The following is a 56,441-nucleotide window of genomic DNA, read 5'->3' as shown; positions in this document are numbered from 1 at the left end:
ACCCAGATCCGACGCGGCTTCCAACAGACTGCCATCGTGCTTCACCAGGTTGGCGTACAGCGGCAGCACCATGAATGGCAGGTACGCATACACCACGCCGATATACACCGCGGTGTTGGTGTTGAGGATCTCGATCGGGTGATCGGTCAGCCCGGTCCACATCAGAAACGCGTTGAGCAGACCGTTGTTGCTGAGGATGCCCATCCACGCGTAAACGCGGATCAGGATCGCGGTCCAGGTCGGCATCATGATCAACAGCAGCAGGACGTTTTGCGCTTCCTTGCTCGCCTTGGTGATCGCATAGGCCATCGGGAAACCGATCACCAGGCACATCATCGTGCTCAGCGCCGCGACTTTCAGCGAACCGAGGTAGGCCGACAGGTACAGCTCGTCTTCGCCGAGCATGGTGTAGTTGCCGATGTTCAGCATCAGCTGAAATTTCTGTTCGGCGTAGGTGTAGATCTCCGAGTACGGCGGGATCGACAGCGCGGCTTCCGAGAAGCTGATCTTCATCACCAGGAAAAACGGCAACATGAAGAACAGGAACAGCCAGATGAACGGGATACCGATGACGAACTTTCGCCCGCTGGGCACCAGGCGCAGGAATTGCTGATTGAAGGTTCTCATGAGCGCAGTACCACGCCGCTGTCGTCTTCCCACCACACGTAGACCTTGTCGTCCCAGGTCGGACGCGCGCCACGGCGTTCGGCGTTGGCCATGAACGACTGGACGATCTTGCCGCCCGGCAGCTCGACGTAGAACACCGAGTGGCCGCCGAGGTAGGCGATGTCATGCACCTTGCCTTCGGACCAGTTGTAGCGGACTTCGGGTTTGATGGTGCTGACGAGCATTTTTTCCGGACGGATCGCGTAGGTGATCGACTTGTCCTGCACCGACGTGCTGACGCCGTGGCCGACGTAAATCTTCTGTTGCAGGTCCGGGCTGTGGATGATCGCGTGACCTTCAAGGTCTTCCACCACGGTGCCGTCGAAGGCGTTCACGTTGCCGATGAATTCGCAGACCATTCTGCTGACCGGCGCTTCATAGATGTCCACCGGGCTGCCGATCTGGGCGATCCAGCCCAGGTGCATGATCGCGATGCGCTCGGCCATGGTCATGGCCTCTTCCTGGTCGTGGGTCACCATCACGCAGGTCACGCCGACGCGCTCGATGATTTGCACCAGCTCCAGCTGCATCTGCGAACGCAGTTTTTTATCCAGTGCACCCATCGGTTCGTCGAGCAGCAACAGCTTCGGACGCTTGGCCAACGAGCGGGCGAGGGCAACGCGCTGGCGCTGGCCGCCGGACAGCTGATGGGGTTTGCGTTTGGCGTATTGGGTCATGTGCACCAGGCGCAGCATCTCTTCGACGCGGGCGTCGATTTCGCTGGCGGGCAAACGGTCCTGCTTGAGGCCGAAGGCAATGTTCTGCGCCACGGTCATGTGCGGGAACAGCGCGTAGGACTGGAACATCATGTTGATCGGCCGCTCGTACGGTGGCATGTCGGTGATGTCCACACCGTCGAGCAGAATCCGCCCTTCGGTCGGGCGCTCGAAACCGGCGAGCATGCGCAGCAGGGTCGATTTGCCCGAACCGGAGCCACCGAGCAGGGCAAAGATTTCGCCCTGGTGGATCTCCAGGGACACATCGTCCACTGCCGTGGTTTCGTCGAACTTCTTGGTGACACGATCGACTTTCACCAGAACCTTTTTCGGTTGCTGGTGGCCTTCAAGTGCCTTCCGGTAAGTGCTGGAGGCGTTTGCCATGTGAAACTCCCAACAGGTTTCGTTCGCTCGGCCAACGTGGCCGGGCTTAAGTGGATTGCAAGCCTGTAAGCGCATTTCCTGTCGGATCACTTTCCCCTGTGGGAGCGGGCTTGCTCGCGAAGACGTCGTGTCAGTCGACATCGTTGTTACCTGACACACCGCTTTCGCGAGCAAGCCCGCTCCCACAGGGTTTTGCGTTGTCCTGACGGGCACTGCTCCTACGATCCGGCTTGGTCGGCGCCGCCGTCCTGGCTGCCTGGGTCGTACTTGTTGTTATTACGGTTTGTTGTTTTCACGGATGACGGATGCGCCCACGCGCAACCGCCGACCCCGTGGGGGCAGTAAACAGTTTTGAAATCCTGGGTTGAGTCAGCGCTGGTTGCGTCGCGCCGCCCGTTGCCGGCAAGCCTCACCGAACGCCTGGAAAATCTTCAGGTAGTTCGGGTTGTCCAGCACCTGCCATTCCGGGTGCCATTGCACGCCGAGGGCGAAGGTCGGGCTGTGCTCGACCGAAATCGCCTCGATCAGGCCATCCGGCGCCACCGCTTCGGCACGCAGGCCGGGCGCGAGGCGGTCGATGCCCTGACTGTGAATCGAGTTGACCTGGAACTCGCCCGGCAACGCCAGCGCTTCGAACACGCCGCCCGCCAACACGCTCACGGCATGCGCCGGTGCGTATTGCACGGCCACGTCCGGGCTGTCGGCTTCACGGTGATCGAGCATGCCCGGCAGCTCGTGCACTTTCTGGTGCAGGCTGCCACCGAACGCCACGTTCATTTCCTGGAAGCCACGGCAGATGCCGAGTACCGGAACGCCCGCGGCAATGGCTGCACGCAATAAAGGAAGGGTAGTGGCGTCCCGCGCCGGATCGTGATCCGTACCGGGTTCGCTGGCCGGGCCTTGATAGTGGAAGGGCTCCACGTTCGAGGGTGAGCCGGTCAGCAACAGACCGTCGAGTTGACCGAGCAGGTCTTCGATTTCAGTCAGTTTGCCAAGGGAAGGAATGACCACCGGCAGCCCCAGCGCCGCAACGCTGACAGCGCGAACGTATTTGTCGCCGCTGATGTGATAGGGGTGCAGGCCAATCTGTTTGACGCACGCAGTAACGCCGATCAATGGCTTGAATGCCATTTTTATTCACCTCGAAGTTTGACACTTGAACGAGCTTTTCCGGAGCTTAGCCTCGTTGATTTTAATTAACAACTGCCATGTAAAAAATTCTAAACGCCGTTCATCAAATCTTCATGATTCCCGGCCTTATGGCGCCTGCATTGGCACGTGAGTGTTAAAAAAAGCCCGAAAAATAAACGCTGAACGGCCAGGTGTTCGCTATTGACTTCACTTTGCCTTTCGGATTGACTGGCTCGGCGAAACAGCAGTGAACATAATAATTAACAGCTAAATAGGTGCATCATGTCGGTCCCTCTGCGTACCGTTCAACTCAACGAAGCAAACGCATTCCTTAAGAAATATCCTGAGGTTTTGTACGTCGACCTTCTGATTGCGGATATGAACGGTGTGGTGCGCGGCAAGCGCATCGAACGCACCAGCCTCCACAAGGTTTACGAGAAAGGCATCAACCTGCCGGCCTCTCTTTTTGCTCTGGATATCAATGGCTCCACGGTGGAAAGCACCGGCCTGGGTCTGGACATCGGCGACGCCGACCGCATCTGCTACCCGATCCCGGGCACCCTGAGCATCGAGCCGTGGCAGAAGCGTCCAACCGCACAACTGCTGATGACCATGCACGAGATCGAAGGCGAGCCGTTCTTCGCCGATCCGCGTGAAGTGCTGGCCAACGTCGTGCGCAAGTTCGACGAACTGGGCCTGACCATCTGCGCCGCGTTCGAACTGGAGTTCTACCTGATCGACCAGGACAACGTGAACGGCCGTCCGCAGTCGCCACGTTCGCCGGTCTCCGGCAAGCGCCCGGTGTCGACTCAGGTGTACCTGATCGACGATCTCGACGAATACGTCGACTGCCTGCAAGACATCCTCGAAGGCGCGAAAGAGCAGGGCATTCCGGCTGACGCCATCGTCAAGGAAAGCGCCCCGGCGCAATTCGAAGTCAACCTGCATCACGTCTCCGACCCGATCAAGGCCTGCGACTACGCGGTGTTGCTCAAGCGTCTGGTGAAGAACATCGCCTACGACCACGAGATGGACACCACCTTCATGGCCAAGCCGTATCCGGGCCAGGCGGGCAACGGTCTGCACGTGCACATTTCGATCCTGGACAAAGAAGGCAACAACATCTTCGCCAGCGAGGATCCCGAGCAGAACGCCGCACTGCGACACGCGATCGGCGGTGTGCTGGAGACCCTGCCTGCGCAAATGGCCTTCCTTTGCCCGAACGTCAACTCTTACCGCCGCTTTGGCGCGCAGTTCTACGTGCCGAACTCGCCGAGCTGGGGCATCGACAACCGCACCGTTGCAGTCCGTGTGCCAACCGGTTCGGCCGACGCCGTGCGCATCGAGCATCGTGTTGCCGGCGCCGACGCCAACCCGTACCTGCTGATGGCCTCGGTGCTGGCCGGTATCCACCACGGCCTGACCAACCAGATCGAGCCAGGCGCGCCCGTTGAAGGCAACAGCTACGAGCAGAACGAACAGAGCCTGCCGAACAACCTGCGCGACGCGTTGCGCGAGCTGGACGACAGCGAAGTCATGGCCCGCTACATCGACCCGATGTACATCGACGTGTTCGTCGCGTGCAAGGAAAGCGAGCTGGCCGAGTTCGAAAACTCGATCTCTGACCTTGAGTACAACTGGTATCTGCATACCGTCTGACGCTCAAGCGCGATCCCGTTAACACCGCAAAACCCTGTGGGAGCGGGCTTGCCCGCGAAGAGGCCATCACCTTCAACATTGAAGGTGACTGACCCACCGTATTCGCGAGCAAGCTCGCTCCCACAGGGATATCGGTCACCAATTCTCCTGTGTGAGTCACCCCCATGACCATGACCCGCAACGACTGGGAACAACGCTTCCAGTCCCTGACCATCGAATCCCGCGCGTTCATCAATGGTGAATATCGCCCGGCGATCAGCGGCGCCACCTTCGAATGCCTGAGCCCCGTCGACGGCCGTTTCCTCGCCTCCGTGGCCAGCACCGATGAAGCCGACGCCAACCTCGCCGTCGAAGTCGCGCGCCAATCGTTCAACTCCGGCGTGTGGGCCAACAAAGCTCCGGCCGAGCGCAAGCGCATCCTGATCCGCTTCGCCGATCTGATCCTGCAACACCAGGAAGAACTGGCGCTGCTGGAAACCCTCGACATGGGCAAACCGATCAGCGACTCGATGAGCATCGACATCCCGGCGACCGCCAACGCGATCCGCTGGAGCGCCGAAGCCATCGACAAGATCTACGATGAAGTTGCCGCCACGCCGCACGATCAACTCGGTCTGGTGACCCGCGAGCCATCCGGCGTAGTCGCCGCCATCGTGCCGTGGAACTTCCCGCTGATCATGGCCAGTTGGAAGTTCGCCCCAGCGCTGGCGGCGGGCAACTCGTTCATTCTCAAGCCTTCGGAAAAGTCGCCACTGACCGCGATTCGCATCGCGCAGTTGGCACTGGACGCGGGCATCCCGAAAGGCGTGTTCAACGTGCTGCCGGGCTTCGGCCACACCGTGGGCAAGGCGCTGGCGCTGCACATGGACGTCGACGTGCTGGCCTTCACTGGCTCCACGGCGATTGCCAAGCAGTTGATGATTTATGCCGGCCAAAGCAACATGAAACGCGTCTGGCTCGAAGCCGGTGGCAAGAGCCCGAACGTGGTGTTCGCCGACGCCCCGGACTTGCGCGCGGCAGCCCAGGCTGCGGCCGGCGCCATCGCTTTCAACCAGGGCGAAGTGTGCACCGCCGGTTCGCGCCTGCTGGTCGAACGTTCGATCCGCGAGCAATTCATTCCGCTGCTGGTGGAAGCGCTGCAAGCGTGGAAACCGGGGCATGCCCTCGACCCGGCGACCACCGTCGGCGCGGTGGTTGATCAGCGTCAACTGGACAACGTGCTGCGCTACATCAGCATCGGTCGCGAGCAGGGCGCCGAGTTGATCGCCGGCGGCCAGCGCACCCTCGAAGAAACCGGTGGCCTCTACGTGCAACCGGCGATCTTCGATGGCGTAACCAATGCGATGACCATCGCCCGCGAAGAAATCTTCGGCCCGGTGCTGTCGCTGATCACCTTCGACACCGTTGAAGAAGCGCTGCAGATCGCCAACGACAGCATCTTCGGTCTCGCCGCCGGCGTCTGGACCAGCAACCTGAGCAAGGCGCACACCTTCGCCCGTGGCCTGCGCGCCGGCAGCGTCTGGATCAATCAGTACGACGGCGGCGACATGACCGCGCCGTTCGGTGGCTTCAAACAGTCGGGCAACGGTCGTGACAAATCGCTGCACGCGTTCGACAAGTACACCGAGCTGAAAGCGACCTGGATCAAGCTCTAACTCTTTTACAACGGTGGTCGCTCCTACGGGCGACCCTCGGAGAACAATAAAATGAAGCAACAACACGTCAACAGCTACTACGCCGCCACCCGCAACGAAGTCATCGACTTCCCGACCCTTGAAGAGTCGGTCGAGTGCGATGTCTGCATCATCGGCGCCGGCTACACCGGCCTGTCCTCGGCGCTGTTCCTCACCGAGGCCGGCTACAAAGTGACGGTGCTGGAAGCGGCGAAAGTCGGCTACGGCGCCAGCGGTCGCAACGGCGGGCAACTGGTCAACTCTTACAGCCGCGACGTCGATGTGATCGAAGAACGCTATGGCGACAAGACGGCGGAAATTCTCGGCAGCATGATTTTCGAAGGCGCCGACATCATCCGTTCGCGGATCAAGGAATACGACATCAAATGCGACTACCGCCCGGGCGGCATCTTCGCAGCGATGAACAAGAAACAACTCAACGGTCTGGCTGAGCAGAAGCGCAGCTGGGAACGTTACGGCAACAAGAACCTGAAGATGCTCGACGCCGCTGACATTCGTCGCGAAGTCGGCTCCGACGCCTACGTTGGCGGCCTGCTGGACATGCAGGGCGGTCACGTGCATCCGCTGAACCTGGCCCTCGGTGAAGCCGCGGCCATCGTGCGCCTGGGCGGCAAGATCTACGAGCAATCGGCTGCCGTGGAAATCAAATACGGCGAGCCGAACGTCGTGCGTACTGCCAAAGGCCAGGTGCGCGCCAAGTACCTGCTGATCGCCGGCAACGCCTACCTGCCGCAAGGTCTGGACAACCGCGTGACCGCGAAAAGCATGCCCTGCGGCTCGCAGATCGTCGTCACCGAGCCACTGACCGAGAAGCAGGCGCGCAGCCTGATCACCAACAACTACTGCGTCGAAGACTGCAACTACCTGCTGGATTACTACCGTCTCACGGCCGACAACCGTTTGCTGTACGGCGGCGGTGTGGTCTACGGCGCGCGCGAACCGGACGACATCGAACAACTGATCCGGCCGAAGATCCTCAAGACCTTCCCGCAGCTCAAGGACGTGAAAATCGACTACCGCTGGACCGGCAACTTCCTGCTGACCATGTCACGCATGCCGCAATTCGGCCGCATCGAGAAAAACGCCTACTACATGCAAGGCTACAGCGGCCACGGCGTCACCTGCTCGCACCTGGCCGGCAAACTGATCTCGGAAATGATCCGCGGCGACGCCGAACGCTTCGACGCGTTCGCCTCGCTGCCGCACATGCCCATGATCGGCGGCCGCACCTTCTCCGCCCCATTGACCGCCCTCGGCGCCGTCTACTACTCGCTGCGCGACCGCTTCGGCATCTAGGTTACCTCCCCGGCGGCGGCCCCAAGACCCCGCCGGTTTTTTTAATGCTGTAGCAACACCGTCGATGGCGGCCTGACAACCGCTACCCAGCCAAATGACACAAAACAGATCCAACTGTGGGAGCGGGCTTGCTCGCGAAGGGTCCAGTTCAGCCAACGCACATGTCGTCTGACACAACTCTTTCGCGAGCAAGCCCGCTCCCACAGTGGCGGTATTACCAAGGCCAGAAGGACTTTTATCCCACCGTCCATCGAACCTGCTGAGCAACACCGGCAAACGTGATTTAATAGCCGCCTTTCACGGTTCCGGGACACGGGAGCAACGTGATCCGCGCGCCTTGCGCGGCACCCGCCACCCACCCCCATTGCCCTTAAGTACTACTCACATAAGGCTGTCATGGATACGGGTTCTCGACTCAAACTAGTACGCGAAAGCTACAAACTCTCCCAGCGCGAGCTGGCCCGGCGTAGCGGCGTGACCAATGCCACCATCTCCCTGATCGAACAGAATCGCGTCAGCCCCTCCGTCAGCTCCCTGAAAAAGCTGCTCGAAGGCATCCCCATGTCCCTGGCCGACTTCTTCACCTTCGACCAGCCCCCGCGCGAACACCAATACGTCTTCCGCGCCAACGAACAACCCGACCTCGGCCGCCACGGCCTGCGCCTGCTCCTCATCGGCGCCTCCGTCCCAAGCCGCCAGATGCGCCTGCTGCGCGAGCAATACGCGCCGGGCGCGAGTTCCGGGGAAGAGCCGATCGTGCATGCGGAAGGTGAGGAGTGCGGGCTTGTTACGCGAGGCACTGTTGAGTTGACCGTGGATGGGCAGGTGAGCGTGTTGAATGCGGGGGATGGGTATTACTTTCCGACGACGCTGCCGCATAAGTTCCGGAATATCGGGGCGGATGAGGCTGAGATTATTAGTGCGAATACGCCGGCGAATTTTTGAGAAAAACGCCGTTTTTCTCGCATTAACCGCAAACTGAAAACCGCAGAGATGCGGTTTTTTTACGACTGAAATTCTGTTCCCTCTCTCGTTTTTGAATGCTTAAAGTGATGTTTATGTGCCATCATATGGATCCAAAAAATGGAGGTGGCTCATGGCAGAAAAAAAAGACGAGAATTTAGGTGGAGCCGTTGCCGCAGGCGTTAGCGCTGCGACAGGAGCAGGCCTCGGTGCAGCCTACGGTGTAACCGCTATCGGAGTAGCCGCAGCTGAAACGGCCGCAGCGGCTGCTCTTGCGACTGCTGGATCGGCGGCAGCAACTACCGCAACGTTGGCTGCAGCGGGAGGTGGTAGCTTGGCGGTGGGTGGAACTGGGATGGTTGGTGGGGTAACGGCGATTGCGGGAAGTGCTGCTGGCGCTGCCGTCTTGCCTATTGTTGGATGCGCTGTTGCCGGAGCTGCGGTGTTAGGGTTGGTAGGCTGGGGGGCTTATAAAGTTGGTCGTAAGTTTCTTGATGATTGAACAAAATTAGTCGCAAAATATTTAAAAAATTTGTTTTTTCGATGATTCATTGCGCTCGGTAATTCGATGGTATAGATCGTAGCGAGCCAAGCTTTTTGGTCTCAACAGATAAGGATGTTGCAGATGTGGTTTTTTAAAAAGGAAGGTCGTGCTACATATCTAGAGTTTTTGAGGAATTTAACTCCGCAGATTCTTCTATTCGCCGCCATCATGATTATTGGCGAGAAAATGATGAGGCAACCTCCTGAGTCTTGTGCGTGGTATGGCATTGGGGTCTTTGTGCTAGTGCTGTTCGCAATTATGTGGATTCTTGCATTCGCTGCTAATGGATCTCTTTTATATGACAAGGCATTGGCCAGTCGCTCTGACATTGAAGAGCATAAGAGCATGCTGAAAGAGGGCGGGCTCAAGGGTGGTAAGTTGGCATGGGCGTCCTTTAAATATACTGCTGGTAATCATCGGCTTTTGGTTGCTGAAGTCGTGATCATTATTTTTGTGATCTATGGTAGTACAATTTTGGCGATGAAGTCCGGTGTTATAACTGCACTTGGATTTCTCAAAAATGTAAAATAAAAAGTAGCTTAAAGGTGGCAGATTTATTTGTGCAAGTCCGTCACCTTCAATTTTCCTAGCCAAAAACACCAAATTCCCGTTGCTCTATAACTCGAAACACGTCACTCACGTCCTGAATTAGAGTTCTGGCGATGATGGTGACTGTGTTGATGTCATGTTCCATAAAAAGGTGACAGATTTATTTATGTGGCAGGATACCGAAGAGCTGAAACAACGTATTGCCGATTTCCAGAATGAATACTTCTCCGCCTGCCTGGCCCGTGCGACACAATAGTTTTTATTATTTTCTATCGATTGCGGTGGTGCAGTAGATGTTTTCTTGTGAGCAATACTCAACATTGACGGAAGTTAAATCCGTCTTTCTAGTTGTAGGTGGTTTGACGACAGTGGCTTACGTAATTTATTTAGGCGCTATGGTAGTTCTGAAGGCGCTGGGACGTGATCTAAATCGTCTTGTCAGTAATAGGTTTTTTGTGTCTCTGGTGACTTTGGCCGCTCGTCGATGCATTTGGGTCGCTGTTTGCGTATCTGTCGGAATGGCTATCTGTGGTTGGATGATATTGGCACTGGATTACCTTTTATCATTGAGATTCGGCCCCTTTGAAGAATGTACAACAGTGTACTTTCTCTATGGGTGGAAAATGTGCCTCACTGGAATGATGCTTGGATTTTTGCTTTATTTTGCGACAAAAGCTCAGCGTTTCCACATTCCGCTTGGTAAATTCACATCGCTGACCACCAGTACCCCTCGAGAATATCACCTGCATCTAAATGGCAAGATTGAGCCGGTGTCAATGGCATACGTTTATGCGCGAAACTCCATTAATAAACTTATAAAAGAACACTCTGGATTCGTGTTGGTCATGGAATCTTGGCTTTTGGCCCAAGATGCTATTCCGCCAATAGGAATAGAGACAGTCAAGGGAACGTACTCTTTTGTTGTTTCGTGGCGTAGTCGAAGTGGGGGGAAGTTTGTTAGAGGTTTTTTGCTGGTCTGTAGACTTGTTGCAATGTTTGTCTTGGCTCCAGTGATATATAAAAAATATCGTGATCTTCGGCTGAGTCCGATGACTCCATCGAGGGGTATGCAGTTGCTGTTGACGAAGTTTTCTTCCCTTAATGTCAGTTGGAGTTATAAAATGACACCATTTTTTCAGCTCTTGGTTTTAACTGCTCTGTACCCGGAAAAAATGGAAGCGGCAACAGGGTGTAGCGGAGTAATAGTTATAGAGATTTAAGCTAGAATTGCTTTTTGTTTTTGGAATTAAGAAGGTGACAGATTTTCTTGTGTAAGTCCGCCATCTTCCAGTGCTCTATCCAAGGAGAACGAAAGAAAAGGTGACAAAGAAAAGGTGACAGATTTAATTATGTGAACCTGTCACCTTCAAATTTTCTAGCCAGGAACATCGAATCCTCGTTGCTCTATAACTCGAAATATATCACTCACGTCTTGCACCATGATCCTGGCAATGGTGGTCACAGTGTAGATGTCGTGTTCTGCATGGTCGGGGAGGCGGATGCAGGCCATCAGATCCAGGTATTTGAGAACGGTGTTAAGGCGCTCACTGGCACAAGCATGGAGGTCCCGCAGTGGGGCGTCAGCGTCGATGAGCAGAACGGGTCGATCGGTAGCGGGGTGGGACATGTTCGCGCAGTGGCGCATCAGTTTCTGTGTCGTCATGGTGTTAATCCTTTGTTGAGAAGAATTGCCACCGTTCTGCTGCGAAACAAAATGGGTGGCAGCTATGCGCGGGTTCGCAGACCGGAGGATTAACACCAAGACCCGGCAGACCCGAAGGTCTCCCACGCACAACCGCCATAAAGATTGCGCAGCCGAGAGTCGGCCGTGCCAGACGGAACAGGGTGTCAATCTTAAGGGCTGCGAAACCCTATCGCCAAATTCGTTCAGCGACAGACCCACTCTAGGCACCTACTTCCACCGTCGCAATCAGCCTGTAGGACGTGAAATCACCACGTGTGGCCAGCGATTTTGCTCCCGGTTGGCGGCGCAATCGGCGTAAATCAATGGCTGCAGCGTGTCAGGGAAAAATGACTCGCCATGTTTCGACCCACTTCGCAGCCCCGCAAGAACAAGCTCCCTCACCACGCGGAGCAATTTCCTACGGCGTTTTCAGATCAAAACAATCATCGCACATTCCAGCCCCGGAACTTTCCTCAAAACCGATGTCAATTTGATGGCGTGTCGCGACGCTCATTCATCGGCTCAAGCAGTGCCAGGCTGATTCCTGGCAACCCAGGGAAGTGTGTGATGAGACTATTACTCGCCATGTTGTTGATGTTCAGCAGCTACACGTTCGCCAGTTGCGGCAACATCGATGACCACGATCAGCGGGCCTATTGCAATGCCAGGGAGAGCGGCAGCAGTTGCGGCAATATCGACAATCACGATATACGGGCGGCGTGTAACGCGGAGATGGGCGGCAGTTCCTGCGGCAACATTGACGACCATGACCAGCGCGCCTACTGCAACGCCAAAAAGAGCGGCAGCAGTTGCGGCAATATCGATGATCACGACTTGCGTGCGCGGTGCAACGCGGAGCAGGGCGGCAGTTCTTGCGGGAACATCGATGACCATGATCAACGAGCTTATTGCAATGCCACGACCGGCGGCGGCAGTTGCGGAAATATTGGCGACCATGACCTGCGCACCCGGTGCGAAGCCATGAAACGTTGAAGCAATAAATCGCTCAGTGATTGCATCAAGCAGTGCCAGGCTGTTTCCTGGCAATCCAGGGAAGTGTGAGATGAAACTTATTCTTGCGATGTTGTTGCTGTTCAGCGGCTACGTTTCCGCCAGTTGTTCCAGCATCAATGATCACGACAAACGCAGTTATTGCCAGGCCAGGCAGGAAGGCAGCAGCTGTTCTTCCATCGGCGACCACGACCTGCGTTCGGCCTGCGAAGCGGAGAAAGGCAGTTCGTGTTCAAGCATCGGCGATCATGACCAGCGTGCTTATTGCGAGGCCAAAAAGGGTAGTAGTTGTTCGTCCATTGGCGACCATGACATGCGCTCGGCCTGCGAAGCGGAGAAAGGCAGTTCTTGTTCAAGCATTGGTGATCATGACCAACGTGCCTTTTGTGAAGCGAAGAAAGGCAGTAGTTGTTCGTCAATCGGCGATCATGATCTGCGCAATCAATGCGAAGCCATGAAGCGCTGACCCGTCGGCCTGAATCCAAACGCAAAAAAGGGACACCCAACGGTGTCCCTTTTTTCTGGGCGACTGAAACGCAATTCCCGGACTGCCCAGTCAAACTTTTCACTTGCCACCCCCCGGTTCATCGCCAAAGGTTCCCCCCATCGACACCACGTCGTAGACTGCGAAACAAGTTGTAACGCCTCACCCACGGACGGAACCGCGCATGATCGAAATCGGCAGCCGCAACAACGCCCCCACGCCGCAGCACCCCACTCAAGACATCTACATCTTCAGCATTGACTTGTCCCGACCGGCGACGCCGTTCTGTTTCGAACAATCGATTGGCGGCGGGCATGCCAATCAGGGCGGGGCGCGGTGGTTGGCGCTGGATGAGCTGGACGCGTGGCCCGGCGAGTGGCGTGAGCATCTGCGGAAAGCCGATTGTGCGTGGGTGGCGCAGGTGATCGATGCGCATCCGGGGGTGGATCAGGCGATATTGGTTTCCGTGATTCTTGAACAATATTCCCAGCCAGTGGGGCGCTTGAAAACAATCGGCAACTGGCTCAAACGCAACATTCATGTCGGCGGCCGTTACGGCGTTTAAACCACGGAGACTCGCATGACTCAAACCCTCGAACGCGCTATCGCCATCGCCGCCACCGCCCACACCGGGCAGGTGGACAAGGGCGGTGCGCCGTACATTCTGCATCCGCTAAAAGTCATGTTGCGCATGAACTCGCTGGAAGAACGCATCGTCGCCGTGTTGCACGATGTGGTCGAGGATTGCGGCGTCAGCCTCGATGACTTGCGCAAGGAAGGTTTCAGCGAAGAGGTGCTGACGGCGATTGAATCAGTGACCAAAGTGCCCGGCGAATCCTACGAGGATTTCGTCGAGCGTGCTGCGCAGAACCCGATTGGCCGGGTGGTGAAACTGGCGGATCTGGAAGAAAACAGCGACCTGTCGCGGATCGCCTCGCCGAGTTGGGAGGATCTGGAGCGGGTCGAGAAGTATCGGCGGGCGATTGGGCGGTTGCGCGCCTGACCCGGCGAAATAGCCACGGTTGAATAGCCAGGAAGGCGAAAATATGAAATCGATTCTGTGTTTGTTGATCGCGGCCGCCGTTGGCGCTGCGTTGCAGGTCAGCGGTGTCCCTCATGGCTTGTTGCTGGGGGCGATTCTTGTCACCGCATTGGTCGCCACCAGGTTCGGGTTTGCCCCCGCGACGCCTTATGGCTTGGGCTACATCCAGGTCACGCTGGGTATCGCCACCGGGCTGATGTTCGAGGCGTGGGACAGTGCGACGGCTTCGGCGATGTTGCCAAGCCTCGGCGTTCTGCTGATATGCCTGACCGTGCAGATTGCCCTCGCCGGATGGTGGCTGACCCGCGGCGCAGGATGGAATCGCACCGATGCGCTGTTGGCGGTGTACCCCGGCGCACTGGCGGCGGTGTTTGATTTGCTCGAATCGGAAAAGGCTTCGAGCAAAGTCATCATCGTCCACTTGATGCGCTTGCTGTTGATCACGGTGCTGGTGAGTTTTTTGATTCCCGGACAGGCCTCGGTGGCCGTGATGGAAAGCGCTCCATTGAGCACGGGCATGGCGTTGACGGTGCTGGCGCTGATCGGCTTGAGCATCGTCATCGGGCGCTTGCTGTTGGTGATCGGCGTGCCGGCGCCGTTCATGTTGACGGCAATTCTGCTCACCGCGGTGTTCGTGAAATCGGGATGGCTGCACGGCTTCCACATGCCGGACTGGAGCCTGAATCTGGCGGCGCTGATTCTTGGCGTGCGGATCGGTTCGCGCTTTCAGGGGCTCGGCCTTGCGGAATTGGGGCGGCATGGGCGGACGGCGTTGGTGTCGGTCGGCCTGATGATCGTGGTGGCGGCGGTTTTCGCCGAAGTGGCGGCGCGGTGGCTGGGCAGTGATCCGTTGTCGCTGTGGCTGGCGTACATGCCGGGGGCGATCGAGACGATTGCGATTGTCGCGTTTGCCGGCGGGTTGAATGTGGTGTTTATCCTCACGCACCACCTGGCGCGGATGGTGCTGCTGCACTTTGCGCCGGCGTTGCTGGTGCAGGCGCGGCGGGCGCGGGAGGAAGTCTGAAGCACACCCCCCTGTGGGGAGGGAGCAAGCTCCCTCCCCACAAAGGTTCAGTTATGTTTACCGAATGTGGGCGGCAAAGCCCTCAAGCCCTGGTGCAATACCTTCCTTCAGCGTCAACGCCGGAATCTCGTAATCCCCGCCGTTCTGCTGTCGATACGCAATCGGCCGCGTGCTCCACAATTCATCCAGCCGCGTGCCGAGTTCCTCGCAAGTCGCGGCAAATGTCGCCTCGTCCATTCGACCGACGCGATAGGCCACGAACGGCGGCACCACCTCAAAACCGGGGTAGTAGAGGATTCCGTGATTGATCGGGAACAGCACGTCATCAATCGGCCCGTTGATCCCGCGCGGACTGTAGTGCGAGTCCCAGCCGCCGGTGGTGACCATCAACATCGCCCGCTTGCCTTTCATTTTCCCTTCGCCATAACGCTCGCCCCAACGCGAATCGGAGTGTTCGCCAACGCCGTAGGCAAAACCGCAGGCGTACACGCGCTCGACCCAGCCCTTGAGAATCGCCGGCATGGAAAACCACCACAGTGGGAATTGCAGGATCAGTGCGTCGGCCCAGAGCAGTTTTGCTTGCTCGGCGGCGATATCGGCGGCCTGGGTGCCCTGGGCGTAGGCCAGTTTCGAATCGCCTGAGGCGTCAAACGGGCGGCTGCGGTCGCGTTCAGGGGCGTCGTCGGCGTCGAGGGTGGTCTTCCAGTTCATCGCGTAGAGGTCGGAGACCTGCACGGTGTGGCCGGCGGCTTGCAGGCGCTGGACGGTGAAGTCCTTGAGCGAGCCATTGAGCGAGGTGGGTTCAGGGTGGGCGTAGACCAGTAGCACATTCATGTTGCAGCTCCTTGGTTGAATGCAGGCAGGATCAATCCTTGATCGGTATATTGGAAATGAATGTCTGATATGTCAGGTATAGCCATGAATAATTTACGACGTCTGGATATCAACTTGCTGTTGACCCTAGACGTGTTATTGGCAGAACACAACGTAACCCGCGCCGCAGAGCGGCTGAGCCTGTCGCAGCCGTCAGTGAGCGTACACCTGGCCAAGCTGCGCGAGATCTTCGGCGACCCGCTGTTGCTGCCCGGGCCACGCGGGATGCGGCCGACGGCGCGGGCCGATGAGTTGCGTGAGCCGTTGCGTGAAGCGCTGGAGGCACTGGAGCGAGCGGTGGCGCCGGCCAGTGCGTTCGATCCGGCGCAGGCCCGCCACATCTGGAAAGTCGCGGCGACCGATTACGGCGAATCGACGGTGGTGCTGCCGGCCCTCCGCGGTTTGCGCACTCAGGCGCCGGGCACGCGGCTGGCGGTGCTCGATCTGGTGCCGGCGCAATTGGTCAAGCAGGCGGAGCAGGGGGTGTTTGACCTGGCGCTGCACATCACCGAAGAGGCGCCGCTGGATCTGCATCAGCGGGTGCTGTTCACCGAGCATTACGTGTTGGCCGGTCGCGTCGGACATCCGGGGTTGACGCGTAAACCGAACCGCGAACAATTCTGCGGGCTGGAACACGTAATGGTGTCGCGTGAGGGCGGAGGCTTTTTCGGGGTGACCGACAAGGCGCTCGCCGAGGTCGGTCTGGCGCGCAAAGTGGTGCTGTCGGTGCCGCACTTTCTGATGGTGATGTCGGTGCTGGCGAGTACCGATCTGGTGGCGATGCTGCCGTCACGGCTGGTGCGCGGCAACCCGGCCTTGCAAGTTGTCGACGCACCGCTGCAGGTGCCGGGCTACGAAATGGCGATGTTCTGGGGCGAGCGCGCGCACCGCGATCCGGCACACAAATGGTTGCGAGAGCACCTGGCGGCGTCGGTGTAGTGGGTCAGGCGTGGCCCAGGGCAATCGCAAAAGACACCACGATCATGCACGCAAACGCAAAATTGAGATTCATCAGCTGTTCATCCTGAGCCTTTTTCGAGTGGGGCCATTCTGAACAGACGCACGGCAAAGAAAAAATTCGGCGTGTTGATTCCAATGATCGAAACAATTGATAGCGGCCGGTTTGTGTTTGCCCGAGGCTTTCGCTAGTCTCGGCAAAACCTGCAACTACAAGCATAAACAGGCATAACCATGCACGATCATTCGGTCACCGAACTCCCGTCCCTGCGCCGGCAGAAAATCCTCCTGATCCTCGAACGCGACGGCAAGGTCATGGCGTCCGAGTTGAGCCAGCACTTCGCCGTGTCCGAAGACACCATCCGCCGTGACCTCGCCGAACTGGACAACGCCGGCCTGGTGCAGCGCGTGCACGGCGGGGCGCTGCCAAGGCCCAAGGACTCCGGTAAGGATTTCTTCACCCGACTGGATGAGACTGACGAGGTGAAAGTGCGGTTGGCGCAATGGGCGGCGCAGAAAGTCGAGGACGGGCAGATCGTGCTGTTCGATTCCGGCTCGACCACGTTGCAGGTGGCGCGCTCGCTGCGGGCGGATATCCAGATCACCGCGGTGACCGCCGCGCCGATGACGGCGATTGCCCTGTCCGAATACAAGGGCGTGAAAGTGATTCTGGCCGGTGGGCAATTGAACCCGCGCACGATGTCGGCCGGTGGGCATGAAGCGGTGCGGTTGTTGTCCGGGATCAAGGCCGATCTGGCGTTTACCGGCGTCTGCGCGATTCATCCGGAGGTGGGCGTCACCTCGCTGCATTTTGATGAAGTGCCGGTGAAGCAGGCGCTGCTCGACAGCGCGGCGCGGGTGATTGCGGTGACCACCGCGGATAAATTGGGCGCGGTGGAGCCGTTTGTGGTGGCTGCGTGTACGCGCCTGCATACGCTGATTACCGAGCGGCATGTGGCGTCGGGGAGTATCGAGGATTATCGGCGGTTGGGGATTGTGGTGGAGCAGTTGCCTGATTGAGATTTTGTGCTGAGGCTGCTGGCCTCTTCGCGAGCAAGCCCGCTCCCACATTTGGAATGCATTTCAATGTGGGAGCAGTTGCCGGACTGAGGTTTGTAGTGAGGCTGCTGGCCTCTTCGCGAGCAGGCTCGCTCCCACATTTGGAATGCAATCAACCTGTGGGAGCGGGCTTGCTCGCGAAAGGGCCAGTGCGATCAACGCAACTTTTCAAGCATCTGGTAATACCACATCCCCGCCGCCAGCAACGGATTGCCCAGCAAATCCCCCATCGGCACCCGAATGTGCTGGCACTGCGCAAAGGTGTCGAACTGTTCCATCTGCCCGGTGATCGCGCGGCTCATGATTTCACCCATGATGTGCGTCGTCGCGATGCCGTGTCCGGAATAACCCTGGCAATACCAGACATTGTCCGAGAGCTTGCCCAGTTGCGGGATGCGGTTGATCACGATGCCCATCGCGCAGCTCCACTGGTAGTCGATCTGCACCCCTTTGAGCGCCGGGAACGTCTGCTCGATGCACGGGCGCAGCTCGGCGGCGATGTCGCGTGAATCCTTGCCACTGTAATTGGCGCCGCCACCGAACAGCAGGCGCCCGTCGGCCGTGAGGCGGTAGTAGTCGAGGACGAAACGGCAGTCGTACACCGCCAGGTCTTCGGGGTTGATCTGCCGCGCCAGATCACCCAGCGGCGCGGTGGTGACGATGCCGCCCATGGCCGGGAAAATCTTGCCCTTGAGCTGACCCGGTTCGAGCTTGTGATAGACGTCGCCAGCGAGCATCACCTGATTGGCGTCGATCTGGCCATGGGCGGTGCGCATCCCTGGGGTTGTGCCGTGAATGATCTCCAATACTTCACTGTTCTCGAAGATCAATGCACCAAGACTCTCCGCCGCCCGCGCTTCGCCGATGCACAGGTTGAGCGGGTGCAGGTGCATGTTGCGGGTGTTCTTGATCGCGCCGTGGTAGAGGTCGCTTTGCAGCAGGTCGCGCACCTGGCTGCGGTCGAGCAGGCTGACTTGATCACCCAGGCCGCGACGCACGGCTTCTTCGTAATCGTTGCGCAAATCAGTCATGTGACTGGGCTTGTAGGCAGCGTGCAAATGGCCGTGTTTGAGGTCGCACTGAATGCCATATTTCGCCACGCGCTGCTGGATGATTTCATGCCCGCGCCAGCGCAGGTGCCAGATGAAATCGTCGACTTCATCACCGAGTTTCGGGCGCATCTGTTTACGCATCGCACCGTCGCCGGAGAGGCTGCCGGTGACTTGCCCGCCATTGCGTCCGGTGGCGCCCCAGCCGATTTTATTGCTCTCGACGATGGCGACTTTCAGGCCTTTTTCGGCGAGTTCGACGGCGGTGGCAACGCCAGTGAAACCGCCGCCGATGATCACCACATCCACCTGGTGCCGGCCCTGCAGGGTCGGGTAGTCGGTGTCCTGGTTGAGGGTGGCGGTGTAGTAGGAATTGCAGCGTTGGGTCATGTCAGTGTCCACACAAAATTCGGAATTCGGAGTGCAATCCCCTGTGGGAGCGGGCTTGCTCGCGAATGCGGTGGGTCAGTCACTGAAATATTGAATGTGACGACGCCTTCGCGAGTAAGCCCGCTCCCACAGGGGGATTGATGCTGTGCTTCAGGCTTCGGTCAGATACCAACGCCAATCCTGTTCACCCACCTCGGCCATGAACTGCCGGTACTCGGCGCGTTTCACCGCCAGGTACACCCCGAGAAATTCCTGGCCCAGGGCATCCCGTGCCCACGCGGAATTCTCCAGCGCCTGCAGCGAAGTCAGCCAGTCGGTCGGCAGCAATTCCTTGGCTTGCGCATAGCCGTTGCCCTCGACCGGCGCCCCCGGATCAAGACTTTCGCGAATGCCACGATGGATCCCGGCGAGGATCGCTGCCGCCGCCAGATACGGGTTGGCGTCGGCGCCGCAGATGCGGTGCTCGATGTGCCGGGTGTTGGCCGGGCCGCCCGGTACGCGCAGGCTGACGGTGCGGTTGTCGACGCCCCAGGTCGGCGCCAATGGCGCATAGCTGTTGGCCTGGAAGCGCCGGTAGGAGTTGGCATTGGGGCAGAACAGCAGCAGCGAATCGAGCAGCGAGGCGAGCATGCCGCCAATCGCGGTGCGCAGCAGCGGGGTACCGGCCGGGTCCTCGGAAGCAAACAGATTGCGCCCTTCGGCATCGGCGAGGCTGACGTGCATGTGCATGCCGGTGCCGGCCAGATCATCGAACGGCTTGGCCATGAACGTCGCCCGCATGCCGTGCTTGTGCGCCACCGCTTTGACCAGGCGTTTGTAGCGCACCGCCTGATCCATCGCGAGCAAGGCGTCGCCATGTTCGAGGGTGATTTCCACCTGGCCTGGGGCGTATTCGGAGATTGCCGTACGCGCCGGAATACCGTGCAGTTTGCAGGCGCTGTAGAGGTCGGCGAGGAACGGTTCGATCTGCTCCAGTTCACGCAAACCGTAAACCTGGGTGTGTCGCGGTCGGCCACCGTCGGCGTCCAGCGCCGGTTGCGGGCGACCGTTGTGATCGCGTTTGGCGTCGAGCAGATAGAACTCCAGCTCGCACGCCATCACCGGGTGATAACCCTCGGCCTTGAGGCCGTCGATCACTTTGATCAACAAGTGACGCGGGTCGGCGATGCTCGCCGGCATTCCCTCGGTCGGGTGCATGCTGACTTGCACCGCCGCAGTTGGAATCTGCCGCCATGGCAGGCGCACCAGACTGCCTTCGAGCGGGTAGGCGCGGCAGTCGATGTCGCCGACGTCCCACACCAGACCTGAGTTTTCCACGTCCTCGCCCTGTACGGTCAAACCGAGGATGGTGCTGGGCAGCGGGCGACCGCTTTCGTAGACCGCCAGCAGTTCCTCGCGGTGCAACAGCTTGCCGCGTGGTACGCCGTTGGCGTCGAGGATGAACAGCTCGATCATGTCGATATCGGGGTTCTGTTCAAGGAACAGGCGTGCGTCTTCGATGGCTGCGAATTTCATGGTCAATCACTCACGATGGCGCCGGGCAGGCGCGCAGGATCGGGCCGGACGCAGCTATGGCGTCCCGGCAGGAATAAAATGGAGATCAGTCAGACGTGACGTAGAACCTGTGGCGAGGGAGCTTGCTCCCGCTGAGGCGCGAAGCGGCTCTCGCTTTTTGATTCAAAGGCAGGGGACTGCTACGCAGTCCAGCGGGAGCAAGCTCCCTCGCCACAATGGATCTTTACTGACTGACAGAAATCAGCAGGCGATATCCGGCGGGCGTGCGGAGTGACGCAGCTTGGAACGGCGCAGGGCCATGGGGAGATTGACGATACGATTCATACGCCGCCCCTGTGGGAGAGGGCGCGCAAGCGAGAGACGTTCAACGTTTCTGGTTGTTGTGGTGACGTACTCATAACGCGTGTTTCCGTTGGCGGAAAACGTCGGTGGCGAGATGGCCCCGCCGACCGGTGTGCCCGGATAGTAAGGGGCAATCCGCGGGCCTGTAAACCGATGATTGTGCCCCTGCTTCTTTGGCCGCTGCTCAGCGCAGCAGATGAAAGCCCAGCCCGGCGAGGGCGCAAACGATCAACACTGCAATCACACCGCGCTTGAAAATGAACAGCGCCAGTGCGGCCAGCAACGCCAGCCCGATGGAAAACAGATCCGTGTGCCCGGCAAAACCGTTGGGCCAGAACACGTGATAAGCGAAGAAACACGCCAGGTTCAGAATCACCCCGACCACCGCCGCGGTGATAGCGGTCAACGGTGCAGTGAATTTCACTTCATTGTGGGTCGATTCCACCAGCGGTCCGCCGGCGAGGATAAACAGGAACGAGGGCAGGAAGGTGAACCAGGTCACCAGTGTCGCCGCCAGCGCGCCAGCGGCGAACGCATTTTCCGCGCCGAACGCCGGTTGCACGTAACCGCCGATGAAGCCGACAAACGCCACCACCATGATCAGTGGCCCGGGCGTACTTTCGCCAAGGGCGAGGCCGTCGATCATCTGCGTTGGCGTCAGCCAGCCGTAGTGCCCGACTGCGCCCTGATAGACATAGGGCAACACCGCGTAAGCGCCGCCAAAGGTCAGCAGCGCGGCTTTGGTAAAGAACCAGCCCATTTGCGTGAAGGTGCCGTCCCAGCCGAACAGCGCGGTCAGCAGCGCCATCGGCAAACACCACAGCGCCGCGCCGACCAACAGCAGACGCCACAGCTTCGGCAGGCTGAATCGGGCATGTTCGGGCGTTGGCGTGTCGTCATCGATCAACGCCGGGCCGAAGGATTGGGCACTGCCGCGCTGGCTGCCATTGTCGAACCGTTGCGGCGCCAGTCGCCCGCCGAAATAGCCGAGCAACGCCGCACTGAGGACGATCAGCGGGAACGGCAGGTTGAAGGCAAAGATCGCCACGAACGACGCCCCGGCGATTGCCCACAGCCAACTGTTTTTCAGCGCCCGCGAACCGATGCGATGCGCCGCGTGCAGCACAATCGCAGTCACCGCCGGTTTGATTCCGTAAAAGATCCCGGCCACCACCGGCACGTCACCGAACGCGATGTACAGCCACGACAGCGCAATCAGGATGAACAGCGACGGCAGCACGAACAGCGCCCCGGCAATCACTCCGCCCCAGGTGCGATGCAACAGCCAGCCAATGTAGGTCGCCAGTTGCTGGGCTTCAGGGCCGGGCAGCAACATGCAGTAGTTGAGCGCATGCAGGAACCGTCGCTCGGAGATCCAGCGCCGGCGCTCGACCAGTTCCTGATGCATGATCGCGATCTGCCCGGCCGGGCCGCCGAAACCGATGCAGCCTAGCTTGAGCCAGAAGTGCCAAGCCTGGCGCAGGGTGACGGGAGCGGGGCGGGGCAGGTTGTTGGGTGCTGTGCTCAAACGAGACTCCGGAGTTTAATCCTGGCGGAGTGGCTATCTAATCAGACTTTCAACCCTCACCCCAGCCCTCTCCCAGAGGGAGAGGGGGCCGACCGAGGTGTCTGGCGTCATCCATCGACCTGAGAGATCGAGTCGATTATGAATTTGATCTTCAGCCATACGCCTGCGCGTGAAGGGGCCGACCGAGGTGTCTGGCGTTATCCATCGACCTGAAAGATCGAGTCGATTATGGATTCAGAACCAATCTTTCAATTCGGTGAATTTCTTCAATATCCCCCAATCAGTCCCCTCTCCCTCGGGGAGAGGGCTAGGGTGAGGGGCTCTTGATCTTCAGGCATGCGCCAGACTCCAGCGCAGCGCCGCATTCTGGTCGCTCTCCCGCGCCTCGACCCAATGCGAACCCTGCGCCGTGGTCTCGCGCTTCCAGAATGGCGCGCGGGTCTTGAGCACGTCCATGATGAACGCGCAGGCTTCGAACGCCATGTACCGGTGCTTGCTGCTGACGCCAACGAACACGATCGGTTCGCTGACCGCCAGCGCGCCGACCCGATGCACAATCTCCACTCCCAGCAGCGGCCAGCGCTCGCGCGCCTCGTCGGCGATCTGTTCGAGGGCTTTTTCGGTCATGCCCGGATAGTGCTCGAGGAACAGCTCGTTCACGCTCTGGCCAATGTTCAGATCGCGCACATAGCCAATGAAATTCACCACCGCGCCGACCCGTGGATTGCGCGCATGCAGGTCGGCGGTCAACTGGCCGACGTCGAAGCTTTTGTACTGGACTCGAACCGTCATGCTCAGCCCCCGGTGACCGGTGGGAAAAACGCGATCTCGTCGAAGTCCTCAATGGCCGCACTCGGCTGGCACAGTTCCTGATTCAACGCGCACATCAGGTTGCCGGCGCCGAGCACTTCGCGCCATTCCTCGCCGCGGGCCATGAGCAATTGCCGCACGTCTTCGATGCAGGTCAGGTTGTCGCTCAAGGGGATTTTTTCACCGCCCAGATTGAGGCGATCACGGTAGCTGGCGAAGAAGTTGATCAGGATCATTGCGCGTCCTCCCATTGAAAATGCCCGGAGCGTCCGCCCTGTTTGCTCAGCAGGCGGATGTCGCCGATGACCATCGCCCGGTCCACCGCTTTGCACATGTCATAGATCGTCAATGCGGCGACGCTGGCGGCGGTCAGCGCTTCGAGTTCGACGCCGGTCTGGCCGGTGAGGCGGCAGGTGCTGGTGATCTGTACGCGGTCCGGTTCGCAGGCCTTGAGTTCGACATGAATCGAGCTGAGCAGCAGCGCATGGCACAGCGGGATCAGCTCGTGGGTGCGCTTGGCTGCCTGAATTCCGGCGATCCGTGCCACGGCGAAAACGTCGCCCTTGGGGTGCCCGTTGGCCTGGATCATCTGCAGCGTTTCCGGGCGCATCTGCACCCAGGCTTGCGCCATCGCTTCGCGGCGAGTCGCGGCTTTGTTGCTGACATCGACCATGTTGGCGCGGCCCTGATCGTCGAGGTGGGTGAGGGTGTTGCTCATGGCGAAAGCTCCTGGATCGGGCTGTAGATTCGGGGGGCGTTACGGTGCGGAACGTGGATCAGATTCAGGTGATGCTTGAGCGCCCAGCGCACGGTCAATGCGGTGGGGGCGGACAGACTGACGAGGGTGCCGAGGCGGGCGCGCACGGCCTTGTGGATCAGTTCGAGGCTGCAACGGCTGGTGACCACCACAAAGCCCTGACGCGCATCGACGTCAGCGATTTGCATCGCGCCGATCAGCTTGTCGAGGGCGTTGTGCCGGCCGATGTCTTCGCGGCACAGCAGCGCCTCACCGCGGTCATCGAAGTACAGCGCCGCGTGCAGGGCGCCGCTGCTGCGGGCCAGTGGCTGAGCCTGTTCGATACGCTGGCGGATGCCATCGAAATGCGCGGCCGGCGGCAGTGCGCAGGGTTGCAGGATCTGCAGTTGCGGCAGCGCCTGCTCCAGCGCTTCGACGCCACAGATGCCGCAACCGCTGGTGCCGGTCATCTGCCGGCGATGATCTTTCAGCGCCCAGAAGGCACGACTGGAAATCTGCACGTCGGCCTGGCAGGCCTGATCGAAATGCGTCAGATGGATATCGTAGATCTCGTCGACGCTGTCGATGATCGCGTTGCTCAGGCTGAAGCCACGGATGAAGTCTTCGAGGTTGCCGGGCGAGACCATCATCACCGCCTGACTCAGACCATTGAAGGTGATCGCCAGAGCAATCTCCGCGGCCAGGGCGGCATGAGAGAGCGGGGCGTGCGGCAGGTATTCGCGAAACGCCACCGGTGACGGTTGCGGTGCGGGGGCATTGCCATCCCCCGGTTCGGCGGTTGTTGCAACTTGGCACTGCATCTTGAAAAGTCCCGAAGCGCTGAAGTGAGTTCAGGCTACGGGGGAGTCAAAAGTGCGTCCAATCGCTTGTTCTGATCTGGTGATTGGGTGGGTCGATCACCGCTGTCATGTCCGAAATGTGTGTTGGCTGGGCGGGCCTCTTCGCGAGCAAGCCCGCTCCCACATTTGAAATGCATTCAACCTGTGGGAGCGGGCTTGCTCGCGAAGGCGGCCAGGCGTCCAACAGCAATGTCTGGATAGTCACTCAAACAACCGGCACCTCCCCCCCAAACATTTTCCGCGCCTCGGCAAAGCATTTCTCGGCAATCGCCGAACGCGGCTCGGTCTTGCGCATCACCAGCCCCAGCGGCGCCAGCACGCTGGCATCCGGCAGTTGCATGAACGACAGGTGTTCGATCGGCTCTTCCAGCCCGCTGTCCAGCGGCATGATCGAGCAGCAGAATCCTTGGTGGATCGCCTGCAGCAGTTGATAGGTCGAATCACTTTCCATGATCGGCTGCGGATTCAGCCCGCGACTGCGGAAACTCAGGTCGATGGATTTACGGTAATGCATGCCGGTGGTGATCATCCCCAATGGCAGTTCGGCGGCGTCTTCCCAGCTCATTTCCAAGCCTTCGAAATGGAAGTGACGGTTGTCGTAAAGCAGCCCGACGCGGGTTTCACCGATCTCGAAAAAATCGAAATAGTTCGGGTTGACGTGGTCGAGGTAGCACACGCCCAGGTCCAGTTGATTGTTGCCAAGGCCGGCGATGATCTCGTCGGAACTGCCCGACGACAGACTGAATTTCAGCTCGGGATAGGTCCCGGACAAGCCCTGAATGTAATTGACCGGATTGAAGTTGCTCAGCGGCACCAGACCCAGGCGCAGGCTGCCGACCAGTTGCCCGCGGCAGGCCGCCGCTTCGGCGAACAGACCGTCATGCGCGGCCAGCAGCGTGCGCGCCCAGGCCAACACTCGCTCGCCGGCCTGAGTGAAACCTTCAAAGCGCTGGCCGCGATTGACCAGCACCAGATCCAGCTCGTCTTCCAGATTGCGCAGACGCATCGACAGGGTCGGCTGGGTGATGTGGCAGCGGGCGGCGGCCTGGCCGAAGTGTCGGGTTTCGTCCAGTGCGATCAGGAACTTGAGTTGTTTGATGTCCACGAAGGCACCTGCTCGTTGAGAAATTGAATGGAGTATTGACGCAGATGCGCGCAGCGCACGGAAAACGCGAGGTGCGACGATCTCATTTGCCTGTGTTTGCGTCCAATCGGAAGCATTGAAAAGACTATCGATCAGCTCTATCGCCCATGGTTTCAAAGGCTTTGGCCGAGGTCAACGGCACCGATAGAGCAGGTCGATAATGTGGTTGGCCAGAGTGATTAGACAGTACTCATAAGTGGCACTTAGGCTGCTCGGCAATCTGATTGACTACTGCCGGAGAGTCCCATGAGCGCGAAAGCGGATGCCCTGTTTGTCCCCCTGAACATTGCCGTACTGACCGTCAGCGATACTCGCGATTATGCGAGCGACACGTCCGGCCAATTGCTGGTCAGCCGATTGCTGGAGGCCGGTCATACCTTGAGCGAGCGCAACCTGCTCAAGGATGACCTGTACAAGATCCGCGCCCAAGTCGCCCACTGGATTGCCGACGACAGCATTCAGGTGGTGCTGATCACCGGCGGCACTGGCTTCACCGGGCGCGACAGCACGCCGGAAGCGGTGGCCTGTCTGCTCGACAAGCAGATCGATGGGTTTGGCGAGTTGTTCCGCGCGATTTCGATTCTCGACATCGGCACCTCCACCGTGCAAAGCCGTGCGCTGGCCGGCTTGTCCAACGGCACGCTGGTGTGCTGCCTGCCGGGTTCGACCGGTGCCTGTCGCACAGCGTGGGAAGGCATCCTCGCCGAACAACTGGATAACCGCCATCGCCCATGCAACTTCGTGCCGCACCTCAAATCAGTAGCCGCCTGTGGGCCGCGCGGATGAGCAAGGCAGCGTTGATGCCGGTCGAGGACGCCCTCGATCAGTTGCTCGGCATGGCCAATGAGCAACGTTTGGCCGACAGCGAAATACTGCCGCTCGACGAGGCGCGTGGCCGAGTGTTGGCCAGTGATCTGGTGGCGACACTCGACCTGCCGCCCTGGCCGAACAGTGCCATGGACGGTTATGCGTTGAACCTGGCCGATCTGCATCGCCAGCCGTTGAAGGTCTCGCAAAAGGTCTACGCCGGCCAGGCGCCGGACGCGCTATTGCCCGGTACCTGCGCGCGGATCTTTACCGGCGCACCGTTGCCACCCGGCGCCACTTGCGTCGAGATGCAGGAAAACGTCGAAGTGCTCGAAGACGGTCGCGTGCGCTTCCTGCAGCCGCTGAAAGCGGGGCAGAACATTCGCGCGCAAGGTCAGGAAAATCGCGTCGGCGACATCCTGCTGCGTGCCGGCAAACGCCTCGGGCCGTTCGAACTGGCGGTCGCCGCCGGGCAGGGGCTGGCGCAGTTGCACGTGGTGCGTCGCCCGCGCGTGGCGCTGCTGTCGACCGGTGACGAACTGGTCGAGCCGGGCCTGCCGCTGCGTCCCGGCAGCATCTACAACAGCAACCGCGTGTTGCTCGGCCACTGGCTGAAGGAACTGGGCTGCGAGGTGATCGACGCCGGGATTCTGCCGGATCGTCCGGCACAGACGCGGCTCAAACTTGAGCAACTGCAAGTGGCGGCCGACCTGATCCTGACCACGGGTGGCGTGTCTGCCGGCGACGCCGATTGCCTTGGTCAGGTGCTGCGCGACAACGGCAAACCGCTGCTGTGGAAACTCGCGATCAAGCCTGGCAAACCGCTGACCGTGGGGTATTTCGGTACGGTCCCGGTGATTGGCCTGCCGGGCAATCCGACCTCGGCGCTGGTGACCTTCGGCCTGCTGGCGCGGCCGTATCTGCTGCGCATTCAGGACGTGGAAGAGGTCATGCCGTTGAGCTTCACGGTGAATGCCGGATTTGAATGGAGTAAAGCTGGCAGCCGTCGAGAGTATCTGCGGGTGCGGCTGGAAGCGGGGCGTGCGGTGTTGTATCCGAACCAGAGTTCCGGCGTTTTGCTCGGCGCGACCTGGGCTGACGGGTTGGTGGAAGTGCCGGAAAACAGTACTCACAGCATTGGCGACCCGCTGCGCTTCATTCCCTTCAGCGAACTGTTCTGACCCCAACACAAATCAGAACTGTGGGAGCGAGCCTGCTCGCGAAGGCGGCGTGTCATACAACATCAATGTTGACTGACAGGCACTCTTCGCGAGCAGGCTCGCTCCCACATTTGGATGTGTGATGTTCATCCATTCTGCGGGTGTACCTCAAACCTGTAGGAGTGAGCCTGCTCGCGATGACGGCGGCACAGTCAACATCTTCACTGACTGGACGACCGCTATCGCGAGCAGGCTCACTCCTACAGAGGGAACGAGCTCAGCTCAGCACATAGTCCACCGGCAGCAACATCGGCGGCAGGTCGGTTTCGCCCAGTTCGCTGAGAATGTCACGCTCGATAGTGCGCACCAGCGAGTCAGTCGCTAAATCGTTTTCATCGCGGCCGAACGGGTCTTCCAGCTCATCGGCAATCGCATCCAGACCAAAGAACGTGTAGCTCACGATCGCCGTAAACAGCGGGGTCAGCCAGCCCAGTGGTTCGGCCATGGCGAAGGGCAGCAGGATGCAGAACAGGTAGATCGTGCGATGCAGCAGTAAGGTGTAGGGGAAGGGCAGCGGTGTGTTTTTGATCCGTTCGCACACCGCTTGCGCCTGGGTCAGGCTGGTCAGGTGATTGGCCAGCAGCATGTAGCGCCACTCGCTCAGTTCACCGCTTTGATGCAGGTCGGAACACTGCTGGCCGACCTGCTGCAGAATCCGCCCGCTGTAGTCCGGCACCTGCGGATCGTGTTGCGGGGTGATCCACGCACGGCTGGCTGCCGCTTCGCTTTCCCGGCGCAATCGCGCATTCAGCGAGTGGGCAAAACCGCAGAGGTTGAGCAGCAACGGCTTGCGTTGTACCGACTCACGGATGACATGGGTTTCGCGAATCACCGAACGGATGTGCACCAGCACATCGCCCCAGGCCTTGCGCGCTTCATACCAGCGGTCATAGCAGGCGTTGTTGCGAAAATTCATGAAGATCGACAGCGACAGCCCGAGCAAGGTGAACGGCGTGGCGTTGACCTTGGTGAAGTTGCTCGGGTGGAGGATTTCAATCAGGACGATGGCCGAGGCCAGCAGGGTGACCATCAAGGTGCGCAGGGCGATACGTTTGGCAATCGAACCCTTGAGGGTGAAGAGGATGGCGAATTGGTTGACCTTGGGTCTGATGATCATGCTGGGCGATCCCGATTACGCAGGGTGAGGGCGGTTTCAACCGCCGGTCATGTTCATGAAGCGCACGACCTGCACGTCGTCGTTCACTTCGAAATTGTGTCGGTACGGCTTGAGTTTCATTGCCTCGATAATGGCTTTCTCCAGCCGCTGCGGTTGCCCCGGATGAGCGCGCAGCACGGCTTTCAGATCCACCGCATGCTCGTTACCCAGACACAGTAGCAGGCGCCCTTCGACGGTCAGCCGCACCCGGTTGCAGGTGCCGCAAAAATTGTGGCTGTGCGGCGAGATGAAACCCAGACGAATGTCCGGCGCTTCGGCCAGCCGCCAGTAGCGCGACGGGCCCTGGGTCGACTCGGCGGAGTCGATCAGGGTGTAGCGCTCGGCGATCTTCGCGCGCACCTGGGCGCTGGAGAAAAACGACTCCGCGCGGCTGTGTTCGCTGATGACCCCCAGCGGCATTTCCTCGATGAAGGAGACGTCGAGCTGGCGGTCGATGGCGAAGCTCACCAGATCGTTGATCTCCTGATCGTTGCGCCCCTGCATCACCACCACGTTGAGTTTAGTGCGGGTGAAACCGGCCTTGCGCGCCGCATCGATGCCGCTGATCACCTGCGTCAGATCACCGGTGCGGGTCATCTGTCTGAAGCGCTCGGGATCGAGGCTGTCGAGGCTGATGTTCAGGCGCTTGACCCCGGCGTCGAACAGCGGCGCGGCGAGTTTGCCCAGCTGCGAGCCATTGGTGGTCATGCACAGTTCACGCAGGCCGGGCAGGGCGGCGATCTGCTCGCACAGCTTGACCACGCCCGGACGAATCAGCGGCTCGCCGCCGGTCAGGCGAATCTTGCGCGTGCCCAGCGCCACGAAGCTCTGCGCCAGTTGATAGATCTCCTCCAGCGTCAGCACTTGCTGGCGTGGCAGAAACTGCATGTCCTCGGCCATGCAATACACGCAGCGGAAGTCGCAGCGGTCGGTGACCGACATGCGCAGATAGTCGACGCGGCGGTTGTAACCATCGATCAAGACACGCTCTGACATGACAGCCTCGCAGGAGTGAGAAGTCCGCATTAACGGACCAGGTTGACGCAGGTTATGGGCAACTTCACAGGACGTCCAATCACTGTTTATGAACGCTTGATTGAGCGCGTCGATGATCATTTGTTTTTTCTTGAAAGTTGCCGCTTTAGTTTCGCAAGTCACGGTAAATAAAGGGTTTTTCAACGTGATAGAGGGTTTTGATAATGTGGTCATAAATAGCGATTAGACAATATTTTGTATCGGTTCATATCCTTGCCCCGGCAAATGAAACGACCGCTTTTTACTGTTGAAAGACGGTCGGATATTTAACCGAGATCAGGTTCACGCCTGTGTGCATCGTCATGGAGATGTCCCATGTCACAAGTCGACCGTTACAAACCTTACAAGGGTGCCGCTGCCGGTTGGGGCGCTGTGATCAGCCTGACCAAGAGCTGGCTGGGCAGTGAAAACGCCCTGAAAAACATCCGCGCCATGCTCAAGACCAACCAGAACGGCGGCTTCGACTGCCCGGGCTGCGCCTGGGGTGAAGCGCCCGGTGCGAGCATGCTCAAGTTCTGCGAGAACGGCGCCAAAGCGGTGAACTGGGAGGCTACCGGGCGTTTGGTCGACCCGGCGTTCTTCAACAAGTACACGGTGTCGAGCCTGGCCGAACAGAGCGACTACTGGCTGGAATATCAGGGGCGTCTGACCCACCCGATGCGCTACGACGCGCGGGTCGACCGCTACGTGGAAATCAGTTGGGAAGACGCGTTCGCGCTGATCGCCGAACACCTCAAGGGCCTGAAATCGCCGCACGAGGCCGAGTTCTATACCTCGGGCCGGGCCAGCAACGAAGCGGCGTTTCTCTATCAGTTGTTCGTCCGTGCCTACGGCACCAACAATTTCCCGGACTGCTCGAACATGTGCCACGAAGCCAGTGCGGTGAGCATGGGCGAGACGCTGGGCGTCGGTAAGGGCACCGTGGTCTACGAGGATTTGCATCACGCCGACGCGATTTTCGTCATCGGTCAGAACCCCGGCACCAACCACCCGCGCATGCTCGAACCGCTGCGCGAAGCGGTGAAACGTGGCGCGCAAGTGGTCTGCATCAACCCGCTGAAAGAGCGTGGCCTGGAACGTTTCCAGAACCCGCAGAACCCGCTCGAAATGCTCAGCAACGGCTGGGAAGCGACCAACACCGCGTACTTCCGTCCGGCGCTGGGTGGCGACATGGCGATGATCCGCGGCATGGTCAAATTCCTTCTGCAGTGGGAGCGTGAAGCCCAGGCCTCGGGCGGCGAGCCGGTGTTCGATCACGCCTTTATTGCCGAACACACCTCGGGTCTGGACAGCTACCTGGCAGAAGTCGACGCCACGACCTGGGAGCACATCCTCGAGCAGTCCGGCGTGCCGTTGCACGACATCGAACTGGCCGCGCGCATGTATGGCCGCGCCAAAAGCGTGATCATGTGCTGGGCCATGGGCCTGACCCAACACGTACACTCGGTGCCGACCCTGCAGGAGGTCATCAACCTGCAACTGTTGCGCGGCAACGTTGGCCGTCCGGGCGCCGGTCTGTCGCCGGTGCGTGGTCACAGTAACGTGCAGGGCGACCGCACCATGGGCATCAACGAACTGGCGCCGAAGGAGCTGATGGACGCGCTGGAAAAACGCTTCAACTTCAAGGTGCCGCGCATGCACGGGCACAACACCGTTATGGCGATCGGTGCGATGGAACGTGGCGAAGCCAAGGTGTTTATCGGTCTGGGCGGCAACTTTGCCCAAGCCACGCCGGACACCCCGCGCACCCACGAAGCGATGCGCAAACTCGACCTGACCGTGCACATCTCGACCAAGCTCAACCGCAGCCATCTGGTCACCGGTCGCGACGCGTTGATCCTGCCGTGCCTCGGCCGTACCGACATCGACATCCAGGCCGAAGGCCCGCAAGGCGTGACGGTGGAGGACACCTTCAGCATGGTGCATTTGTCGTTCGGTCAGTTGAAACCGAAGTCGGCGCATTTGAAATCCGAACCGGCGATCATTGCCGGAATCGCCGCCGCGACATTGGGCAAACACCCGATCGACTGGGAATGGGCGGTGGGCGACTACGGGCGCATCCGCAACCTGATCGCCGACGTGATTCCGGGCTTCGAGAACTTCAACGAGAAACTGTTGATCCCGGGTGGTTTCCATCTCGGCAACGATGCCTCGGACCGCGTCTGGAACACCGAGTCCGGCAAAGCCCAGTTCACCCCGTGCGTGCTGCCGGAGCACTTGATCAGCGAAGGCGTGCGCAACCTGCCGGTCAAACCGGATCTGATCCTGCAGACCATGCGTTCCCACGATCAGTACAACACCACGCTGTATGGCCTCGACGATCGTTATCGCGGGGTTTACGGCATGCGCGACGTGATCTTCGCCAACGAACAGGACATCCAGCGCCTCGGTTTCGAACCGGGGCAGAAGGTCGATCTGGTGGCGCTGTGGGATGACGAGCGCGAGCGTCGGGTCAGCGGGTTCACCCTGATCGCCTACGACATTCCGCCCGGTCAGGCCGCGGCGTACTACCCGGAAACCAATCCGCTGGTGCCGCTGGAAAGCTACGGCGACCGGACCTACACGCCGACCTCGAAATTCGTCGCGATTCGCCTCGAAGCGGCCAAGGTCAGCAACCTGATCCCGTCATCGGTGGCGTAACCCGCTACCGATAAAAAACACTGGCAATTTGACTGGCTGCAGGCGTTCGCGCCTGGCGGTGGCCCGGGTTCGTGCTGCCGCTTTTCAGCCTGGATGAGGACATCATCATGCTCAACATGGAGGCACTGGACCTGGCGCGAATTCAATTCGCGTTCACGGTTTCGTTCCACATTATCTTCCCGGCGATCACCATCGGCCTGGCGAGTTTCCTCGCGGTACTCGAAGGCCTGTGGCTGAAAACCCGTAACGACACCTACCGTGATCTCTACCATTTCTGGTCGAAGATCTTTGCCGTCAACTTCGGCATGGGCGTGGTCTCGGGGCTGGTCATGGCCTACCAGTTCGGTACCAACTGGAGCGGCTTTTCCGACTTTGCCGGGAGCATCACCGGGCCGTTGCTGACCTATGAGGTGCTGACGGCGTTCTTCCTTGAAGCCGGTTTCCTCGGGGTCATGCTGTTCGGCTGGAACCGCGTCGGCCGTGGCTTGCACTTCTTTGCCACGGTGATGGTCGCCATCGGCACGCTGATTTCAACGTTCTGGATTCTCGCTTCCAACAGCTGGATGCAGACCCCGCAGGGTTTCGAAATCGTCGACGGGCGGGTGATGCCGCTGGACTGGCTGGCGATCGTGTTCAACCCGTCGTTCCCGTTCCGACTGGCGCACATGGCGATTGCCGCGTTTGTCGCAACGTCGTTCTTCGTCGGTGCGTCGGCGGCCTGGCATTTGCTGCGCGGCAACAACACCGCGCCGGTGCGCAAGATGTTTTCCATGGCGTTGTGGATGGCACTGATCGTGGCGCCAATTCAGGCCGTGGTCGGTGACGCCCATGGCTTGCCAGCGATGGCGATAGGTCAGACGACATCGATGGTTGACTGTGCTGGCCTCATCGCTGGCAGGCCAGCTCCCACAGGGGATGGGGATTGATTGGAAGAGGTGAGAACACTGCCGATTATTGTGGGAGCTGGCCTGCCAGCGATGGCGGTGGGGCAGTCGATATCGATGTTGACTGTGCTGGCCTCATCGATGGCAGGCCAGCTCCCACAGGGGATGGGGATTGATTGGAAGAGGTGAGAACACTGCCGATTATTGTGGGAGCTGGCCTGCCAGCGATGGCGGTGGGGCAGTCGATATCGATGTTGACTGTGCTGGCCTCATCGATGGCAGGCCAGCTCCCACAGGGGATGGGGATTGATTGGAAGAGGTGAGAACACTGCCAATTATTGTGGGAGCTGGCTTGCCAGCGATGGCGATAGGTCCGACGACATCGATGTTGACTGTGCAGGCCTCATCGCAGGCAAGCCAGCTCCCACAGAGGATGGGGATTGATTGGAAGAGATGAGAACACTGCCGATTATTGTGGGAGCTGGCTTGCCAGCGATGGCGATAGGTCAGACGACATCGATGGTTGACTGTGCCGGCCTCATCGCTGGCAGGCCAGCTCCCACAGGGGATGGGGATTGATTGGAAGAGGTGAGAACACTGCCGATTATTGTGGGAGCTGGCTTGCCAGCGATGGCGATGGGGCAGTCGATATCGATGTTGACTGTGCTGGCCTCATCGCTGGCAAGCCAGCTCCCACAGGGAACACTAGTGTTTTTGGGAGTTACTGCGCCCCAAACATCGCCGTCCAGTAGATCCCGGCGCTGCTCTTTGGATCGGTCGCGTAGGCGGCGCCGAGTTCTTTGTATTGCGGGTTCATCAGGTTGGCGCAGTGGCCGGGGCTGGCGAGCCAGCCGTCGACGACCTTGCGCACGGTGTCTTGGCCGGCAGCGATGTTCTCGCCGACCAGTTGCCCGCTGTAGCCGGCCAGTTCGGCGCGGTCGCCCGGGGTGCGGCCGTCGCGGTCCTTGTGATCAAAGTAGTTGTTGTTGGCCATGTCGCGGCTGTGATCCTGAGAGATCGTGCCCAGGCTCGCGTTCCAGGCCAATGGCCCGGCGGCAGCAAAGGCTTGCCCGCCGCATTGGCGTGGCTGGGCGCGGGCCACGTTGACCTGCTCGAGTAACTTCTGGCCTTCAGCCTGCGCATCACCGAGCTTCGCCGAGAGCAACGGTCGCGCCAGCACGATCCGCCAGTCGCGATCGGCGCGGCTGACCCCGACATCAACGAACTGCGGGTCCAGCACCACCTGACAGAAACTTTCCTCAATCGCCTTCATCGCCGATGCCGCATCCCGTGGGCCGTTGAGCGTAATCGCCTGCACATTGACCATCGGGTAACTGGCGCTGGCCATGGCCTGTTGCAGATCGACCGCACCGCTGGCCGGCAGTCTCAGCCGTGGGTCGGCCGACAGCGGTGGCAGTTCGTTGGACGCCTGGCTGCCGCAGCGCTGCGGCTGACTGCGATAGTTGTTGATCGACTCGATCAGTTGCGACTCGTCGGCAGCCATGGCCGAGGCGGCCACGACCAGACCCACGGACAGCGTGGCAAAACGCAAGACGGATGGCATGAAGCGCATGGAAATCTCCCTTGAGCTGAGTGCGCTCATGATGCGCGAAATGGCCCGGGGGAATGCAATGTCTTTTTCTTTACCGAGCGGATTTTTCTGCGGAACGTTACTGCGGTATTTGCCGTCTACACTCTCCGAAGGCCCCGGGAACCGGGCGTCTCCCCCACGAAATACCTTGCCCGGAACGGGCGCTGCCGGAAGAACTGACATGGGATTGAAATGGTTGGCTGGCTGTTTCGCATTAACCGTTATGGCCGGCGTTGTGAACGCCACCGATCAGACTCCGATCAAGGCCAAGGCCGAAGAGAAAGCCCAGGTGCTGGAAGAAAAAGCCGCCGATAAAGTCAGCGCCGCACCGGCACCCAAATCCGAAGCGATCACCCCCACTGAAGTACAAGCCGTGGACCCCGCCGGTACCGCGCCGCTGGACGATCCGATCACCTGCCTGGCGCGCAGTATCTACTGGGAAGCCAAGGGTCGCGACACCCCGGAAATGGAGGCGGTGGCCAATGTGGTGATGAATCGCCTGGGGCACGATGGCTTTCCAGGCACCGTGTGCGAAGTGGTCAAACAAGGTTCGGAAACCAAGAGCTGCCAGTTTTCCTGGTGGTGCGATGGCAAGGCGGATCAGGTCAAGGAAGACGCTGAATACACCCTGGCCAAGGATATCGCCGGCAAGGCGCTCAACCGCCAACTGCCGGATCGCACCCATGGTGCGCTGTACTTTCATGATCGCAACGTGCATCCCGGCTGGGCCAAGGAATACAAAAAGACCGCCGAAGTCGGCAAATTCCTCTTCTATAAACCGGCCGGTGGTGATGCGCGCTAGACGCAGACTTCCCGTACACAATTGCGCAGCCAGCGGTGCGCCGGGTCGGCGTCCATGCGCGGGTGCCAGAGCATCGACACGCTGATCGGCGGCATTCTGAAGGGCAGGGCAAAACTGTGCAGGCCCATGCGCAGCTTGCTGGTGTGACGCTCCGGGACGGTGGCGATCAGGTCTGATTCGCGGACCAGTGTCAGCGCCGCCGAAAAGCCGCCGAATGAAGTGACGATGTCCCGCGTCAGTCCTGCGGCGAGCAGCGCTTCGTCGACCGGGCCGCTGCTGCGCCCGCGTCGTGAGATGAGAATGTGCTGGCCGCCGGCAAAGCGTTTGCTGCTGATCTTGCCCGAACTCAATGGATGGCCTTCGCGCACCACACCGATCCACTGATCCTCAAACAGGATGCGGCTGTGCAGCGCCGGGTCAGTGCTGTCGTCGACCACACCGGTCTCCAGATCGACCCGGCCTTCGCGCAGCGGTGTGCTGTCCTTGTCGGCTTTCTGCACAAAGCGCAGGCGCACGCCGGGGGCCTCTTCAGCAATGCGCGCGAGCAGCGCGGCGGCAAAGGTTTCGACAAAACCGTCGGTGTTGCGCAAGGTGAAGGTGCGCTGCAACTGGCCGGGATCGAGCACTTCGGCGGGGCGCAACACCGCCTCGGCTTCCTGCACCAGGCGGCTGACCCGCTCACGCAACTCCAGCGCACGCGGGGTCGGCACCAGACCTCGGCCGGCGCGCACCAGCAGCGGATCGCCGGTGGTCTCGCGCAATCGGGCCAGGGCGCGGCTCATCGCTGACGGGCTCAACCGCAGAATGTGTGCGGCACGCGCGACGCTGCCTTCGCGCAACAACACGTCGAGGGTGATCAACAGGTTCAGATCCGGGGCGCTCATGACATGGCGTTCCATGCAGGTATCAAGTGCAAAGCATGCGTCTTGCGCCTTGCCTTGTCGAGACTCAGGCTATGCCGTCTGACCATCAGATGGAGCGCCCGATGCCCCGAACTCCCTTGAACACTCAAACCCGCTGGGCGCTGACCAGTCTGGCGCTGTCGATGTTGATGCCGTCGCTGGACACCAGCATCGCCAACGCCGGATTACCGACTCTGGCGGCAGCGTTCGATGCGACGTTTCAACAGGTGCAGTGGATCGTGCTGGCGTACCTGCTGGCGGTCACCACGTTGATCGTCAGTGTCGGGCGCCTGGGCGATGTGTTCGGGCGGCGACGACTGCTGCTGATCGGCATCGGCATTTTCACCAGTGCTTCGTTGTGCTGCGCGTTGGCTCCGGGGCTGAGCTGGTTGATTGGCGCACGGGCGGTGCAGGGCCTTGGCGCAGCGATCATGTTTGCCTTGACCGTGGCGTTGGTGGCGGATGCGGTGCCCAAGACAAGGGCGGGCAGTGCGATGGGTTTGCTGGCAACCATGTCGGCCACCGGCACCAGCCTCGGGCCGTCGTTGGGTGGCCTGCTGATCGCGCATGTCGGCTGGCCGTCGATCTTTGTCCTCAACGTGCCATTGGGCTTGCTCAATGCGTGGCTGGTTTATCGCTATCTGCCGGCGGATCGGCCGACGCGGTCGAGGGTGGCGTTTGATTATCTCGGCACTGCGGTGTTGGTTTTGACGCTGGCGGTCTACGCGCTGGCGATGACACTGGAGGGTTTCACCCTGATATTGCTGCTGCTCAGCCTGTGCGGCGCAGGCCTGTTTATCGCGGTCGAAATGAAAGCCAAGGCGCCGCTGATTCGTCTGTCGTTGTTCGCCGACTCGCGACTGGGCAGCAGCCTCGCGCTGACGTTGCTGGTGACGACGGTGATGATGACCACGCTGGTGGTCGGGCCGTTTTACCTGAGCCGGGGGCTGGGACTGGGCAGCACCGTGGTCGGACTGGCGTTGTCCGTCGGGCCGCTGCTGGCGGCGTGCGGCGGGGTGCCGGCCGGGCGTCTGGTGGATCGCTTCGGCGCGCGGCGGGTGGTGCCGGGGGCATTGCTCGGGATGGTTGGCGGTTGCAGTTTGTTGGCGCTGTTGCCGATGAGTTTCGGTCTGCCGGCGTATCTGCTGCCGATGGCGCTGATCGCCAGCAGTTACGCGTTGTTCCAGGCAGCGAACAATACCGGGTTGATGGCGACGGTCAGTCAGGATCAGCGCGGCGTGGTCTCAGCCTTGCTCGGGCTGTCGCGCAATCTGGGCTTGATCACCGGCGCGGCAGTCATGGGGGCGGTGTTTGCGCTGGCCACGGGAGACCCGACGCAAGCCCCGGCCGAGGTGATCGGCCGCGGCTTGCACAGCACGTTTGGTGTTGCAGCCGCGCTGATGATCATGGCCCTTATCGTCAGCTGGCGTGGGTACTCAAGATACTCGCCACCTGCTGTGGCTGGCAGTTGAGGTACGGCGAGGACTTCAGCCAGTGCTGGTCCGGGTACCAGGAGAACATGAACTGGCCGTCCTTGAGTTTGTCGATCACCTGTCTAGCCACTTGCGGGCGTACCGCAGGGCAACCCTGACTGCGACCGATACGGCCCTGACGTTTACTCCATAACGGGTTCACGTAGTCGGCGGCGTGGATCACGATGGCGCGGTCGCGGGCCATGTCATTGAAACCCGGCTCCAGACCGTCCATACGCAGCGAATAACCGTGGGTGCCCTTGTAGCTTTCCTGCGTGCGGAACAGGCCGAGGCTGGACTGGTAACTGCCTTCGCGGTTGGAGAACTGGGTAGCGAAGTTTTCCCCGGAATTGGACCCGTGGGCGACCAGGTCACGCAGCACCAGCTTCTGTCTGCTCAAATCGAAGATCCACAGCCGGCGGGCGGTGGAGGGCTGCGAATAGTCGATGATCGCCAGGTGGCGGGAGGGTTTCGCGCCGTTGTTGATCGCACATTGCATAGCGTTCAAGGCACCTTTCAGCGCCTGGGGATTGAGTTCCGGCGCGGCGTGCGCGAGGCTGGTCAAGAGAACCGGCGATGGTTTGCCGGCGGCGAAAGCTGGGCTGCTCACGACGACGAGAGTCGCAGTGGTCAGCAGAAGTCGGCGCAAAAACGTCAACATTTATAAAGTGTCCTCACTTGCTACTTAATTTGGCACTTTGGCTCCTGACTCCCAGTCATACCCACAGACCCCTGATTCGGGCCTGACTGTTCAGCGCACCTGATGTAAGGTTGACCGTCATTGAGGCGGCCACGGATTGGAGTAAAGCAGTTGTTCAAAAAGTACGCATGCTACTTGAGCATTTGTTTGCTCGCTGCGCCGTTTGTCGCTTGTGCCGAGGAGCCGCTGCCGCCGTTGCAGACACTGCCGACGCCGCCGGCGCAAATGCCGGTTGAGCCGCAGAGTCCGCTGCAAGCGGTGCTGATCGGTTTGCCGCAGGCGTGCCCGGCGATTGCCGCGCATCTGAACGGCGCGGCGCTGTCGCAACTGCAAGCGTTCTACCAGCAGCAGGACTGGCTGCCGGTGTGGGCCAGCGAGACAGGGCGTTTGCCGGTCTTGCGCGCGCAGTTGCAGCTGTTGGCCGATGATGGGCTCGATCCAAAGCGCTATCCGGTAGCGGCCAACCCGCCGCAGGATGGCGAATTGTGTGCCGATATCGACATCAGTCGTTCTTACCTGCAAGCACTGCAGGACCTGCATTACGGTCGTCTGCTGCAGTCACATTTCGAGCCGCTGTGGCATGCCGATGAGGCCCCGCGTGATCGGCAGGCCGAATTACTCGCCATCGCCGTACCCGGCCTGCATGACATCAAGGCCGCTTTCGATCTGGCCCGTCCGCATCTGGCGCAATACCAAAGCCTGCGCCATCTCTACGCCAGTCAACGGCTGCAAGCCTTGCCGCACTGGCAGTCGGTGGGCAACGGCCCGTTGTTGCGTCCGGCGATGGAAGACAAGCGCGTTCCGGAACTGGCCCGACGGTTGTACAGCGAAGGCTATCTGACCCACGCCATCGGTACGCCCGGCAATGCCTATGACGGTGTGCTGGTAGAGGCGGTGAAGAGCTTCCAGGCCAACCATTCGCTGCAGGCTGACGGGGTGGTCGGGCCGGGGACGATTGCCGAACTCAACATCACTCCGCTGACGCGCCGTGAACAATTGCGGGTCAACCTCGAACGCTTTCGCTGGCTGGCCCAGGACATGGAGCCCAACGGCTTGCTGGTCAACGTTGCTGCCGCCGAGCTGACGCTGTATGAGGGGGGAGTGCCGGTCTGGCAGACCCGCACCCAGGTCGGGCGTGCCGAACGGCAGACCCCGCTGCTCAAATCCCGGGTCACGCGCCTGACCCTGAACCCGACCTGGACCGTGCCGCCGACCATCTGGAAGGAAGACAAACTGCCGGCGATCCGCAAGGATCAGACCTTTCTCAGTCGCCAGAACCTGCAAGTGCTCGACGCCCATGGTCAGCCGTTGGCCGCAGCGGATATCGACTGGGACAATCCCGGCAACATCATGCTGCGCCAGGACGCCGGGCCGCGAAATCCGCTGGGGCAACTGGTGATCCGCTTCCCCAACCCGTTCGCGGTGTACCTGCACGACACACCGAGCAAGGCGCTGTTTGACAAGGGGCCGCGCGCATTCAGTTCCGGCTGTGTGCGGGTCGAGCACCCGATGCAACTGCGCGACTTGTTGCTGACCCCGGCGGAACGCACGCGCACCGACACCTTGCTCGCCACCGGCAGCACCCACGAATTCCGCCTGTCGGCGCCGGTGCCGATCCTGATGACTTACTGGACGGCACAGGTCGGCAAGGATGGGCAGATACGTTATGCGCCGGATATCTATAGCCGCGACAGTGCGCTGCTCGCCGGCCTCGACGGCGCCCACTGAATCGCAGTCATCCACACAACCCTGTAGGAGTGAGCCTGCTCGCGATAGCGTCAAGTCAGCCGACATCAACGCTGAATGTACCGACCCCTTCGTGAGCAAGCCCACTCCCACCCTTGATCGCGGCCAGCCGACAATCCCTGACCCACCGACAATCCCCGGTGGGAGCGGGCTTGCTCGCGAAGGCGTCAGGTCAACCGCCATCAATGCTGAATGAACGGGCTCCTTCGTGAGCAAGCCCACTCCCACCCTTGATCGCGGCCAGCCGACAATCCCTGACCCACCGACAATCCCCGGTGGGAGCGGGCTTGCTCGCGAAGGCGTCAAGTCAGCCTCCATCAATGCTGAATGAACGGGCTCCTTCGTGAGCAAGCCCACGCCCACATTTGGATTTTCAGTGTGTCGGTCAGTGTGATTCGGCACCGGTCCGCAGCGTCTAGCCCCAGTGTCCCCGCAATCCCATGGGGCGAGACTTCGGAACCCGGCATGCAAGCGCTGTTGAACGAGATTCTTGACGCTGTCCGGCCCCTGATCGGGCAGGGCAAGGTGGCTGACTACATTCCCGCCCTCGGCACCGTGCCGGCCAATCAGCTGGGCATTGCGGTGTATGGCAACGACGGCGAAATGTATTGCGCCGGCGACGCCGAGACGCCGTTCTCGGTGCAGAGTATTTCCAAGGTGTTCAGCCTGGTGCAGGCAATCGAGCACTCCGGCGAGGCGATCTGGGAGCGCCTGGGGCACGAGCCGTCCGGCCAGCCGTTCAACTCGCTGGTGCAACTGGAGTTCGAACGCGGGCGTCCGCGCAATCCGTTCATCAACGCCGGGGCGCTGGTGATCTGCGACATCAATCAGTCGCGATTCGCCGCGCCGGCCTTGTCGATGCGTGACTTCGTGCGGCGCCTGTCGGGCAATCCGCAGGTGATCGTCGACGGCAAGGTCGCCGAATCCGAATACCAGCATCGCGCCCGCAATGCGGCCATGGCGTACCTGATGCAATCGTTCGGCAACTTCCACAACGATGTCGAAGCGGTGCTGCGCAGCTACTTCAGCCACTGCGCGTTGCGCATGAACTGCATCGATCTGGCCCGGGCGTTCTGCTTCCTCGCCAACGACGGTTTCTGCAAGCACAGCGGCGAACAGATCCTGACCCGGCGCCAGACCCAGCAGGTCAACTCGATCATGGCCACCAGCGGCCTGTATGACGAGGCCGGCAACTTCGCCTACCGCGTCGGTCTGCCGGGCAAGAGCGGGGTCGGCGGCGGGATCGTCGCGGTGGTGCCCGGGCAGTTCACGGTGTGCGTGTGGTCGCCGGAACTCAACGCCGCCGGCAACTCGCTGGCGGGGATGGCGGCGCTGGAGATGCTCAGTTCGCGGATTGGCTGGTCGGTGTTCTGACCTGATCTTCCAAACACCACGAAACCTGTGGGAGCGGGCTTGCTCGCGAAGAGGCCAGCACATTCAATATCCATGTTGATGGTGCCGACGCCTTCGCGAGCAAGCCCGCTCCCACAGGTTCGGTGGTGTTTGTAGAAGGTGTGTTTCAGCGCAGAATCCGCTACATTTTCCGGCCGCCCCTCATATGGTGAATCCGCTTCATGTCTATTGCGCTCGAACGTCTAGTCGCTGGCACGCCGATCCCTTTCGCTGGCAACCGCGTGACCGTGGTCAGCCCCGAACTGGCGGCACGGTTTCAGCCCGGTGACCACCTGCTGGTCGAGCAGGTGAGTGGCGAGCTGTTGCTGATTCCGGTGGTCGATCAACAAGCGGCTGCGGTGGCAATCGAGCGTGCTGAAGCGGCATTCACTGCATTGTCGGCAGTGTCCGACGAAGCCATCAGTCGCTTCTTCGACCTGTTCGCGCAACGCCTGGAAACCCCGGAATGCTGGACCTTGATCGAAGCCGCGAACCTGGCCGACATCGAGCGCGCCAAGGCCCGTGGTCGCTCGACCACCCGACTGCTCGCCGACGAGCGCATGCGCCGCGACATGATCGCCGGTCTGCGCGCCTGGCGTGATGCGCCGGCCACGCGCGGCAAGGTCATCAGTTGCGTCGAACACGACGGCTGGAAGGTCGAGCAAGTGGTGTCGCCGCTGGGCATCGTGGCTTTCGTGTTCGAAGGACGACCGAATGTGTTCGCCGATGCTGCTGGCGTACTGCGCACTGGCAACACCGCAGTGCTGCGCATTGGCAGCGACGCGTTGGGCACCGCGCAAGCGATCGTCACTCACGCGCTGAACCCGGCGCTGGCCGATGCTGGTTTGCCGGCAGGTGCGGTGTCGCTGGTGGAAAGTGTCAATCACGCGGCCGGGTGGGCAATGTTCGCCGACCGGCGTCTGTCGCTGGCGGTGGCCCGGGGTTCGGGGCGTGCGGTCAGCCAGTTGGGCAGCATCGCCCAGCAGTCGGGCACGGCGGTCAGCCTGCATGGCACCGGCGGCGCATGGTTGGTTGCTGATCGTGATGCCGATGCCACACGTTTTGCCGCCGTGGTACGCAATTCGCTGGATCGCAAAGTCTGCAACACCCTGAACGTCTGCCTGATTCACCGCGAGCGTGCTGCCGAACTGGTGCCGCTGTTCCTCGATGCCCTGAAACAGGCCGGCAATGCACGCGGGCAGGGCTGCAAATTGCACATCGTCGCAGGCAGCGAGAATTGCCTGCCGGCCGAGTGGCAGAACGCGACGGTCGAGGTCTATCGCGCCGAGGGTTATCAGACCGAAGCCCTGGCCGAAGCGTTGGCGGAATCAGAGCTGGGCCGCGAGTGGGAGTGGGAAGAAACCCCGGAAGTCAGCCTGATGATCGTCGACGATCTGGATCAGGCGATCACGTTGTTCAACCGCTACAGCCCGCAGTTCACGGTGTCGCTGATCAGCGAGGATGCTGGCGCTCAGGAACGCTTTTACAACGCGGTGAACGCGCCGTTTGTGGGCAATGGGATTACTCGCTGGGTCGATGGGCAGTACGCGTTGAACAAGCCGGAGCTGGGGCTTTCGAACTGGGAGAGCGGGCGCTTGTTTGCGCGCAGTGCGATTCTTTCGGGGGATGGGGTGTTTACGGTGCGTAGCCGTATGACCCAGATCGATCTCACCGTAAAACGCTGATCTGAACACCAAACCTGTGGCGAGGGAGCTTGCTCCCGCTGGTCTGCGCAGCAGACCCAAAAAAGCAAGGGCCGCTGCGCGCCCCAGCGGGAGCAAGCTCCCTCGCCACAGGGTTGTACTGTTCTCCTTCAGGCAGCTGCGCTGGAGTTTGCCTGCACCGCACAAGTCGCTGGCTGCTCGGCCAGCGGTACAAACGTACGGCGGTCAGCCGCCAGCGCATCGATCGAGCCGGTCTCGATGTCATACACCCAGCCATGCAGATTCAGCAGGCCTTTCTCCTGGGCCAGGCGCACGCTCGGGTGGGTCTGAATATTCGCCAGTTGCGCGATCACATTTTCCCGCACCATCGAACTCAATTTCGCCGCGTCATTGGCGTGCGGCCGCGCCTCGTTCACCACTTTCGCCGACTCGGCATGTTGCAGCCAGCCGCTGACGGCGGGCAGATGATCCATGCATTTGCACTGGGCAATCGCGGTCATCGCGCCGCAATCGGAGTGGCCGCAGATCACGATGTCAGTCACCCCAAGCACCGCCACCGCGTATTCCACCGTTGCCGAAACCCCGCCCGGATGCGGGCTGTAGGACGGCACGATATTGCCTGCGTTACGGATCACGAACAGCTCGCCGGGTTCTTGCTGGGTGAGCAGTTCCGGCACCACGCGGCTGTCGGAACAGGTGATGAACAAGGTTCCGGGTTGCTGGGTGGTCGCCAGGTGTTTGAACAGTTCGGTGCGTTGCGGGAAGGCTTCGTTCTGGAACTTCAGGAAACCGTCGATCAGGCTTTTCATGTTGTAGTCCTCTTAGTTCGAGCAACCGTTGCCGAATTCGCTGTATTGAAGAATGTGTTTGTCGCCATTGCTGTCCAGATACGTCATCTCCACCGGCACCACGCCACAGACGTCGGCAACCGGGGTAATGCTCACGACTTCGGCGATGTCCAGGTGCATGCCGTAGTGGTAGGCCACGGCATCTTCATCGGCATGAACCTGAGTGGACAGGCCGACAAGCAGGGCAAGGGCCAGCAGAATTTTTTGCATGGGGCAGCCTCCAGACGTATTGGGGAACGGTTGCAATGAAAGTGTTGGTGTGGCCCGCCCCTCGGGGCGGGCCAGGCGGATCAGAACGGACGCAGGGGCAGGAACTTGCCGTCGAGGGTGACCACGGCGCGGGAGCCGCCTTCCGGGTCTTCGACTTTCTTGATGTCGAGTTTGAAGTTGATGGCGCTGATGATGCCGTCGCCGAACTGCTCGTGGACCAGGGCTTTGAGGGTGGTGCCGTAGATCTGGATCATCTCGTGGAAGCGGTAGATGGTCGGGTCGGTCGGCACGCCGCTGAGGCTGCCACGCAGCGGGATGATCTGCAGGGCGGCAACGGCGTCGGCGTCCAGCTCGAGTTTGTCGCCAACCACTTGCGCGGCGGTTTGTGGCAGCGGGTGCTGGCCGAGCAGGGCAGCGGTGACGTAGGCCAGGCTCAGGCCGGTGTCGTCGGCCAGATCCTGCCACGACAGGCCTTTGCGTGCCTTGATGTCGAGAATGCGGGTGGTCAGGGCCAGGCTGGCATCGTTGTAGGCGTGGGACTGTTGCATGGTGTCACTCCTTTCAGGGTTGGCTTGCTGTGTGGGAGCAATCTTCTGCCGATTGATCCATAGCGTCCAAGACCGATATACAATGCAATGCATAAGCCCTGCCTATAGATGGTGAATACCATGTTGCTGCGACATTTGCGTTATCTGCTGGCCGTGGCCGACCACGGCGGCTTCACCCGGGCGGCGGAGGCGTTGCATGTGTCGCAGCCGACCTTGTCGCAACAGATCCGCCAACTGGAAGAAAGCCTCGGGGTGAACCTGTTCGATCGCACCTCACGCACGGTCAAGCCCACCGATGCCGGTGAGGCCTACATCGAATGTGCGCGGCGGGTGCTGGTGGAGCTGGAGGCGGGCAAGCGGGCGTTGCATGACGTGAAGGATCTGTCCCGTGGCAGCTTGCGTCTGGCCATGACCCCGACCTTCATGGCCTATCTGGTCGGGCCGTTGGTGCGCGATTTCGCGGCGCGCTATCCGGGTATTCATTTGCAGATTTTCGAACTGTCGATGGACGACATCGAGGCTGGGCTGGCGGATGACTCGCTGGACATCGCGATTGCCTTTACCCCGGTGCGCCACCCGGACATCGAGTGCATTCCGGCGTTTACCGAAACCCTGGGGATCATGATCGGCCGCGAGCATCCGTTGTACGAGAGCACATCGGTGCTGACGGCGAGTGATCTTGCGCAGCTGGATTTCGCCTTGCTGGCGTCAGACTTCATTACCCGGTTATCGATTGATGAGTATTTTCGTCAGCAGGGGATTACGCCGAAGGTGCGGATCGAGGTGAACTCGGTGAGCACATTGCTCGAGGTAGTGCGCCATTCGCCAATGGCGACGATGTTGCCGGAGGCGATTGCCACCGAAGACCGGGCTTTGCGCCGGCTGCGGGTCGAGAACGAGGCGCCGCAGCGCGGGGCGGCGTTGTTGCGGCGGCGCAATAATTACCACAGTGCGGCGGCGATGGCGTTTATGAATCTGGTACTGGAAACGAAAATCTAACCAACGATACAGTCCCCCCTGTGGGAGCGGGCTTGCTCGCGAAAGCGGTGTCTCAGTTGAGATGATGGTGACTGACACGGCCCATTCGCGAGCAAGCCCGCTCCCACAGGGTTATATGGTGACTCGCAGATGTAAAAAGGGCCTGCTTCTTTTGGAAGCAGGCCCTTTTATTTATTGAAGTTGTAACTCAGTAGAACCGATCAATCACCCGAACTTCATTCTTGTTCTGCATCGAGTCCCACGCCTGTTTCAGCGTCTGCAGCACATTGCCGATGAAGTCCTTGTCGGCCGCAGCTTTTTTGCCGACATAACCGTGGCCGCGGCGGTACATCTTCAGGCGGGCCAGCAGGTTCTGGTTGCTGCGATCGAATTCTTCTTCACCAGCGTGGGGCGACAGGCAGTCGATATGCACCTGACCCGACTTGCTGATCCAGAGAATGTGGCTGTCGTGGCTGTCTTTTTGCGCAGCGAACATACGAGCCAGTTCTTCGATAGTAGGTTGATTGTTCAGATTCATGATGTTTGCCCCTTGACCAGTCTGGTGATCTTTCAAAGTTGATTCGCTAATACAGGTAGCCCATCGGTTAGTTGATCCCTGGCACCGAAACCAGGACGTCAGCGGTCGCCCGTGAGAAGTACGGGGTCATGCGTCTGTTGCATGTAGTCGTGTTGAATAACTGCTACGCAATAGCGTCACAACGAGGAGAAGCAGCGAAAACCGGGAGGCTCCTTGACGACGTTTTCAGGGTCGGCCACAAGCGTCTTGAGAATTTTCGCCAGCGCTTCTCGTCCTTGTACTGGACGTTCAGGCCAGGTCAGCTTCTTCAATCTGCCTTGTGGGCAGCGTGTATCCGGAAAAAACAACTCGGCGGTCAGACGAGTTTGCTCAAGCGTGTTACTGATGTTCCCGATCGGGGAACGTCTTCATCATGCAAAAGCAAAACGGTGCCGTCAACGGTTTTGTAGTGATTATTTTTGTTCACTACATATTGTCGGACAAAGCTGTTTTGGAATGAGAAAAGTTTCGTTCAGGCAACTGAAGCGGGGACGTTCAGGACGTAGAAGGTGCAGGGGTAACCGTCTACCGAGCGCTGCTGGCGGGTGAACTCGCCACCGCTCAATTGCGGGATCAGCCCGGCCCAGAAACGCTGTGCAGGCAGGTTGGCGTCGATATGGAAAATCTGCCATCGACCCGGCAGACGGCTCAAGAGGGCAGAGACGACAAACTGCGCGACGCCTTGGCCACGAAAGCGTCGGGCGAGGAAAAAGTAGCCGATGTTGTGTTCGGCGCCGTCGATGTGGGTTTCATCATCCACAGTCACGAAACCGGCCAGTTCACCGTCGACGCGGATCAGGAACGGTTGGGTGGCCGGATTGCGCCAGTAATCGTCCTTCTGCTGAATGCTGAAGAAGCCATGTTCGCCAAGTTTCAGTGGTAGCCATTGGCTGAAGTCGTACATGTAGAACTGCATGAGGTTTTCGATGGTTTGCAGTTCGTCGCGGTGGGCGGCTAGCAGTTCGATGGTGGGCATGGTCAATGAACTCCAAAAGGGAGACTTAAGAACCCTGTGGCGAGGGAGCTTGCTCCCGCTGGGGCGCGAAGCGGCCCTAAAGCCTGCAATCGCGATGTTTCAGATAGACCATAGTTGCAGGTTTTGCGACTGCTGCGCAGCCGAGCGGGAGCAAGCTCCCTCGCCACAGGAGCTCAGCAGGTTTGAGTTATTTGGCGGTACGCTTGGTTGCACTGGCGGTTTTGCTGCGCGCCGATTTGCGTTTCTTCTTCCACGGCGCCGCAGCCTTGCCGGCCGGTGGCGGGCCGCTGATGGTCAGGCTCAGTGCAGAACAGCGGCTGACCTGCTTGCTCATCCACGCCGCCTGTTTGGTGACGAACTCTTCCAGACTCATCTCGCCGCTCTGCACCATGTCCAGCGCCTGTTCCCAGATGGCGGTAGTGCCGGGGTCGGCAATCGCCCGGGGCACGGCGTCGATCAGGCTGAAGGCTGCAGGCGTCGCGGCCAGCGCCTTGCCGTTTTTCAGCAGATAACCGCGGTCCAGCAGGCCCTGAATGATCGAGGCGCGAGTGGCTTCGGTGCCGATGCCGGTGGTGTCCTTGAGTTTCTGTTTGAGCAGCGGATCTTCCACCAGCTTGGCGACGTTCTTCATCGCCTTGATCAGATCGCCCTCGGTGTAGGGTTTGGGCGGCTGAGTCCAGAGATCCTTGAGGTTCACGCCGGCCACGGCGCAATCGATACCCTGGCTCAGTGCCGGGAGGGTTTGCGGTGCTGGCGCTTCACGACCCTTGGCCGGGGCGAGGGCTTCGGGCAAGGCGCGTTTCCAGCCCGGTTCGATGATCTGCTTGCCGACGGCGCGCAATGCTTCACCGGCGCAATCGAAATCGGCCTGGGTGCGATCGTATTCGTGGTTGGGCAGAAATTGCGCCAGATAGCGCGCGCGAATCAGGGTGTAGACCGCCCGGTGCTTACCGCTCAAACGCTCGAGATTTTTCGCCGCCGCGGTGGGGATGATGCCGTGGTGGGCGCTGACCTTGGCGTCGTTCCACGCCCGTGAGCGGCGTTGCGGGTCGAGGTGACCGTTCAGCGCCTCGAGGCTTGAGTCGGCCTGACGCAGTGCAGCGAGTATCCCCGGCGCCTCGCTGTGCTGGCTCAGCGGCAGGAAGCCGCAATCGCTGCGCGGGTAGGTGATGACCTTGTAGGTTTCGTACAGCGCCTGGGCGATGTCGAGGGTTTCCTGGGCGCCGAGACCGAGTTTCTTCGAGCAGACTTCCTGCAGGGTGCCCAGATCGAAGGGCAGCGGTGCCACTTCACGCATGCGCTCGGTGCGCAATTTCACCACCCGTGCGCTGGCCGCATTGCTGATCGCATTCGCCGCTTGCTGCGCCAACGCCTGATTCAGGCAGCGATCCTGATCGTCGCAAACGTCGGAGGGCGCACGCCATTGTGCAGTGAACGGCGTGCCGTCGTGCAGCAGTTGCACATCGATCGCCCAATACGGCACCGGCACGAAATCGGCGATGCTGCGGTCGCGATCCACCACCAGCCGCAGTGTCGGCGTCTGCACCCGGCCGACGGGCAGCACACCCTGATAGCCGGACTGACGGCCCAATAACGTGAACAGGCGACTCATGTTCATACCTATCAGCCAGTCCGCGCGGGAGCGTCCCAGCGCCGAGTGATACAGGCTGAAGGTTTCCGCTCCCGGCTTCAGTGCGGCCAGGGCCTTGCGGATCGACGCTTCATCCAGCGCCGACAGCCACAGGCGACGGATCGGCCCGCGATAGCGGCAGTGCTCGACCAGTTCCCGGGCAATCATCTCACCCTCACGGTCGGCGTCGGTGGCGATGATCAGTTCGCTGGCCTCGCCCAACAGGCGCTTGACCGCCTTGTACTGGCTGGCGGTGCGCGGCTTTACGGTCATTTTCCACTTGTCGGGAATGATCGGCAGATCCGCCAGCACCCAGCGCTTGTAGCGCGCGTCGTAGGCATCCGGCGGGGCTGTTTCCAGCAGGTGGCCGATACACCAGGTCACCGTGACGTCCGTTCCCAGCCAACAACCGTCGCCCCGGCGCTTGGCGCCCAGCACGGCCGCAATGTCTTTGGCCTGGGAAGGTTTTTCACAGAGGTACAGCCGCATAACCACCGTCGTCAATCAGTTCACTGGAGGTGCACAGAATGGCCGGAGTTCGCGCCCGGGGCAACTTTTATCTGTATGGATATACAGATAAAAACATTGCCGGGAATGACCGGTATTACCGGGACGGCGCGGGCGACTATCGAGAAATCGAATGGCACCGCGCTTGCCGGGCATGGCAGGTTCGTCGGGCCTTCAAGAAACGCGAGTGACAGGACGATCTCGCCAGAAGATCGCCACGGTCCGAACGCACTGACCACTCTGAAACAAGGAAGTCCCACCATGGCTCAAGCCAAAGCGAAAACCAGCAGCGCCTATGACGAAGTGAATGCCTTCAGCCACTTGTACGACCGTGGCGTCGGCCTGGTGAACGGCAAACCGTCGTTTACCGCCGACCAGGCAGCTGACGAAATCCTGCGCAAAAACCTGTCGTGGCACGACAAGAACGGTGACGGCAAAATCTCTCTCACTTACACCTTCCTCACCGAAAAACCGGCGAACTACAACCCGAACCTCGGCAATTTCAGCCAGTTCAGCGCGCAGCAAAAGGCCCAAGCCATACTGGCGATGCAATCGTGGGCCGATGTGGCCAAGGTGACCTTCACTGAAGGCACGGGCGGCGACGGTCACATGACCTTCGGCAACTACGATGTCAGCACCGGCGGCGCGGCGTTCGCCTACCTGCCGAGCGGCGGCAGCTACGATGGCCAGTCGTGGTACCTGATCAACAACCAGTATCAGGTCAACAAGACCCCGGACACCAACAACTACGGGCGTCAGACCCTGACTCACGAAATCGGCCACACCCTCGGCCTGTCGCACCCGGGCGCCTACAACGCCGGCAACGGCAACCCGACCTACAACGACGCCAAGTACGCCGAAGACACCCGTGGCTACAGCCTGATGAGCTACTGGAGCGAAGCCAATACCGACCAGAACTTCAGCAAGGACGGCAGCGGCGCCTACGCCTCCGCGCCGTTGCTGGACGATATCGTGGCGGTGCAGAAACTCTACGGTGCCAACTACGCAACCCGCGCCGATGACACCACCTACGGTTTCGGCTCCAACGCCGGCCGCGATTTCTACAGCGCTACGTCGGCGGCGTCGAAAGTTGTGTTCTCAGTGTGGGACGGTGGCGGTAACGATACGCTGAACTTCTCCGGCTTCACCCAGAACCAGAAGATCAACCTCAATGAGGGTTCGTTCTCTGACGTTGGCGGGCTGGTCGGCAACGTATCGATTGCCTATGGCGTAACCGTGGAAAATGCAGTTGGCGGTTCGGGCAATGACCTGCTGATCGGCAACTCGGCCGTCAACGTTCTGCATGGCGGTGCCGGCAACGACATTCTCTACGGTGGCGGCGGCGGTGATACGTTGTGGGGCGGCGAGGGTGCAGACACCTTTGTGTTCGGTGCAGCCAGCGATTCGACCAACAACCAGCCGGACTGGATCATGGATTTCAAAAGCGGCGTGGACAAGATCGACATCTCGGGTATCGCCGGTTTCGCCACGGGCGCGGCCACGTTGAACTTCGTCAATGCTTTCACCGGCCATGCGGGCGATGCGATCCTGACTTACTACGCGCAGGGCGGTCAGACCACGCTGCTGGTTGATCTGACCGGGCAGGGGCAGATCGACTTTGCCGTTGGTGTGGTGGGGCAGGCGCTGGCGACTGATATCGTGGTTTGAGCTGATCCTGACTGACACCGATGCAGGGCAAGTGTTGTCCTGTGGCGAGGGAGCTGGCTCCCGCTCGGCGGCGAAGCCGTCGCAAAACCTGAAATCGCGTTATACCTGATGCAGCGCGATTTCCGGATTTGGGTCTGCTACGCAGCCCAGCGGGAGCAAGCTCCCTCGCCACAGTTCATTTGTCCCTGGAGAAACCCCCATGAGCACCACCGGCCTCAACCCCGTCATCACCCTCGAAGAACTCTCCGGTTGCCTGCTGGTGAAATTCCACGGCATCCAGGTCGCGGCGTCCTCTCATGTGCTGGTTCTCCATGAGGCCAACTACCCGGCGGTGTACTACGTGCCCCGCGAGGACATCGACGAGAAATACTTCGCCCGCACTGACCACACCAGTTATTGCCCGTACAAGGGCGATGCCAATTACTTCAGCCTGCAGGTGCCGGGGCATGAGGGGGCGAACGCGGTGTGGACGTACGAGAAACCGAAAATCTCGGTCGATGCGATCAAGAATTATGTGGCGTTTTATGCGGATCAGGTGAAGTTTGAAGTGATCAAGGCTGAAGCCTGACACGCAAGTCTGTGACCGAGTAAATCACCTGTGGCGAGGGAGCTTGTCGAATCGTCGCACCGTCCCGCTGGGTTGCGAAGCGACCCTAAACCCTGCAATTACAGTGCATCAGATACACCACGGTTACAGGTTTTGCGACTGCTTCGCAGTCGAGCGGGAGCAAGCTCCCTCGCCACAGGTAAGCTGAGTTGATCTGGAATCAGTTCTTGTCCAGATCGATATTCTTGGTCTCACGCAAACAGATCATCCCCACCACCAGGCTCACCCCGGTAATCAGCACCGGGTACCACAGCCCATAGAAAATATCCCCGGTGTACACCACCAGCGCGAATGACACGGTGGGCAGGAATCCACCAAACCAGCCATTGCCGATGTGATACGGCAGGGACATCGAGGTGTAGCGGATGCGGGTCGGGAACAGTTCCACCATCAGCGCCGCCAGCGGTCCGTAGCACATGGCCGAGATGATGATCAGCGCGACGATCAGGGCGACGATCATCGGCTTGTTGATCTGTTGCAGGTCGGCCTGTTGCGGGTAGCCGGCGAGGGTGACGGCGCCGCGCAGGGCGGATTCGTCGTAGCCGTCGATCTTCACGTCACCGACGCTCACTTGCACGCCGCTGCCGGCCGGGGCGGCGGCGCTGGAGTAGGGCAGGCCTTGCTTGACCAGGAAGGTCTTGACCTTGTCGCACGGGCTGTCGAATTTGGCCTTGCCCACCGGGTCGAACTGGAAGGTGCAGGTGGCCGGATCGGCCAGCACGGTGATCGGTGCCTGACGGCTGGCTTGATCGATTGCCGGGTTGGCATAGTGCGCCAGGGATTTGAAAATCGGGAAGTACAGCGCCGTCGCCAGCAGCAGGCCGAGCATCAGCACCGGTTTGCGCCCGACCTTGTCCGACAGCCAGCCGAAAATGATGAAGAACGGCGCACCGATCACCACGCTGATGATCAGCAGGGTGTTGGCTACCGCCGGGTCCATTTTCAGAAACTGGGTGAGGAAGAACAGCACGTAGAATTGCGCGGCGTAGAAGGTCACCGCTTGCCCGGCGTTGATGCTGAACAAGGCGATCAGCACCACTTTGAGGTTCTCCCATTTGCCGAAGGATTCACGGATCGGTGCTTTTGATGCCTTGCCTTCCTCTTTCATTTTCAGATACGCCGGCGACTCGTGCAGGCTCAGGCGGATCCAGGTGGAAATGCCCAGCAGCACGATCGACAGCAGGAACGGAATACGCCAGCCCCAGACTTCGAACTGATCGCCGGTAAAGTAACGGCACCCGAGCACCACCAGCAGCGACAGCAGCAGGCCGAGGGTTGCAGTGGACTGAATCCAGCTGGTGTGGAAGCCGCGTTTGCCGATTGGCGCGTGTTCCGCCACGTAAGTCGCGGCGCCGCCGTATTCACCGCCCAGCGCCAGGCCCTGAAGCATGCGCAGCACCACCAGAATGATCGGTGCGGCAATGCCGATGCTGGCGTAGGTCGGCAACAGGCCGACGCAGAACGTGGCGATACCCATCAGGATGATGGTGGCGAGGAAGGTGTATTTGCGCCCGATCATGTCCCCCAACCGACCGAACACCAGCGCCCCGAACGGCCGCACGATAAACCCGGCGGCGAAGGCCATCAGCGCGAAGATGAACGCCGTGGTGTCGTTGACTCCGGCGAAAAACTGCTTGCTGATCACCGCCGCGAGGGCGCCGTAGAGGAAAAAGTCATACCACTCGAACACCGTCCCCAGAGACGAGGCGAAGATGACTTTCTGCGTGGCATTGCTGGTGCTGGCGCCGCTCGCGGCGTCCAGCGGCTGAGCGTGTTCTGACATATCGAAATCCCTCACAGTGATTGTTTTTGTTGTTCCACTGGTGTTGCGTGTCCGGGTACTGCGTGATGCCTTGAGTCTGCTGTTGATTCCTGTGGGAGGGGGCTTGCTCCCGAAGGGGCTATGTCAGTCAAATCATGGGGGACTGACACTCCGCTTTCGCGAGCAAGCCCGCTCCCACACTGGGGCTGTGAACTGGTCCTGAAAGGATCAGCTGTGCCGCCTTCTCGGCAATCATCAGCGTAGGCGAACAGGTGTTGCCCGAGGTGATGCGCGGCATGATCGAGGCGTCGGCGACGCGCAGGCCGGGCACGCCATGCACGCGCAGTTGCGCATCGACCACCGCGTCAGCGTCATTGCCCATGCGACAGGTGCCGACCGGATGGAAAATCGTCGTGCCGATTCGCGCCGCCGCTTCGTGCAGTTGTTCCTCGCTTTGCAGGCTGTCGCCGGGCAAATACTCCACCGGTTTGAACGCTTGCAGGGCCGGGGCACTGACGATGCGGCGGGTCAGGCGGATCGCATCCGCGGCCACGCGCAAATCTTCGGGATGGCTCAGGTAATTGGGTTGAATCAGCGGTGCCTCCTGCGGATCCGCCGAGCGGATTTCAATGCGACCCCGGCTCTGCGGACGCAAATCACACACCGACGCGGTGAATGCAGGGAAGCTGTGCAGCGGCTCGCCAAAACGCTCCAGCGACAGCGGCTGCACGTGGTATTCAAGGTTGGCAGAAGTCTGCTCTGGCCCTGAGCGGGCAAACGCGCCCAACTGACTCGGCGCCATCGACAGCGGCCCGCTGCGGTCATACAGATAACGCAGGCCCATGCCCATCTTGCCCCACACGCTGCCGGCGATCTGATTCAGGGTGCGGGCGTTCTGCAGTTTATAGATCACGCGCAGTTGCAGGTGATCCTGCAGATTGCCGCCGACCCCCGGCAGCTCATTAATCACCCCTATGCCGAGGCGTTCCAGTAACGGACGCGGACCGATCCCGGAGCGTTGCAGAATGCTCGGCGAACCTACGGCGCCGGCGCACAACACAATCTCCTTGCGCGCCTTGAAGCTTTTCACCTGGCCTTCGTGACGGGCGCTGACCTTCGATGCGCGACCGTTTTCCAGCAGCACGCGATCCACTTCAACCCCGGTCAGCACCGTCAGATTGGCCCGCTCGCGAATCGGTTTGAGAAAGGCCTTGGCCGCGTTCCAGCGCACCCCGGCCTTCTGGTTGACCTGAAAGTAGCCGCAACCCTCGTTGTCGCCCTGATTGAAGTCGTCGATGCTGGCGATGCCGCTCTGCTCGGCGGCGCTGCGAAACGCGTCGAGAATCGGCCACGACAGGCGCTGTTGCTCGACGCGCCATTCACCCTTGGCACCGTGAAATTCAGCGGCGCCGGCAAAGTGGTTTTCGCTCTGTTTGAACAGCGGCAGTACGTCGTTCCAGGCCCAGCCCGGATTGCCCTCGGCGGCCCAACCGTCATAGTCGCCGGCCTGGCCGCGCATGTAGATCATGCCGTTGATGGAAGAGCAGCCACCGAGCACTTTGCCGCGTGGGTAGCTCAGGCTGCGACCTTGCAGGCCGGGTTGCGCCTCGGTCTTGAAGCACCAGTCGGTGCGCGGGTTGCCGATGCAGAACAGGTAACCCACGGGAATGTGAATCCACGCATAGTTGTCGCGTCCGCCGGCTTCGAGCAGCAACACCCGCTGCTGTTTATCCGCCGACAGTCGATTGGCCAGCAAGCACCCGGCAGGGCCGGCGCCGACCACGATGTAGTCGTATTCTTCAAGGGAAGTCTGCATTCCCTGACCTCGCTTTTTGTTTTTATTGTCGGACACTCTAGTTGTTAGCTTTCGTCAAAAGAATGTTAGTTTTTGCGCAGCCGCTGTGCGTTTTCAAACAGCCTGGATTGACGATAGCTGACAAGGACACCCCATGTTCGACTGGAACGACCTGCGGTTCTTTCTGGAGTTGCAACGCAGCGGCCGCCTGCTC

52 protein-coding genes and 2 pseudogenes (2 of these 54 cut by a window edge) are annotated in these 56,441 nt (G+C 60.3%); 27 read left to right on the top strand and 27 right to left on the bottom strand.

What is annotated here, in order from left to right; genetic code table 11:
* The 3 genes from ACVHNU_RS13765 to ACVHNU_RS13755 form a co-directional block, all read right to left on the bottom strand.
* Positions 1-594 carry the 5' portion of an ABC transporter permease subunit gene (locus ACVHNU_RS13765; protein ID WP_371260449.1) on the bottom strand. The gene continues 288 nt to the left of window position 1, outside the view, so only the first 594 of its 882 coding nucleotides appear in the window; it begins with the start codon at positions 592-594; its stop codon lies beyond the left edge, outside the window.
* Positions 595-623: 29 nt separating this feature from the next.
* Positions 624-1,766 carry an ABC transporter ATP-binding protein gene (locus ACVHNU_RS13760; protein ID WP_003226103.1) on the bottom strand — a complete coding sequence of 381 codons (1,143 nt, stop codon included), beginning with the start codon at positions 1,764-1,766 and terminating at the stop codon, positions 624-626.
* Positions 1,767-2,135: 369 nt separating this feature from the next.
* The gene (locus tag ACVHNU_RS13755) at positions 2,136-2,897 is read right to left on the bottom strand and encodes a gamma-glutamyl-gamma-aminobutyrate hydrolase family protein (protein ID WP_473020007.1); all 762 of its coding nucleotides are present in this window, start codon (positions 2,895-2,897) and stop codon (positions 2,136-2,138) included.
* Between the two features lie 282 nt (positions 2,898-3,179).
* Between ACVHNU_RS13755 and ACVHNU_RS13750 the strand changes: the two genes are divergently transcribed.
* From ACVHNU_RS13750 to ACVHNU_RS13730, 5 genes are all read left to right on the top strand, one after another.
* Positions 3,180-4,556, top strand: a complete 1,377-nt coding sequence (locus ACVHNU_RS13750; RefSeq protein ID WP_003226100.1) for a glutamine synthetase family protein — start codon at positions 3,180-3,182, stop codon at positions 4,554-4,556.
* A gap of 164 nt (positions 4,557-4,720) precedes the next feature.
* Positions 4,721-6,211 (top strand): aldehyde dehydrogenase, encoded by a 1,491-nt coding sequence (locus ACVHNU_RS13745; protein ID WP_400495630.1) that lies wholly within the window; start codon positions 4,721-4,723, stop codon positions 6,209-6,211.
* Between the two features lie 51 nt (positions 6,212-6,262).
* Entirely contained in the window at positions 6,263-7,546 is a 1,284-nt protein-coding gene (locus ACVHNU_RS13740) for an NAD(P)/FAD-dependent oxidoreductase (protein WP_003226098.1), read from the top strand.
* A gap of 396 nt (positions 7,547-7,942) precedes the next feature.
* On the top strand, positions 7,943-8,491 hold the full coding sequence (locus ACVHNU_RS13735; protein ID WP_003226097.1) for a cupin domain-containing protein: 549 nt from the start codon (positions 7,943-7,945) through the stop codon (positions 8,489-8,491).
* Positions 8,492-9,134: 643 nt separating this feature from the next.
* Entirely contained in the window at positions 9,135-9,584 is a 450-nt protein-coding gene (locus ACVHNU_RS13730) for a hypothetical protein (protein WP_473020006.1), read from the top strand.
* A gap of 55 nt (positions 9,585-9,639) precedes the next feature.
* Here ACVHNU_RS13730 and ACVHNU_RS13725 read toward each other — a convergent pair.
* Positions 9,640-9,750 (bottom strand): annotated as a pseudogene (locus ACVHNU_RS13725) (fructose-bisphosphate aldolase); the annotation flags it as partial.
* A gap of 145 nt (positions 9,751-9,895) precedes the next feature.
* On the opposite strand from ACVHNU_RS13725, the gene ACVHNU_RS13720 reads away from it, so the two are divergent.
* Positions 9,896-10,822 (top strand): hypothetical protein, encoded by a 927-nt coding sequence (locus ACVHNU_RS13720; RefSeq protein WP_473020005.1) that lies wholly within the window; start codon positions 9,896-9,898, stop codon positions 10,820-10,822.
* Between the two features lie 155 nt (positions 10,823-10,977).
* Here ACVHNU_RS13720 and ACVHNU_RS13715 read toward each other — a convergent pair whose 3' ends face one another.
* Entirely contained in the window at positions 10,978-11,265 is a 288-nt protein-coding gene (locus ACVHNU_RS13715) for a fructose-bisphosphate aldolase (RefSeq protein ID WP_473020003.1), read from the bottom strand.
* Positions 11,266-11,853: 588 nt separating this feature from the next.
* Here ACVHNU_RS13715 and ACVHNU_RS13710 point away from each other — a divergent pair.
* The 5 genes from ACVHNU_RS13710 (at position 11,854) to ACVHNU_RS13690 (ending at position 14,847) form a co-directional block, all read left to right on the top strand.
* Positions 11,854-12,279 (top strand): hypothetical protein, encoded by a 426-nt coding sequence (locus ACVHNU_RS13710; RefSeq protein WP_473020002.1) that lies wholly within the window; start codon positions 11,854-11,856, stop codon positions 12,277-12,279.
* 70 nt (positions 12,280-12,349) lie between these two features.
* A complete protein-coding gene (locus ACVHNU_RS13705) occupies positions 12,350-12,763 on the top strand; it encodes a hypothetical protein (RefSeq protein ID WP_103521496.1) in 414 nt (137 codons plus the stop codon).
* Positions 12,764-12,965: 202 nt separating this feature from the next.
* A complete protein-coding gene (locus tag ACVHNU_RS13700; RefSeq protein ID WP_473020001.1) occupies positions 12,966-13,346 on the top strand; it encodes a hypothetical protein in 381 nt (126 codons plus the stop codon).
* A 15-nt stretch (positions 13,347-13,361) separates the two neighbouring features.
* Positions 13,362-13,784 carry an HD domain-containing protein gene (locus ACVHNU_RS13695; RefSeq protein WP_003226088.1) on the top strand — a complete coding sequence of 141 codons (423 nt, stop codon included), beginning with the start codon at positions 13,362-13,364 and terminating at the stop codon, positions 13,782-13,784.
* Positions 13,785-13,827: 43 nt separating this feature from the next.
* Complete coding sequence (locus ACVHNU_RS13690; protein WP_003226087.1) at positions 13,828-14,847, top strand: AbrB family transcriptional regulator; 1,020 nt, start codon at positions 13,828-13,830, stop codon at positions 14,845-14,847.
* 57 nt (positions 14,848-14,904) lie between these two features.
* On the opposite strand, the gene ACVHNU_RS13685 is transcribed toward ACVHNU_RS13690, so the two are convergent.
* Positions 14,905-15,681 (bottom strand): NAD(P)H-dependent oxidoreductase, encoded by a 777-nt coding sequence (locus ACVHNU_RS13685; RefSeq protein ID WP_226500147.1) that lies wholly within the window; start codon positions 15,679-15,681, stop codon positions 14,905-14,907.
* A gap of 84 nt (positions 15,682-15,765) precedes the next feature.
* Here ACVHNU_RS13685 and ACVHNU_RS13680 point away from each other — a divergent pair, with 84 nt between their 5' ends.
* Together ACVHNU_RS13680 and ACVHNU_RS13675 are read left to right on the top strand one after the other, a co-directional pair.
* Complete coding sequence (locus ACVHNU_RS13680) at positions 15,766-16,659, top strand: LysR family transcriptional regulator (protein WP_473020000.1); 894 nt, start codon at positions 15,766-15,768, stop codon at positions 16,657-16,659.
* Positions 16,660-16,911: 252 nt separating this feature from the next.
* Complete coding sequence (locus tag ACVHNU_RS13675) at positions 16,912-17,697, top strand: DeoR/GlpR family DNA-binding transcription regulator (protein WP_473019999.1); 786 nt, start codon at positions 16,912-16,914, stop codon at positions 17,695-17,697.
* Positions 17,698-17,891: 194 nt separating this feature from the next.
* Here ACVHNU_RS13675 and ACVHNU_RS13670 read toward each other — a convergent pair whose 3' ends face one another.
* From ACVHNU_RS13670 to ACVHNU_RS13635, 8 genes are all read right to left on the bottom strand, one after another.
* Positions 17,892-19,175 (bottom strand): NAD(P)/FAD-dependent oxidoreductase, encoded by a 1,284-nt coding sequence (locus ACVHNU_RS13670; protein ID WP_473019998.1) that lies wholly within the window; start codon positions 19,173-19,175, stop codon positions 17,892-17,894.
* A 150-nt stretch (positions 19,176-19,325) separates the two neighbouring features.
* On the bottom strand, positions 19,326-20,690 hold the full coding sequence (locus tag ACVHNU_RS13665) for a glutamine synthetase family protein (protein ID WP_473019997.1): 1,365 nt from the start codon (positions 20,688-20,690) through the stop codon (positions 19,326-19,328).
* Positions 20,691-21,216: 526 nt separating this feature from the next.
* Positions 21,217-22,560, bottom strand: a complete 1,344-nt coding sequence (gene chrA / locus ACVHNU_RS13660; RefSeq protein ID WP_473019995.1) for a chromate efflux transporter — start codon at positions 22,558-22,560, stop codon at positions 21,217-21,219.
* Between the two features lie 330 nt (positions 22,561-22,890).
* Complete coding sequence (moaE, locus tag ACVHNU_RS13655) at positions 22,891-23,352, bottom strand: molybdopterin synthase catalytic subunit MoaE (RefSeq protein ID WP_473019994.1); 462 nt, start codon at positions 23,350-23,352, stop codon at positions 22,891-22,893.
* Between the two features lie 2 nt (positions 23,353-23,354).
* Entirely contained in the window at positions 23,355-23,606 is a 252-nt protein-coding gene (locus tag ACVHNU_RS13650) for a MoaD/ThiS family protein (protein ID WP_473019993.1), read from the bottom strand.
* Positions 23,603-24,088 carry a cyclic pyranopterin monophosphate synthase MoaC gene (gene moaC / locus ACVHNU_RS13645; protein WP_473019992.1) on the bottom strand — a complete coding sequence of 162 codons (486 nt, stop codon included), beginning with the start codon at positions 24,086-24,088 and terminating at the stop codon, positions 23,603-23,605. Before moaC ends, ACVHNU_RS13650 begins: the two co-directional genes overlap by 4 nt.
* Entirely contained in the window at positions 24,085-24,927 is an 843-nt protein-coding gene (fdhD, locus tag ACVHNU_RS13640) for a formate dehydrogenase accessory sulfurtransferase FdhD (protein ID WP_473019991.1), read from the bottom strand. Before fdhD ends, moaC begins: the two co-directional genes overlap by 4 nt.
* 244 nt (positions 24,928-25,171) lie before the next feature.
* The gene (locus ACVHNU_RS13635; RefSeq protein WP_473019990.1) at positions 25,172-26,071 is read right to left on the bottom strand and encodes a LysR family transcriptional regulator; all 900 of its coding nucleotides are present in this window, start codon (positions 26,069-26,071) and stop codon (positions 25,172-25,174) included.
* A gap of 285 nt (positions 26,072-26,356) precedes the next feature.
* On the opposite strand from ACVHNU_RS13635, the gene moaB reads away from it, so the two are divergent.
* Together moaB and ACVHNU_RS13625 are read left to right on the top strand one after the other, a co-directional pair.
* Positions 26,357-26,896, top strand: coding sequence for a molybdenum cofactor biosynthesis protein B (gene moaB / locus ACVHNU_RS13630; protein WP_027611709.1), 540 nt, complete (start codon positions 26,357-26,359; stop codon positions 26,894-26,896).
* On the top strand, positions 26,893-28,098 hold the full coding sequence (locus ACVHNU_RS13625; protein WP_473019989.1) for a molybdopterin molybdotransferase MoeA: 1,206 nt from the start codon (positions 26,893-26,895) through the stop codon (positions 28,096-28,098). Before moaB ends, ACVHNU_RS13625 begins: the two co-directional genes overlap by 4 nt.
* A gap of 256 nt (positions 28,099-28,354) precedes the next feature.
* On the opposite strand, the gene ACVHNU_RS13620 is transcribed toward ACVHNU_RS13625, so the two are convergent.
* Together ACVHNU_RS13620 and moaA are read right to left on the bottom strand one after the other, a co-directional pair.
* Positions 28,355-29,254: a bestrophin family protein gene (locus ACVHNU_RS13620; RefSeq protein WP_103486410.1), complete on the bottom strand. Its 900-nt coding sequence runs from the start codon at positions 29,252-29,254 to the stop codon at positions 28,355-28,357.
* A 36-nt stretch (positions 29,255-29,290) separates the two neighbouring features.
* On the bottom strand, positions 29,291-30,289 hold the full coding sequence (moaA, locus tag ACVHNU_RS13615; protein WP_473019988.1) for a GTP 3',8-cyclase MoaA: 999 nt from the start codon (positions 30,287-30,289) through the stop codon (positions 29,291-29,293).
* A 354-nt stretch (positions 30,290-30,643) separates the two neighbouring features.
* Here moaA and ACVHNU_RS13610 point away from each other — a divergent pair, with 354 nt between their 5' ends.
* Both ACVHNU_RS13610 and ACVHNU_RS13605 read left to right on the top strand, forming a co-directional pair.
* The gene (locus ACVHNU_RS13610) at positions 30,644-32,968 is read left to right on the top strand and encodes an FdhF/YdeP family oxidoreductase (RefSeq protein WP_473019987.1); all 2,325 of its coding nucleotides are present in this window, start codon (positions 30,644-30,646) and stop codon (positions 32,966-32,968) included.
* A 107-nt stretch (positions 32,969-33,075) separates the two neighbouring features.
* Positions 33,076-33,804 (top strand): annotated as a pseudogene (locus ACVHNU_RS13605) (cytochrome ubiquinol oxidase subunit I); the annotation flags it as partial.
* A 769-nt stretch (positions 33,805-34,573) separates the two neighbouring features.
* Here ACVHNU_RS13605 and ACVHNU_RS13600 read toward each other — a convergent pair.
* A complete protein-coding gene (locus ACVHNU_RS13600; protein WP_103486545.1) occupies positions 34,574-35,425 on the bottom strand; it encodes a CAP domain-containing protein in 852 nt (283 codons plus the stop codon).
* Between the two features lie 199 nt (positions 35,426-35,624).
* Here ACVHNU_RS13600 and ACVHNU_RS13595 point away from each other — a divergent pair, with 199 nt between their 5' ends.
* The gene (locus tag ACVHNU_RS13595) at positions 35,625-36,245 is read left to right on the top strand and encodes a cell wall hydrolase (protein WP_473019986.1); all 621 of its coding nucleotides are present in this window, start codon (positions 35,625-35,627) and stop codon (positions 36,243-36,245) included.
* On the opposite strand, the gene ACVHNU_RS13590 is transcribed toward ACVHNU_RS13595, so the two are convergent.
* A complete protein-coding gene (locus tag ACVHNU_RS13590) occupies positions 36,242-37,129 on the bottom strand; it encodes a LysR family transcriptional regulator (protein WP_045122520.1) in 888 nt (295 codons plus the stop codon). The two genes, ACVHNU_RS13595 and ACVHNU_RS13590, sit on opposite strands and share 4 nt — an antisense overlap.
* A 101-nt stretch (positions 37,130-37,230) precedes the next feature.
* Between ACVHNU_RS13590 and ACVHNU_RS13585 the strand changes: the two genes are divergently transcribed.
* Positions 37,231-38,619 carry an MFS transporter gene (locus tag ACVHNU_RS13585; RefSeq protein ID WP_473019985.1) on the top strand — a complete coding sequence of 463 codons (1,389 nt, stop codon included), beginning with the start codon at positions 37,231-37,233 and terminating at the stop codon, positions 38,617-38,619.
* Here the strand turns inward: ACVHNU_RS13585 and ACVHNU_RS13580 are convergent.
* Positions 38,567-39,280: a murein L,D-transpeptidase catalytic domain family protein gene (locus ACVHNU_RS13580; RefSeq protein WP_003226055.1), complete on the bottom strand. Its 714-nt coding sequence runs from the start codon at positions 39,278-39,280 to the stop codon at positions 38,567-38,569. The two genes, ACVHNU_RS13585 and ACVHNU_RS13580, sit on opposite strands and share 53 nt — an antisense overlap.
* Before the next feature lie 150 nt (positions 39,281-39,430).
* Here ACVHNU_RS13580 and ACVHNU_RS13575 point away from each other — a divergent pair, with 150 nt between their 5' ends.
* From ACVHNU_RS13575 to ACVHNU_RS13565, 3 genes are all read left to right on the top strand, one after another.
* Entirely contained in the window at positions 39,431-41,047 is a 1,617-nt protein-coding gene (locus ACVHNU_RS13575) for a L,D-transpeptidase family protein (RefSeq protein ID WP_473019984.1), read from the top strand.
* Between the two features lie 483 nt (positions 41,048-41,530).
* Positions 41,531-42,439: a glutaminase B gene (glsB, locus tag ACVHNU_RS13570; RefSeq protein WP_003226050.1), complete on the top strand. Its 909-nt coding sequence runs from the start codon at positions 41,531-41,533 to the stop codon at positions 42,437-42,439.
* Positions 42,440-42,639: 200 nt separating this feature from the next.
* The gene (locus ACVHNU_RS13565; protein WP_473019983.1) at positions 42,640-44,142 is read left to right on the top strand and encodes an aldehyde dehydrogenase family protein; all 1,503 of its coding nucleotides are present in this window, start codon (positions 42,640-42,642) and stop codon (positions 44,140-44,142) included.
* 128 nt (positions 44,143-44,270) lie between these two features.
* On the opposite strand, the gene ACVHNU_RS13560 is transcribed toward ACVHNU_RS13565, so the two are convergent.
* The 3 genes from ACVHNU_RS13560 to cynS form a co-directional block, all read right to left on the bottom strand.
* Positions 44,271-44,930, bottom strand: coding sequence for a carbonic anhydrase (locus ACVHNU_RS13560; protein ID WP_473019982.1), 660 nt, complete (start codon positions 44,928-44,930; stop codon positions 44,271-44,273).
* Between the two features lie 12 nt (positions 44,931-44,942).
* Positions 44,943-45,179, bottom strand: coding sequence for a DUF2790 domain-containing protein (locus tag ACVHNU_RS13555; protein WP_473019981.1), 237 nt, complete (start codon positions 45,177-45,179; stop codon positions 44,943-44,945).
* 80 nt (positions 45,180-45,259) lie between these two features.
* Positions 45,260-45,727 carry a cyanase gene (gene cynS, locus ACVHNU_RS13550; RefSeq protein ID WP_003226042.1) on the bottom strand — a complete coding sequence of 156 codons (468 nt, stop codon included), beginning with the start codon at positions 45,725-45,727 and terminating at the stop codon, positions 45,260-45,262.
* A 120-nt stretch (positions 45,728-45,847) separates the two neighbouring features.
* On the opposite strand from cynS, the gene cynR reads away from it, so the two are divergent.
* A complete protein-coding gene (gene cynR / locus ACVHNU_RS13545) occupies positions 45,848-46,726 on the top strand; it encodes a transcriptional regulator CynR (protein ID WP_473019980.1) in 879 nt (292 codons plus the stop codon).
* Between the two features lie 187 nt (positions 46,727-46,913).
* Here cynR and ACVHNU_RS13540 read toward each other — a convergent pair whose 3' ends face one another.
* The 3 genes from ACVHNU_RS13540 to ACVHNU_RS13530 form a co-directional block, all read right to left on the bottom strand.
* Positions 46,914-47,243, bottom strand: a complete 330-nt coding sequence (locus tag ACVHNU_RS13540; protein ID WP_007966852.1) for a hypothetical protein — start codon at positions 47,241-47,243, stop codon at positions 46,914-46,916.
* A 511-nt stretch (positions 47,244-47,754) separates the two neighbouring features.
* Positions 47,755-48,258 carry a GNAT family N-acetyltransferase gene (locus ACVHNU_RS13535; protein WP_473019979.1) on the bottom strand — a complete coding sequence of 168 codons (504 nt, stop codon included), beginning with the start codon at positions 48,256-48,258 and terminating at the stop codon, positions 47,755-47,757.
* Between the two features lie 187 nt (positions 48,259-48,445).
* On the bottom strand, positions 48,446-50,377 hold the full coding sequence (locus tag ACVHNU_RS13530; RefSeq protein WP_473019978.1) for a DNA topoisomerase III: 1,932 nt from the start codon (positions 50,375-50,377) through the stop codon (positions 48,446-48,448).
* Positions 50,378-50,415: 38 nt separating this feature from the next.
* Here ACVHNU_RS13530 and ACVHNU_RS13525 point away from each other — a divergent pair, with 38 nt between their 5' ends.
* The 3 genes from ACVHNU_RS13525 to ACVHNU_RS13515 all read left to right on the top strand — a co-directional run bounded on the left by ACVHNU_RS13525 (position 50,416) and on the right by ACVHNU_RS13515 (position 52,631).
* Complete coding sequence (locus tag ACVHNU_RS13525; protein ID WP_226500169.1) at positions 50,416-50,586, top strand: hypothetical protein; 171 nt, start codon at positions 50,416-50,418, stop codon at positions 50,584-50,586.
* Positions 50,587-50,656: 70 nt separating this feature from the next.
* A complete protein-coding gene (locus ACVHNU_RS13520; protein WP_473019977.1) occupies positions 50,657-52,063 on the top strand; it encodes a serralysin family metalloprotease in 1,407 nt (468 codons plus the stop codon).
* Positions 52,064-52,262: 199 nt separating this feature from the next.
* A complete protein-coding gene (locus ACVHNU_RS13515; RefSeq protein ID WP_473019976.1) occupies positions 52,263-52,631 on the top strand; it encodes a DUF427 domain-containing protein in 369 nt (122 codons plus the stop codon).
* Positions 52,632-52,830: 199 nt separating this feature from the next.
* Here ACVHNU_RS13515 and ACVHNU_RS13510 read toward each other — a convergent pair whose 3' ends face one another.
* Positions 52,831-54,453, bottom strand: a complete 1,623-nt coding sequence (locus ACVHNU_RS13510) for an MFS transporter (RefSeq protein ID WP_003226027.1) — start codon at positions 54,451-54,453, stop codon at positions 52,831-52,833.
* Positions 54,454-54,580: 127 nt separating this feature from the next.
* On the bottom strand, positions 54,581-56,248 hold the full coding sequence (locus tag ACVHNU_RS13505) for a GMC family oxidoreductase (RefSeq protein ID WP_473019975.1): 1,668 nt from the start codon (positions 56,246-56,248) through the stop codon (positions 54,581-54,583).
* Between the two features lie 133 nt (positions 56,249-56,381).
* Here ACVHNU_RS13505 and ACVHNU_RS13500 point away from each other — a divergent pair, with 133 nt between their 5' ends.
* A protein-coding gene (locus tag ACVHNU_RS13500) for a LysR family transcriptional regulator (protein ID WP_473019974.1) crosses the window boundary here: on the top strand, positions 56,382-56,441 show its 5' end (the start). The gene runs 825 nt beyond the window's last position; the window shows 60 of its 885 coding nt (coding positions 1-60); it begins with the start codon at positions 56,382-56,384; its stop codon lies beyond the right edge, outside the window.

It is taken from the genome of Pseudomonas sp. Ors-4-3C (genome assembly GCF_055755035.1).
Note: the sequence above shows the minus strand (reverse complement) of the source record. Positions and strands in the feature narration are given on the sequence as shown.

Bases quoted from the DNA above. Each gene is read 5' to 3' on its own strand.
- ACVHNU_RS13700 (WP_473020001.1), top strand. From the start codon at position 12,966: ATGATCGAAATCGGCAGCCGCAACAACGCCCCCACGCCGCAGCACCCC.
- fdhD (WP_473019991.1), bottom strand. From the start codon at position 24,927: ATGCAGTGCCAAGTTGCAACAACCGCCGAACCGGGGGATGGCAATGCC.
- moaB (WP_027611709.1), top strand. From the start codon at position 26,357: ATGAGCGCGAAAGCGGATGCCCTGTTTGTCCCCCTGAACATTGCCGTA.
- ACVHNU_RS13600 (WP_103486545.1), bottom strand. From the start codon at position 35,425: ATGCGCTTCATGCCATCCGTCTTGCGTTTTGCCACGCTGTCCGTGGGT.
- ACVHNU_RS13540 (WP_007966852.1), bottom strand. From the start codon at position 47,243: ATGAATCTGAACAATCAACCTACTATCGAAGAACTGGCTCGTATGTTC.
- ACVHNU_RS13650 (WP_473019993.1), bottom strand. From the start codon at position 23,606: ATGATCCTGATCAACTTCTTCGCCAGCTACCGTGATCGCCTCAATCTG.
- ACVHNU_RS13525 (WP_226500169.1), top strand. From the start codon at position 50,416: ATGGCCGGAGTTCGCGCCCGGGGCAACTTTTATCTGTATGGATATACA.
- ACVHNU_RS13530 (WP_473019978.1), bottom strand. From the start codon at position 50,377: ATGCGGCTGTACCTCTGTGAAAAACCTTCCCAGGCCAAAGACATTGCG.
- ACVHNU_RS13565 (WP_473019983.1), top strand. From the start codon at position 42,640: ATGTCTATTGCGCTCGAACGTCTAGTCGCTGGCACGCCGATCCCTTTC.
- ACVHNU_RS13585 (WP_473019985.1), top strand. From the start codon at position 37,231: ATGCCCCGAACTCCCTTGAACACTCAAACCCGCTGGGCGCTGACCAGT.
- ACVHNU_RS13520 (WP_473019977.1), top strand. From the start codon at position 50,657: ATGGCTCAAGCCAAAGCGAAAACCAGCAGCGCCTATGACGAAGTGAAT.
- ACVHNU_RS13730 (WP_473020006.1), top strand. From the start codon at position 9,135: ATGTGGTTTTTTAAAAAGGAAGGTCGTGCTACATATCTAGAGTTTTTG.
- ACVHNU_RS13515 (WP_473019976.1), top strand. From the start codon at position 52,263: ATGAGCACCACCGGCCTCAACCCCGTCATCACCCTCGAAGAACTCTCC.
- ACVHNU_RS13750 (WP_003226100.1), top strand. From the start codon at position 3,180: ATGTCGGTCCCTCTGCGTACCGTTCAACTCAACGAAGCAAACGCATTC.
- ACVHNU_RS13740 (WP_003226098.1), top strand. From the start codon at position 6,263: ATGAAGCAACAACACGTCAACAGCTACTACGCCGCCACCCGCAACGAA.
- ACVHNU_RS13720 (WP_473020005.1), top strand. From the start codon at position 9,896: ATGTTTTCTTGTGAGCAATACTCAACATTGACGGAAGTTAAATCCGTC.
- ACVHNU_RS13705 (WP_103521496.1), top strand. From the start codon at position 12,350: ATGAAACTTATTCTTGCGATGTTGTTGCTGTTCAGCGGCTACGTTTCC.
- ACVHNU_RS13680 (WP_473020000.1), top strand. From the start codon at position 15,766: ATGAATAATTTACGACGTCTGGATATCAACTTGCTGTTGACCCTAGAC.
- ACVHNU_RS13690 (WP_003226087.1), top strand. From the start codon at position 13,828: ATGAAATCGATTCTGTGTTTGTTGATCGCGGCCGCCGTTGGCGCTGCG.
- moaC (WP_473019992.1), bottom strand. From the start codon at position 24,088: ATGAGCAACACCCTCACCCACCTCGACGATCAGGGCCGCGCCAACATG.
- ACVHNU_RS13695 (WP_003226088.1), top strand. From the start codon at position 13,362: ATGACTCAAACCCTCGAACGCGCTATCGCCATCGCCGCCACCGCCCAC.
- ACVHNU_RS13510 (WP_003226027.1), bottom strand. From the start codon at position 54,453: ATGTCAGAACACGCTCAGCCGCTGGACGCCGCGAGCGGCGCCAGCACC.
- ACVHNU_RS13715 (WP_473020003.1), bottom strand. From the start codon at position 11,265: ATGACGACACAGAAACTGATGCGCCACTGCGCGAACATGTCCCACCCC.
- ACVHNU_RS13710 (WP_473020002.1), top strand. From the start codon at position 11,854: ATGAGACTATTACTCGCCATGTTGTTGATGTTCAGCAGCTACACGTTC.
- ACVHNU_RS13755 (WP_473020007.1), bottom strand. From the start codon at position 2,897: ATGGCATTCAAGCCATTGATCGGCGTTACTGCGTGCGTCAAACAGATT.
- ACVHNU_RS13555 (WP_473019981.1), bottom strand. From the start codon at position 45,179: ATGCAAAAAATTCTGCTGGCCCTTGCCCTGCTTGTCGGCCTGTCCACT.
- ACVHNU_RS13665 (WP_473019997.1), bottom strand. From the start codon at position 20,690: ATGAAATTCGCAGCCATCGAAGACGCACGCCTGTTCCTTGAACAGAAC.
- ACVHNU_RS13670 (WP_473019998.1), bottom strand. From the start codon at position 19,175: ATGACCCAACGCTGCAATTCCTACTACACCGCCACCCTCAACCAGGAC.
- ACVHNU_RS13620 (WP_103486410.1), bottom strand. From the start codon at position 29,254: ATGATCATCAGACCCAAGGTCAACCAATTCGCCATCCTCTTCACCCTC.
- cynS (WP_003226042.1), bottom strand. From the start codon at position 45,727: ATGCAACAGTCCCACGCCTACAACGATGCCAGCCTGGCCCTGACCACC.
- ACVHNU_RS13735 (WP_003226097.1), top strand. From the start codon at position 7,943: ATGGATACGGGTTCTCGACTCAAACTAGTACGCGAAAGCTACAAACTC.
- ACVHNU_RS13675 (WP_473019999.1), top strand. From the start codon at position 16,912: ATGCACGATCATTCGGTCACCGAACTCCCGTCCCTGCGCCGGCAGAAA.
- glsB (WP_003226050.1), top strand. From the start codon at position 41,531: ATGCAAGCGCTGTTGAACGAGATTCTTGACGCTGTCCGGCCCCTGATC.
- moaE (WP_473019994.1), bottom strand. From the start codon at position 23,352: ATGACGGTTCGAGTCCAGTACAAAAGCTTCGACGTCGGCCAGTTGACC.
- ACVHNU_RS13625 (WP_473019989.1), top strand. From the start codon at position 26,893: ATGAGCAAGGCAGCGTTGATGCCGGTCGAGGACGCCCTCGATCAGTTG.
- ACVHNU_RS13535 (WP_473019979.1), bottom strand. From the start codon at position 48,258: ATGCCCACCATCGAACTGCTAGCCGCCCACCGCGACGAACTGCAAACC.
- ACVHNU_RS13745 (WP_400495630.1), top strand. From the start codon at position 4,721: ATGACCATGACCCGCAACGACTGGGAACAACGCTTCCAGTCCCTGACC.
- ACVHNU_RS13505 (WP_473019975.1), bottom strand. From the start codon at position 56,248: ATGCAGACTTCCCTTGAAGAATACGACTACATCGTGGTCGGCGCCGGC.
- ACVHNU_RS13685 (WP_226500147.1), bottom strand. From the start codon at position 15,681: ATGAATGTGCTACTGGTCTACGCCCACCCTGAACCCACCTCGCTCAAT.
- ACVHNU_RS13760 (WP_003226103.1), bottom strand. From the start codon at position 1,766: ATGGCAAACGCCTCCAGCACTTACCGGAAGGCACTTGAAGGCCACCAG.
- ACVHNU_RS13610 (WP_473019987.1), top strand. From the start codon at position 30,644: ATGTCACAAGTCGACCGTTACAAACCTTACAAGGGTGCCGCTGCCGGT.
- cynR (WP_473019980.1), top strand. From the start codon at position 45,848: ATGTTGCTGCGACATTTGCGTTATCTGCTGGCCGTGGCCGACCACGGC.
- ACVHNU_RS13590 (WP_045122520.1), bottom strand. From the start codon at position 37,129: ATGAGCGCCCCGGATCTGAACCTGTTGATCACCCTCGACGTGTTGTTG.
- ACVHNU_RS13595 (WP_473019986.1), top strand. From the start codon at position 35,625: ATGGGATTGAAATGGTTGGCTGGCTGTTTCGCATTAACCGTTATGGCC.
- moaA (WP_473019988.1), bottom strand. From the start codon at position 30,289: ATGTCAGAGCGTGTCTTGATCGATGGTTACAACCGCCGCGTCGACTAT.
- ACVHNU_RS13580 (WP_003226055.1), bottom strand. From the start codon at position 39,280: ATGTTGACGTTTTTGCGCCGACTTCTGCTGACCACTGCGACTCTCGTC.
- ACVHNU_RS13560 (WP_473019982.1), bottom strand. From the start codon at position 44,930: ATGAAAAGCCTGATCGACGGTTTCCTGAAGTTCCAGAACGAAGCCTTC.